The organism is Cyclobacterium xiamenense (assembly GCF_900109255.1).
Taxonomy (GTDB): domain Bacteria; phylum Bacteroidota; class Bacteroidia; order Cytophagales; family Cyclobacteriaceae; genus Cyclobacterium; species Cyclobacterium xiamenense.
The window spans coordinates 346,029-403,699 of record NZ_FNZH01000004.1 but is presented as its reverse complement, the minus strand read 5'-3'; the positions used below and the strand labels follow the sequence as shown (position 1 = coordinate 403,699).

General features: G+C 51.0%; 41 protein-coding genes (2 of these 41 cut by a window edge). 20 read left to right on the top strand and 21 right to left on the bottom strand.

The window, feature by feature from the left end; all coding sequences use genetic code 11:
• The 3 genes from BMW71_RS15240 to BMW71_RS15225 form a co-directional block, all read right to left on the bottom strand.
• Positions 1–1,310, bottom strand: the 5' portion of a protein-coding gene (locus tag BMW71_RS15240; protein WP_092175752.1) for a heparinase II/III domain-containing protein. 580 nt of this gene lie to the left of the window's left edge; the window shows 1,310 of its 1,890 coding nt (coding positions 1–1,310); its start codon is at positions 1,308–1,310; the stop codon falls past the left edge of the window.
• A 283-nt stretch (positions 1,311–1,593) separates the two neighbouring features.
• On the bottom strand, positions 1,594–3,372 hold the full coding sequence (locus BMW71_RS15230; RefSeq protein WP_092175747.1) for a RagB/SusD family nutrient uptake outer membrane protein: 1,779 nt from the start codon (positions 3,370–3,372) through the stop codon (positions 1,594–1,596).
• A gap of 20 nt (positions 3,373–3,392) precedes the next feature.
• The gene (locus BMW71_RS15225) at positions 3,393–6,656 is read right to left on the bottom strand and encodes a SusC/RagA family TonB-linked outer membrane protein (protein ID WP_244891186.1); all 3,264 of its coding nucleotides are present in this window, start codon (positions 6,654–6,656) and stop codon (positions 3,393–3,395) included.
• A gap of 1,716 nt (positions 6,657–8,372) precedes the next feature.
• Here BMW71_RS15225 and BMW71_RS15215 point away from each other — a divergent pair.
• The 6 genes from BMW71_RS15215 (at position 8,373) to BMW71_RS15175 (ending at position 15,476) form a co-directional block, all read left to right on the top strand.
• Positions 8,373–8,624, top strand: a complete 252-nt coding sequence (locus BMW71_RS15215) for a hypothetical protein (RefSeq protein ID WP_092175739.1) — start codon at positions 8,373–8,375, stop codon at positions 8,622–8,624.
• 23 nt (positions 8,625–8,647) lie between these two features.
• A complete protein-coding gene (locus tag BMW71_RS15210) occupies positions 8,648–9,010 on the top strand; it encodes a type II toxin-antitoxin system VapC family toxin (protein WP_218145590.1) in 363 nt (120 codons plus the stop codon).
• 2,463 nt (positions 9,011–11,473) lie between these two features.
• Positions 11,474–12,187, top strand: a complete 714-nt coding sequence (locus BMW71_RS15200) for an NUDIX hydrolase (protein ID WP_092175734.1) — start codon at positions 11,474–11,476, stop codon at positions 12,185–12,187.
• A complete protein-coding gene (locus tag BMW71_RS15195) occupies positions 12,162–13,643 on the top strand; it encodes an alpha/beta hydrolase family protein (RefSeq protein WP_092175731.1) in 1,482 nt (493 codons plus the stop codon). Before BMW71_RS15200 ends, BMW71_RS15195 begins: the two co-directional genes overlap by 26 nt.
• Positions 13,640–14,152 (top strand): YdeI/OmpD-associated family protein, encoded by a 513-nt coding sequence (locus BMW71_RS15190; protein ID WP_092175729.1) that lies wholly within the window; start codon positions 13,640–13,642, stop codon positions 14,150–14,152. The genes BMW71_RS15195 and BMW71_RS15190 overlap by 4 nt, the downstream gene beginning before the upstream one ends.
• 886 nt (positions 14,153–15,038) lie before the next feature.
• The gene (locus tag BMW71_RS15175; protein WP_092175721.1) at positions 15,039–15,476 is read left to right on the top strand and encodes a DUF6526 family protein; all 438 of its coding nucleotides are present in this window, start codon (positions 15,039–15,041) and stop codon (positions 15,474–15,476) included.
• A gap of 23 nt (positions 15,477–15,499) precedes the next feature.
• On the opposite strand, the gene BMW71_RS15170 is transcribed toward BMW71_RS15175, so the two are convergent.
• From BMW71_RS15170 to BMW71_RS15155, 4 genes are all read right to left on the bottom strand, one after another.
• A complete protein-coding gene (locus BMW71_RS15170; RefSeq protein WP_092175718.1) occupies positions 15,500–17,674 on the bottom strand; it encodes a bifunctional alpha,alpha-trehalose-phosphate synthase (UDP-forming)/trehalose-phosphatase in 2,175 nt (724 codons plus the stop codon).
• 285 nt (positions 17,675–17,959) lie between these two features.
• Positions 17,960–18,319 carry a hypothetical protein gene (locus tag BMW71_RS15165; protein ID WP_092175716.1) on the bottom strand — a complete coding sequence of 120 codons (360 nt, stop codon included), beginning with the start codon at positions 18,317–18,319 and terminating at the stop codon, positions 17,960–17,962.
• A 1-nt stretch (position 18,320) separates the two neighbouring features.
• Positions 18,321–20,732, bottom strand: a complete 2,412-nt coding sequence (locus BMW71_RS15160; protein ID WP_092175713.1) for a penicillin acylase family protein — start codon at positions 20,730–20,732, stop codon at positions 18,321–18,323.
• Positions 20,729–21,301 (bottom strand): DUF2911 domain-containing protein, encoded by a 573-nt coding sequence (locus BMW71_RS15155; protein ID WP_092175711.1) that lies wholly within the window; start codon positions 21,299–21,301, stop codon positions 20,729–20,731. The genes BMW71_RS15160 and BMW71_RS15155 overlap by 4 nt, the downstream gene beginning before the upstream one ends.
• 257 nt (positions 21,302–21,558) lie before the next feature.
• Between BMW71_RS15155 and BMW71_RS15150 the strand changes: the two genes are divergently transcribed.
• On the top strand, positions 21,559–22,596 hold the full coding sequence (locus BMW71_RS15150; RefSeq protein ID WP_092175709.1) for an endonuclease/exonuclease/phosphatase family protein: 1,038 nt from the start codon (positions 21,559–21,561) through the stop codon (positions 22,594–22,596).
• Here BMW71_RS15150 and BMW71_RS15145 read toward each other — a convergent pair.
• Complete coding sequence (locus BMW71_RS15145; RefSeq protein WP_092175706.1) at positions 22,565–24,856, bottom strand: efflux RND transporter permease subunit; 2,292 nt, start codon at positions 24,854–24,856, stop codon at positions 22,565–22,567. The genes BMW71_RS15150 and BMW71_RS15145 overlap by 32 nt on opposite strands.
• A gap of 319 nt (positions 24,857–25,175) precedes the next feature.
• Here BMW71_RS15145 and BMW71_RS15140 point away from each other — a divergent pair, with 319 nt between their 5' ends.
• On the top strand, positions 25,176–27,023 hold the full coding sequence (locus tag BMW71_RS15140) for a M1 family metallopeptidase (protein WP_177179660.1): 1,848 nt from the start codon (positions 25,176–25,178) through the stop codon (positions 27,021–27,023).
• 75 nt (positions 27,024–27,098) lie between these two features.
• On the opposite strand, the gene BMW71_RS15135 is transcribed toward BMW71_RS15140, so the two are convergent.
• Positions 27,099–28,457 (bottom strand): hypothetical protein, encoded by a 1,359-nt coding sequence (locus BMW71_RS15135; protein ID WP_092175703.1) that lies wholly within the window; start codon positions 28,455–28,457, stop codon positions 27,099–27,101.
• A 223-nt stretch (positions 28,458–28,680) separates the two neighbouring features.
• Between BMW71_RS15135 and BMW71_RS15130 the strand changes: the two genes are divergently transcribed.
• Entirely contained in the window at positions 28,681–29,052 is a 372-nt protein-coding gene (locus BMW71_RS15130; protein WP_143057639.1) for a hypothetical protein, read from the top strand.
• Here the strand turns inward: BMW71_RS15130 and BMW71_RS15125 are convergent.
• Positions 29,015–30,124: a DUF6920 family protein gene (locus BMW71_RS15125; RefSeq protein ID WP_143057638.1), complete on the bottom strand. Its 1,110-nt coding sequence runs from the start codon at positions 30,122–30,124 to the stop codon at positions 29,015–29,017. The two genes, BMW71_RS15130 and BMW71_RS15125, sit on opposite strands and share 38 nt — an antisense overlap.
• Positions 30,125–30,287: 163 nt before the next feature.
• Between BMW71_RS15125 and BMW71_RS15120 the strand changes: the two genes are divergently transcribed.
• A complete protein-coding gene (locus BMW71_RS15120) occupies positions 30,288–32,708 on the top strand; it encodes a glycoside hydrolase family 31 protein (RefSeq protein WP_092175696.1) in 2,421 nt (806 codons plus the stop codon).
• Between the two features lie 18 nt (positions 32,709–32,726).
• Here the strand turns inward: BMW71_RS15120 and BMW71_RS15115 are convergent, their stop codons facing one another.
• Positions 32,727–33,530, bottom strand: coding sequence for a M48 family metallopeptidase (locus tag BMW71_RS15115; RefSeq protein WP_092175693.1), 804 nt, complete (start codon positions 33,528–33,530; stop codon positions 32,727–32,729).
• Positions 33,531–33,717: 187 nt separating this feature from the next.
• On the opposite strand from BMW71_RS15115, the gene BMW71_RS15110 reads away from it, so the two are divergent.
• Both BMW71_RS15110 and BMW71_RS15105 read left to right on the top strand, forming a co-directional pair.
• On the top strand, positions 33,718–36,048 hold the full coding sequence (locus tag BMW71_RS15110) for a hypothetical protein (protein WP_177179659.1): 2,331 nt from the start codon (positions 33,718–33,720) through the stop codon (positions 36,046–36,048).
• A 149-nt stretch (positions 36,049–36,197) separates the two neighbouring features.
• Positions 36,198–36,698 (top strand): PaaI family thioesterase, encoded by a 501-nt coding sequence (locus BMW71_RS15105; protein ID WP_218145589.1) that lies wholly within the window; start codon positions 36,198–36,200, stop codon positions 36,696–36,698.
• 7 nt (positions 36,699–36,705) lie between these two features.
• On the opposite strand, the gene trxA is transcribed toward BMW71_RS15105, so the two are convergent.
• Entirely contained in the window at positions 36,706–37,023 is a 318-nt protein-coding gene (gene trxA / locus BMW71_RS15100; protein WP_092175688.1) for a thioredoxin, read from the bottom strand.
• Between the two features lie 63 nt (positions 37,024–37,086).
• Complete coding sequence (locus BMW71_RS15095; protein WP_177179657.1) at positions 37,087–37,641, bottom strand: DinB family protein; 555 nt, start codon at positions 37,639–37,641, stop codon at positions 37,087–37,089.
• A 44-nt stretch (positions 37,642–37,685) separates the two neighbouring features.
• Here BMW71_RS15095 and BMW71_RS15090 point away from each other — a divergent pair, with 44 nt between their 5' ends.
• Positions 37,686–39,716: a M3 family metallopeptidase gene (locus BMW71_RS15090; protein WP_092175682.1), complete on the top strand. Its 2,031-nt coding sequence runs from the start codon at positions 37,686–37,688 to the stop codon at positions 39,714–39,716.
• 375 nt (positions 39,717–40,091) lie between these two features.
• On the opposite strand, the gene BMW71_RS15085 is transcribed toward BMW71_RS15090, so the two are convergent.
• Positions 40,092–41,183, bottom strand: a complete 1,092-nt coding sequence (locus BMW71_RS15085; protein WP_394333696.1) for a cation diffusion facilitator family transporter — start codon at positions 41,181–41,183, stop codon at positions 40,092–40,094.
• A gap of 377 nt (positions 41,184–41,560) precedes the next feature.
• On the opposite strand from BMW71_RS15085, the gene BMW71_RS15080 reads away from it, so the two are divergent.
• The 4 genes from BMW71_RS15080 (at position 41,561) to BMW71_RS15065 (ending at position 46,539) form a co-directional block, all read left to right on the top strand.
• On the top strand, positions 41,561–42,856 hold the full coding sequence (locus tag BMW71_RS15080; RefSeq protein ID WP_092175680.1) for a serine hydrolase domain-containing protein: 1,296 nt from the start codon (positions 41,561–41,563) through the stop codon (positions 42,854–42,856).
• 113 nt (positions 42,857–42,969) lie between these two features.
• Positions 42,970–43,845, top strand: coding sequence for a hypothetical protein (locus tag BMW71_RS15075; RefSeq protein ID WP_092175677.1), 876 nt, complete (start codon positions 42,970–42,972; stop codon positions 43,843–43,845).
• Positions 43,846–43,934: 89 nt separating this feature from the next.
• On the top strand, positions 43,935–45,995 hold the full coding sequence (metG, locus tag BMW71_RS15070) for a methionine--tRNA ligase (RefSeq protein WP_092175674.1): 2,061 nt from the start codon (positions 43,935–43,937) through the stop codon (positions 45,993–45,995).
• Positions 45,996–46,113: 118 nt separating this feature from the next.
• Positions 46,114–46,539: a DUF4174 domain-containing protein gene (locus tag BMW71_RS15065; protein WP_177179656.1), complete on the top strand. Its 426-nt coding sequence runs from the start codon at positions 46,114–46,116 to the stop codon at positions 46,537–46,539.
• Positions 46,540–46,556: 17 nt separating this feature from the next.
• Here the strand turns inward: BMW71_RS15065 and BMW71_RS15060 are convergent, their stop codons facing one another.
• Positions 46,557–47,189 carry a 2OG-Fe(II) oxygenase gene (locus tag BMW71_RS15060; RefSeq protein WP_092176108.1) on the bottom strand — a complete coding sequence of 211 codons (633 nt, stop codon included), beginning with the start codon at positions 47,187–47,189 and terminating at the stop codon, positions 46,557–46,559.
• 152 nt (positions 47,190–47,341) lie between these two features.
• On the opposite strand from BMW71_RS15060, the gene BMW71_RS15055 reads away from it, so the two are divergent.
• A complete protein-coding gene (locus tag BMW71_RS15055; protein ID WP_092175669.1) occupies positions 47,342–48,127 on the top strand; it encodes a hypothetical protein in 786 nt (261 codons plus the stop codon).
• Here BMW71_RS15055 and BMW71_RS15050 read toward each other — a convergent pair.
• The gene (locus tag BMW71_RS15050; protein ID WP_092175666.1) at positions 48,124–48,894 is read right to left on the bottom strand and encodes a LexA family transcriptional regulator; all 771 of its coding nucleotides are present in this window, start codon (positions 48,892–48,894) and stop codon (positions 48,124–48,126) included. The genes BMW71_RS15055 and BMW71_RS15050 overlap by 4 nt on opposite strands.
• Positions 48,891–49,148: a hypothetical protein gene (locus BMW71_RS15045; RefSeq protein ID WP_092175664.1), complete on the bottom strand. Its 258-nt coding sequence runs from the start codon at positions 49,146–49,148 to the stop codon at positions 48,891–48,893. The genes BMW71_RS15050 and BMW71_RS15045 overlap by 4 nt, the downstream gene beginning before the upstream one ends.
• A gap of 371 nt (positions 49,149–49,519) precedes the next feature.
• Between BMW71_RS15045 and BMW71_RS15040 the strand changes: the two genes are divergently transcribed.
• Complete coding sequence (locus tag BMW71_RS15040) at positions 49,520–50,686, top strand: pyridoxal phosphate-dependent aminotransferase (RefSeq protein WP_092175661.1); 1,167 nt, start codon at positions 49,520–49,522, stop codon at positions 50,684–50,686.
• A gap of 63 nt (positions 50,687–50,749) precedes the next feature.
• Positions 50,750–51,868 carry an AEC family transporter gene (locus BMW71_RS15035; protein WP_092175658.1) on the top strand — a complete coding sequence of 373 codons (1,119 nt, stop codon included), beginning with the start codon at positions 50,750–50,752 and terminating at the stop codon, positions 51,866–51,868.
• A gap of 352 nt (positions 51,869–52,220) precedes the next feature.
• On the opposite strand, the gene BMW71_RS15030 is transcribed toward BMW71_RS15035, so the two are convergent.
• From BMW71_RS15030 to BMW71_RS15015, 4 genes are all read right to left on the bottom strand, one after another.
• Positions 52,221–53,372 carry a pyridoxal phosphate-dependent aminotransferase gene (locus BMW71_RS15030; protein ID WP_092175656.1) on the bottom strand — a complete coding sequence of 384 codons (1,152 nt, stop codon included), beginning with the start codon at positions 53,370–53,372 and terminating at the stop codon, positions 52,221–52,223.
• A 164-nt stretch (positions 53,373–53,536) separates the two neighbouring features.
• Complete coding sequence (locus BMW71_RS15025) at positions 53,537–53,971, bottom strand: hypothetical protein (RefSeq protein ID WP_092175653.1); 435 nt, start codon at positions 53,969–53,971, stop codon at positions 53,537–53,539.
• A gap of 61 nt (positions 53,972–54,032) precedes the next feature.
• Positions 54,033–55,493 carry a SusD/RagB family nutrient-binding outer membrane lipoprotein gene (locus tag BMW71_RS15020; RefSeq protein ID WP_092175651.1) on the bottom strand — a complete coding sequence of 487 codons (1,461 nt, stop codon included), beginning with the start codon at positions 55,491–55,493 and terminating at the stop codon, positions 54,033–54,035.
• A 30-nt stretch (positions 55,494–55,523) separates the two neighbouring features.
• On the bottom strand, positions 55,524–57,671 hold the 3' portion of the coding sequence (locus BMW71_RS15015; protein ID WP_177179655.1) for a SusC/RagA family TonB-linked outer membrane protein. 1,017 nt of this gene lie beyond the right edge of the window; the window shows 2,148 of its 3,165 coding nt (coding positions 1,018–3,165); its start codon lies beyond the right edge, outside the window; the stop codon is at positions 55,524–55,526.

The window sequence follows — 57,671 nt, the reverse complement described above, 5'->3', positions numbered from 1 at the left end:
CAGCGCACCCCGTCGATTTCCCAGATAAAAGAGCCGGCGTCCATGTTGCCGTGGCTGATGGTGGCTTTGCCCCCCTTGCCGCCAAAGTAGTAGGCATCCGGAGCCTCCGAATCGTCCCGGAAGATGGCCAGGGGATTTGCTCCGTCTCCCTTCCAGGCCGTGGGTAAGCCCGCTGATTCGCTGGCTTCAAACTGGGCCAACCAAACCAGGCCGGCACCGGCAATGCGGTGCAATTTGCCCATATCGGCGACCGGCTGCAGGAATTTCTCTTTTTCCAGGTACAGGGGATTGCCCGTTTCGGTACCAAACCAGGCCAGGATGATGTCTCCGGCCTGACTATGTCGGTCGCCGCAATCGGCGTAGTTATAGTACCAACCGGAGGGGGCAATGCTTAGCTTGCGAAAGTCGGCGCTGGCTTTAAAGGCCGGGTACTCCGCCAGGCCAAAGTCGGTACCAAAGGCCGATTGCAACATGGAGGCGGTCAGCACGGAAAAGGCGGTACCGTAGCCCCAGTAGGTGGATCCTTCGGGATACACCCCATCCGGACCGTATTCGGCCAGGGCATGGGGCATGCCATCCAGGGAGCGGGAAATGGTCTTCGCTGCCAGTTCGGGATCCTGATCGGCGATCACAATGGAGGCAGCGATCATGCCCCCGTTGCAGACCTGGTTCCAGTTATTCGTTCCGTTGATCCACCCGTGGTTTCCTTCCCAACTGGGCTGAATGCCCTTTTCGATCAGGGCTTGCTTTGCCTGGCTGACGGTGGCTTTTGGCAGGTCCTTCCCTACCCAGTCGACGGCCAGGGCCACGGCGGTGGCCATTTCGGCCACGTCCAGAAAATGGGAGGGATTCCAATCGGAAAAGTTGGACACCGCCAGCAATTCCTCGTTGATTTTATCCAGGTAGTGCTGCTCACCCTCGATGCGGTAGGCAATGCCCAGGACGTTCATGCGGTGCAGCATGTCCCGGGAGGTACCGAGCAGCCGGCGTCCAACCATTTCCCGGCGCAGTGCCGGTTCGTCGAGCAGGGCGTCTGCATTGGCTTTGACGGCCGCGTAGTAATTGGCCACCATTGCGTCGGTGCGGATTTTTTGTTTCAGGTTTCGCTCCCAGGCAGGCGTCAGGGCCAGTTTGGGGCTGGATTTCCGCAGGTTGCGTTTGAGGTAGCTGACCGTGATCGGATTTTTCAGTTTGGGAGGATCCTGTTGGGGCTGGTTGACAGGGGCAGTTTCTGCCCGGACCTGCTGCAGGGATCCTGTCAGCAGTCCGGCACAGAGGCCTAGTGTTAAAAGAAATTTTGGGTTTTTCATAAGTGTATGTATGCGTTTTTTTGTTTGGTACTATCCGGTTCCGGAAACGGACGGTCTATTTCTTGGTTTCCGACGAAAATGGACCATTTCTGCCTGGTCCCGGGTGTACGGTCGGGCAAGAGGGGCCATTTCCCCGCTTGATCCAGCACCGGAATTCTTTACTCAAGATAGGGAAAAGGGCAGGTTTTTTGCTTTCCGCCGGTCAAAAAATCAAAAAAACCTGCCAAAGGATCGGCAGGTTTTTTTGATTATTCCAATTCATTGCTTATTTATTTCAAACGAATTAGCCGTCATACCCCGGGTTTTGGGTAATGTTCGGGTTTTGAGAGATGACATTCAAAGGAATGGGCCAAAAGTAGTTTTTGGACTCGTCAAAAACCGGATCCGCCCAGTCGGTATTTTTATATACATCGATGTAGGTATGGCCATTGTCCGGATCCACGCTGGTCTGAATGATGGCACCGGCATAGCGTGCTTCGGCCTCAGGTGTCCAACGAATGCCCATATCGGGCTTCTCCAGCTTCTTGCCTTGCTTCCAGCGACGGATGTCGTCGTAGCGGAAGCCTTCCTGGAACAACTCCACGCGTCGCTCGCGGCGGATTTCCACCAACAAGGGGGAGATACCGTCGTTGGCGTAACGGGGATCCATGGGCGGGTTGACGTCCAGGTGCGGCATGCCCACGCGGTCGCGTAGGAGGTTGATGCTCCTATCCAGGTCTGCCTGGGTGGCTTCACCCAATTCGGCTTTTGCCTCGGCATAGATCAAGAGCACTTCACCAAAGCGCAGGATAATGGCCGGAGACTCAGCCGTATTGAAGGCTTTTCCGATCATGTCGTCTGCATTGTAGTGCTTGATCACGTGATAGCCGGTGGCAGAGGTTCTTCCGCCCGGCTGTCCCTGAATACGTGGATAGTCCCTGCCATCGGCTACGTGGTACTTGTATTTCTCGGTATCATCCGGATGCAGGACCGTCTGCCGCAGGCGGGGATCCCGGTTTACAAACACGTCTTCGATGGTCTCATCACCCTGGTACAGGGGAGAAAGGGTAATGGGCAGACCGTCCTCGCAGAGAATGTCTTCCACAAAACTACGGGTGGCACCTCCGGTGTAGGAATAGTAACTTTGCACGTGGTTGGTGTAAATACCCAGCTGGTACCTTCTCCAGATCATCACCTCCGGATTCCCACTCAGGTCGAGAATGCGTTGGTAGGCATTGAAATCGTTTTCCGGATCACCGGTGGAATACAGGGAATAGGGACCGTTTTCCATCACTTCCTGCGCCGCTTCGGCTGCTTCACGCAGCCACATCTCGGCATTGGAACCTCCGTGGTATTTTCTCCAGGTGCCCTCGTTCAGACAAACCCGGGCCTTGATGGCAAGGGCCGCCCAGCGGTTGACCCGGCCGGGAGCATTGCCATCTCCCCAGTCGTTGGGAATGTGCTGGGTAGCAAAGGTCAGGTCCTCCAATACGTTGGCCATCACCTCTTCCCGGGGAGTTCGGGCCGCAAACAGTTCTTCGGAGTCGATGTTCAGTTCTTTATCTACCCAGGGTACATCGCCAAACATCATCACCTTTTGGGCATAAAACCATCCCCGCATCAGCCGGGCTTCACCCACGTACTTGTTGCGGGCGGCATCGGAGATATCGGCGTTGGGGTAATTCTCCAGGCCGATATTGATGGCCCGCACAAAATCCCAACCTCTCCAGCCAAACCATTGGGGGCCGGTAGGGGTGATTTCCCTGCCGGATCGGATGCGCTGGTAGAAGGTATGCCGGGGATGGTTGGGAGCCAGGTTATCGGCCAATCCATCCAGGAACCAATAGCTATGCCGGTGGCTCGCAAACCCATTGTTATGCCCATGCATTATCGGAATATTCTCGTCGTTCAAGGCCATGTGGTAAAAGGTATTGTTGTACGTGGCCAGATCGTTTTCGGTATTCCAATACGTTTCGTTCGAAACTTCATCCAGAGGAAATCGCTCCAGAAATTCGTCGTTGCAGGCGCCCAGCAGAACCGTAGCCAGTAGCAGGGAGCCGGCGATCAATTTATAATTTTTCATAATCTTCAGTGCTTTTGAGTTTAAAATGACAGCCGTACACCCAATGTATAAATTCTCTGCATGGGGTATTCGATCGCACCGGAGTAGATCGTTTCAGGATCCAATGGGTCTCGAATAGGCGAGTACTCCCACAGGTTCATCCCCGCGAAATACACGTTGGCAGTTTGCAATCCCAACTTGTCGGTCAGGAAGACCGGTATGTTGTAACCCAACTGCAGGTTTTTCAAACGGATGTAGCCGGCATTTTGCAAGAAGCGTGATTGTGGCTGAATGTTCTTCTTGTCGTTGGTAGAGATATGGGGATGGGCAAAATACGCATCCCGGTTGTCCTCCGACCAGGAGTCGGTAATGAAGTACTTCTCTACGTGACCCGCATTGAAGGGGAAGAACCAGGTCCAGTTGCCGGAAGTCGGCCAGTGATCCCTTCGCCAGATGCCCTGGAAGAACAGGTTCAGGGTGAAGTTTCTCCACTGTACATTGTTGTTGATACCGAAGCTCAGGCGGGGCGTGCTGTTACCGATGATGGTTCGGTCGCCGGTATTTGCCAGGGTATTGTTACCCGGATTAATCACCCCATCTCCATTCAAATCTTCGTACTGGATATCGCCGGGCCGCCAGTTGGCGCCCAGGGCAGACTGATCGGCCGCATTGTCCACTTCTTCCTGTGTCTGGAAGATGCCAACGGTACGGTAACCCCAGATTTCATTCAGTGCCTGACCTTCGTAGTACTGATTCGTAGAAGAGGTTCCCGAAGGAATCGCACCGTTCGGGTTGTCAAACTTGGTGATCTTGGCCGTCCAATCGGAAAGGGCCAGCGTCACGTCGTAGCTCAGATCGTTTCGCGGACGGTCCTTCCAGGTCAGTGCCAGTTCCCAACCGGTGGTGCGGGAATCGGCAGCATTGGAAGCCGGCGCGGCAGTTCCCAAAATGGCCGGATACTCCTGGCGCATCAGCATGTCCTTGGTATCCCGGGTAAATACGTCAAAAGAGGCGTCAATTTTGCCACCAAACATGGTAAAGTCAACACCCAGGTTTTGGGAAATCACCGTTTCCCAGGTCAAGGTTGGGCTTACCAAACCGGCAGGGGAAACAAACGGCGTACGCTGCCCGGCGGTCATCATAAAGCCGGATTGACCGATACCCATGGTGGGGATGTAGGGGTAAAAATTATTCCCCAACAATTGGTTACCCAGCGTACCGTAGGAGGCCCGGATCTTCAACTCGTCCAGCCAGCTGGAAGTGTTGGCCATGAAGTTTTCGTTCGAGATTCTCCAGCCCACCGACAAGGAGGGGAAGAAACCGAAGCGATCGTCCGTGGGAAAACGGCTCGTACCGTCGTAGCGTCCGTTGGACTCAATCAGGTAGCGCTCGTCAAAGATGTAGTTGACACGGAAAAACCCGCCCCGAAGGGAATTGTGGTTCGAGCTACCAAAGGTTTGCTGCATGCCGATGGTGGCGTTCAGGTCGGTAATCAAGGGCGTGATCAGCGTATTGGCCTGTGCACGCACCCGCTTGTTTTGACCCCATTCCTGGTTGAAGCCCACCATGGCGGTCAGGCTGTGCTTTTCGGGAAGAGAAAATTCGTAATCCGCGTAGGCGTTGAATACGTAGTACTGATTGATGTCATTGACCTCGTTGATGAAGTCGTTCCCACTAAACCCATTGCTGATGGGATTGGCTTCCAGCAGGTTGTTCGAAACAATCTCAATCTTACTGGCTACGTCCTGCGAGTTTCGGTAGTTGTAATTGTAGGAGAAGTTCCCCTTGATGGTCAGGCCTTTGACAGGCGTCAGGGTGGCTCCCTGCGTCAGCCAGATATCGTTGCGTGTCCAGGTGGAGCGACCGCCGTCTTCCAGGTAGGGAAAGAAATTGGTGCCGCCAAAGTACATGCCGATGTATTGCTCGTATTGTTCCCGGTCTCCTTGTTGCAGGTAAAACGGCAGGTCCGGAAACTGTATGGGCATGATCGGATTCACCCGCGCCAGGGAGTTGATGTTGACGTCCCAGTTGTAGAAATACGGCTTGTCACTTTTCTGCGTGTTCACCACGATTTTCTCGTCCAGGGTCAGCCAGTCGTTTACCTTAAACTCCCCTTTCATCAGCACGTTGTACCGCTTGAAGTTTTCGTTTCGGTCGGAGTCCAGGTACCCGTCCTTGTTCAGGTGACCAAAAGAAACGAAGTAATTGGACGTCTCCGAACCGCCGGAAATCGTCACGTCGTGCTGTTGCGTGGGCGCAAAGGTGGTCATGATGTCGTTCTGGTAGTTGTTGAACCCATAGAAACGCAGGTTGCCGTCTACCACCCCCCATTCGTTTTCCGGGATGGGGTTCTCCGACCAGCGTCGGGTACCTTCCACCATGTCGTCATCAAAACTCGGAACGCCATTGGTTCGGATATTGGCGATGTTCCGGGCGTTGACAAAATCGTGTGGGTCCGTCACCGGGTCCATGTTGAAGATGGGTTTGGCCAGGGAAAACTGGCTGTTGATCGACACGTTCACCTTGCCCGCTTTTCCGCTTTTGGTGGTCACCAGGATCACCCCGAAAGCTGCCCGCGCACCGTATACCGCCGCTGCTGCGGCATCTTTCAGTACCGAGACGCTTTCGATGTCGTTGGGATTCACCCGGTTCAGGTCCATCGGAACGTTATCCACGAGCACCAGCGGGGAACCGCCGTTGATGGACTGGAATCCACGGATATTGAACGAGGGGCTTTGGGAGGGGTCGCCATTTCGGGGGGCGATGTTCAGGTTGGGGATTACCCCTTGAAGCCCTTCCGCCACGTTGGCGATGGGTCGACCTTCCAGGCGTTCGCTGGTGGCCACACCCACGGCACCGGTCAGGTTCACCTTCTGCTGGGTACCGTATCCCACCACCACGACTTCGTCCAGGTTAGCGGTGCTTTCCACCAGGGAGATGTTGATGGTCTGCCGGTTTCCTACTTCTACGGTCTGGCTTTCGAAGCCAATAAAGGAGAATACCAGGGAAGCACCGTCGGGAACGGTGATGGTGTACTTACCATCCAGGTCTGTAGCGGTACCGATGGAGGTTCCGGGCACGGATACGGTAGCACCGGGAATGGGTTCGCCATTCGCATCGGTGACGGTACCGGAAACGGTCACGTCAAATTCCGAGGCCGGGTCGGTCTTTTCGATTTTTTCGATAGAAGCCCGGTCGGGAACCGTAAGATTTTTTAGGTCCCCGTCCAGTCGCTGTCCCTGTGCCATCAGGCTACCGGAAGTCAGCAAAAACAGGATTGCCACGAACAATGAGATCGGTTTCATTGGGCAGCAATTGTGTAGATTTTTTTTCATAATGGATTGTTGTTAATTTGAGATATCCAGAAAGCAGCTTTCCGGAAGTGTTGCACTAAATTTTCGGAAATCAGTTTTTCATAGGCAGTCGTATTTATAGATAAGCGGTTGATATATTGGACAGAAAACAAAACATCGCTTTGTTTTTCTAGTCTATTACTACTGTAGAGAAAATTATATTCTTTGTTTGGTAAATAAACTTATTTTCACAGGGGTGATACGGTATTTATAAGGATATTTTGTTTTATATTCTTCCGAATTATATGGATTTTATGTGCAAGAAAAAAAAATCCGGGGGAAAATTTTTCGCTTTTGGATTTTTTTTTTGAGCTAAAAAATTCGGGTTGTCGGGAGGCGGGTTACCGGGGTGTGGACCGGCTAAGGTGGGGTGATCGGCTTTTTGGCAGGGTTAAAATGGTTCGATCCGGGCTGGGCTTTTGGGGCTGGCTTTTTTGCATTTGGGACATGATTCGGATTCAGGTAGTGGGTAAAATGGGAATCGGTTAGTTATTCACCACAGATGGCCACAGATTCGCACAGATTTTTTTGGCAGGAAAGTTGGTCAAGGGTTAAATGGCGTTTGAATGGCCGGGCTTTCGTGTCCGGCCTTTTGTTTTAAGACCTTGTTTTTTGTCCAAACGTGGTTGTTAAGGGTTAAAGTGGTTCGGTACGGGTTGAGTTGTAGTTTTGGGCAACCAGGCAGGAGCGGTGGTTTGGGTTCAGCCGTGTTGGTTAAGGGTTATCCGGCTCGGCTAGGCTTTTGGGTCTGGCTTTTTTATAGGAACCAATTTTCGAAGCATCCGCTAATTTTGATTGGACGTCTACGATTGAAAGAAGCGGGTGGGCCGGCACAAAACGGAGCCTGTCCTGACGGGAGTCAGTGGCCTGTCCTGACGGGAGTCAGGAGGTGTGCGGGAGGTATGCGGGGGGAAGGATTTTTGTGCCTTGATCTTTTGGTACTTTTGGATCAAGCCTGTCCTGAGCAGCGTAGTGAATAAAGTACGGAAGGAATTGGCGTTTACCAATACCATCAACCTTTGACCTGCCATTTGCGTCAACCAGGAACCGACCCTACCCGTGCATTGGCGGCAAGTTTGTGCCAGTAGTAATCGGCTCTTTAGCCAATGCAGCAACCGAGGTGTTTACCTGAACCTGATTCACCACAGATGGCCACGGATTCGCACGGATTTTTTTGGCAGCAGAGCCGCTGGATTGGGTTCAGACATCGTGGTTAATAGGGTTCGATACGAGCTGGGTGATGGGGGTTGGCCGTTCTGCATTTGTAGCGGGTTTTGGATTCATGGGCGGTGGTTAAGGGTTAAGGAGGTATTTTACCCGGCTGGGATATAGTGATCGGTTTTTTGGCAGGTTATCAGGTAGTGGATTCATTCCTTGTGGTTAAGGGGTAGCATCGTATTCGTAGCTCTCCTCCCCCGCCTTGTTTAAGGAGGGGGTCAGGGGGGTGGTCAAGGAGGGGCTTGGGTGCTGGTCCAAACCTGCCTCGGCATTGGCGGAAAGTTTGTACCAGTAGCAGCCAGTTCGTTAGCCAATGCAGGGGCTAGCATCTTTTCACCCCTGTCGGGGTTTGGTTTTAGATACCCCGGTAAAATTCTACGTTTTAAAAACCCGGCGATTGGAATACTGAATTTTGACACGTATATTGACGTATACCTGTAACAGGAGGGAATGATGATCAATACAAAGCAAGTAAAGCAACGATTAAAAGAAAGGATCGATAACCTTTCGGAGGATAAGCTTCGGGATATCGAGGAATTTATTGAATCGTTGGAACCGAAGGATAAAAAAGGGGATTTTCTATCTTTTGCCGGATCCTGGGATGACCTGGATGATGAAACGTTTCGTGCGTTTACAAATAACCTGGAAGAACGAAGAAAGACAAAGAGGTTGAGATTTTTCGATGAAACCAGCTTTGATTGATACCGAATATCGTTTCGTATTTTTTGAAAGGAAACGACAACGTCAATTTGATGTTCCAGCAGTACCTAAGGCAATTTGAAAACATCCATATAAGCATTATCACCTATTACGAAATTGTCAGCGGGTTGACATTCAAGGATGCTAAAAAACAACTTTTGATTTTTGAACACTTTTGTTCCACTACTACCCTACTTTACCTAACCAAGGACTCAATTCGTAGATCTGCTGCGATCTATTCCAAGCAGAGAGCCAAAGGAGAAACCATTGATGATATAGATATTTTGATTGCCGGTATCGCTATCTCAAACAACTTGTGTTTGGTTACAAATAACGTTCGGCATTTTGGAAAAATTGAAGGCCTTGTTGTTGAAAATTGGAACAATTGACATCAGCGACGGTGGTTATGTTCGATCTGGGCTGGGCTTTGGGGGCTGGCCTTTTTGCATCTGGGACATGATTCGGATTCAGGTAGTGGGTAAAAGGGAATCGGTTAGTTATTCACCACAGATGGCCACGGATTCGCACGGATTTTTTTGGTAGCAGTGCCGCTGGATTGGGTTTAGACATCGTGGTAAATAGGGTTCGATACGAGCTGGGCGATGGGGGTTGGCCGTTCTGCATTTGTAGCGGGTTTTGGATTCATGGGCGGTGGTTAAGGGTTAAATGGTTCGGTACGGGTTGAGTTGTAGTTATGGGCAAACAGGCGGGAGCGGTGGAATTCGGTTCAGTCGGGGTGGTTAATGGGGTTCGGTATGTGCTGGACTTTGGGGTCTGGCCATTTTCCTGTTTGAGGGTATGGTTTTTTTTTGCAGGAACTTATTTTCGAATTATCCACTAGTTTTGAACGAATGGTATTAAAAAAGCAGAGCGGGTGGGCCGACAAAAAACGGAGCCTGTCCTGACGAGAGTCAGTGGCCTGTCCTGACGAGAGTCAGTGGCCTGTCCTGACGGGAGTCAGGAGGCGCGGGAGGTATGCGGGGGGAAGGATTTTTTTGTCTTGATCTTTTGGTACTTTTGGATCAAGCCTGTCCTGAGCAGCGTAGTGAATAAAGTACAGAAGGAATTAGCGTTAAAACAAGGAGTACAACCTGTGTCTTGGCATGCCCTTTTCCTAAAGCCAGGTGACTGATTAAGACCTGGCTTTTTTGCATTTGGGGCAGGTTTTGGATTCAGTGGCGGTGGTTAAGGGTTAAAGTGGTTCGGAACGGGTTGAGTTGTAGTTATAAGCCACCAGGCAGGAGCGGTGGTTTGGGATTCAGTCGGGGTGGTTAAGGGTTAAACTGGCACGGGACCGGCTGAGATGCAGGGATGGGAATTGCAGCTGTTTCTTTAGTGTCGAGTTTAACCGTGGTGGTTAATGGTTAACTTGGCTCGGAATGGGCTGAGGTGTAGTTTCGGGCAACCAGGCAGGAGCGGTGGTTTGGGTTCAGCCGTGTTGGTTAAGGGTTATCCGGCTCGGCTAGGCTTTTGGGCCTGGCTTTTTTATAGGAACCAATTTTCGAAGCATCCGCTAATTTTGATCGAACGTCTACGATTGAAAGAAGCGGGCGGGGCGGCACAAAACCGAGCCTGTCCTGACGGGAGTCAGGAGGTGCGCGGGAGGATTGCGGGGAGGAGGATTTTTGTGCCTTGACCTTTTTGGTACTTTTTGGGTCAAGCCTGTCCTGAGCAGCGCAGTGAATCAGGGCCAAAAAGTACAAGACCAATTGGCGGCAAATAGAGAAAACGACGATTGTCCTGCCGTGCCCTTTTCCTAAAGCCAATGACTGATTAAGACCTGGCCTTTCTGCATTTGTAGCGGGTATTGGATTAAGTCGTGGTTGTTAAGGGTTAAAGTGGTTCGGTACGGGTTGAGGTGTAGTTATGGGTAAATGGGCAGGAGAGGCGGTATGGGAGTCAACCGTGGTGGTTAATAGGGTTCGATACGAGCTGGGCTTTAGGGTCTGGCTTTTTTGCATTTGGGGCAGGTTTCGGATTCAGTGGCGGTGGTTAAGGGTTAAATGGTTCGGTACGGGTTGAGTTGTAGTTATGGGCAAACAGGCAGGAGCGGTGGAATTAGGTTCAGTCGGGGTGGTTAAGGGTTAATAGGATTCGGTAGGTGGTTTATTGGTAGGGAGGCTATCTTCGGCAGTTGGTCGTTAATTTGGTAGGGTTGTGGTGGTTAAGGGTAATTGTTTAATCGTTTAGTTGGTTAGTTGTATATTTGTCAGGTAAATTCAAGAACAAACGGTAATAGGAGCAAAATCCGGGAAATCACACCTGCGTCAAACCATCCCCCGCATGGGCGGAAAGCCTTCTCCGGTAGTAACCCGCTCCTTCGGTCCAGGCCTGAAGGTCCTGAACAATCCTAACCGTGGATGCAACCCAAGGATAATGCAAGCAAGTACCTCCCAACCCCGAAAGGGGTTGAACCTACCGTGTACGGGCGACGCAAGAGGTATTCCTGTAAGAATACCATCCCTTGTTCGGCAGTCGAAATGACCCTATCGATGGCGCGCCGAATTAGCAGGGCCGTGTCCAAACCGTTCCAGGCCTTTATTCAGTGCGATAGCGGATTTAAAAAAATACGTACACAGGCTCCTTGCAAAAGATACTCCCTGTACCGATACGCCAATACTTGGTTGACAGGGGGTGTCGCTCCCGCCCACAGGTAATCATTCATTCCCGCCTGGTAATTTCCTGGCTTTTGGCTACCGGAGATTGACAATCGAAAAAAAAATGGTTAAACTTACCCGGGGATAGTATCAATGCAGGAGTTTTGAGTAGTAATGTGAAACGCTTGAAACCAACTGCTGCACCCTGATTCTATCCGAAAAAAGGAATTTGCGGGCGAACTAATCCATAAAAAAATGATAAAATACTCCAATCAGACCCGGATATTGGTGGCTGTGGATTGCATAATTTTGGGGTTTGATGGCAAAGACTACAAATTACTCATGGTGCAGCGGGGATTTGCCCCGGAAAAGGAAAAATGGAGCCTGATGGGGGGATTCCTGCAGCCCCGGGAATCCCTGGACGAAGCGGCTGTCCGCATCCTGAAACAACTGACCGGTCTGGAAAACGTGTACCTGGAACAAATGCACACCTTTAGCTCCCCCAACCGCGACCCGGTAGAGCGGGTGGTTGGTGTGGTGTACATGGCCCTGATCGACATCGAAAAATACGAACGACAAATCAACGACGATTTCCACGCCCGTTGGTTTTTGATGAAAGAATTACCCCAATTGATCTTTGACCACGAAGAAATGGTCCAAATGGCCCTGAACCGCCTGCGCTACAAAGCGGCGCTACACCCCATCCTTTTCGAACTGTTGCCCGAAAAATTCACCCTTCCCCAGCTGCAGGCGCTGTACGAAGGGCTCTTCGATACCAAAATCGACAAACGCAATTTTACCCGAAAACTGCTGTCCAGCAAAATCCTCACGAAAAAGGAGGAGAAGGATAAGTCTTCCTCCAAAAAAGGAGCGTATTTTTATTCCATCAACGAAGCCATCTACCGGGACAACGGACAAGCCATGCTCAACCTGATTCCAAGAAATGAAATCCCAGCGGCCACGGAATAATCCTGCCTTTGCGCAGCTTTGCTCGTTTTCACGACCGCAAGCGGCGTTTTTTGCCAGTTGCCTGCTATCCTGCCTCTTGCTGGCCGGTAGCTGCATGGTTGCGTTTGCCCAAAGCCCCGATATCAGCGGCTCCTGGAAGGGACAGCTGGATGTAGGCCTGCAAAAGCTCCCGCTGCACTTCCACTTCCAATGGGCCGATTCGGTCTGGAAAGGAAGCATGGACAGCCCACAGCAAAATGCCCGCGGAATCCCCCTGTCCGAGGTACAAGCAAACGGCAACTTGCTCTATCTGCAAATCGAAGCCATCCGGGGCAGCTACGAAGGGGTGCTGCTGGGACAGTCGATTCAGGGAACCTTTCGGCAATCCGGCATGGAATTTCCCCTGACATTAACGCCCTTCGCAGGAGAAGAAACGGCCTCCCTTCGTCGTCCGCAAACGCCAGAGGGACCCTTCCCTTATGAAATCCTTCGCACCAGTTTTGTAAACGAGGCAGCCGGTATTCTCTTGCAGGGTACCGTGACCATCCCGGCAGGTCCCGGCCCGTTTCCGGGCCTGGTGCTGGTAAGCGGCTCGGGTCCGCAAAACCGCAACAGCGAGATCTTTTCCCACCAGCCCTTTTGGGTGCTGGCCGATTACCTGACCCGGCAGGGAATCATCGTGTTGCGCTACGACGATCGGGGTGTCGGAGAATCGGAGGGCAACTTTGAGGAGGCAACAACGGCGGATTTTGCGAGCGATGCCTGGGCAGGGCTGGCCCGACTGAAAGGCCTTGAAAAAATCGATACCCTGCGTCTGGGAGTGGTCGGTCACAGCGAAGGCGGACTGATTGCCTGGATGATGGCCGCCGAACAGCGAACGGACTTGTCATTTGTTGCTGCCCTGGCACCGCCGGTCGTTTCCATCGATGCACTCATGGCGCAGCAGACCTACGATCTGGTACGGGGCAGCGGAGCCTCGGAGGAACTGGCACAAGAGCAAACGAAAATCAATCGGCAACTGTACCAAGCCATCAAAGAGGCCCCCGATCCGGAAGCGGCCCGGGAGGCGCTTCTTCCCCTGCTCGAGACCCATTTTGTCTCGCCCACCGCAGACAGCAGCGCCCGGGAAAAAGAAAAAGAGAAGCTCTGGGAGCAGTATGCGCCCATGACCTCGGGCTGGTTTTTTGCGTTCATCAAAATGGAACCGCAGCAGTACATCAAACAAATCCAGGTGCCCGCCTGGGTGGCTTTTGGCGAGAAAGACCGGCAGGTCAACGCCGCAGTAAATGCACAGGCCCTGAAGGAAATGGGCCTGGAACGGGTGGAAGTCCACACCTTCGAAGGCTTGAATCACTTGTTTCAACAAGCGCCTACCGGGGCTGTATCCGAATACGGTAGCCTGGAAGAAACCTTTCACGAGCCGGTCACGGAAAAGCTGGCCGACTGGATCAACCGCCCAACCGACCCGGGGCCATGACAAGGGAATTTACCGCCGGGCTTTGCCGATTTGATTCAAATCTCTGGCAATTTCACCTGCCCGTACCGGAGGAGGTGGTGAAAGAATTGACCAAAGCGGGAAACAAGCGCGTGCGGTGCACACTCAACGGCGCGGTCGACTTTCCCGCAGCGCTGATGAAAGGCAAGGAGTATTGGTACCTACTGGTGAATAAGAAAACCAGAACTGCGTTGGACTTAAACCCCGGCGTGCAGGTGCGGGTGCAGTTGGTCTCGGATGCATCCGAATACGGGCATCCGGTTCCCGAATCACTGCAGGTATTGTTGGAGCAGGACGAGGAATTTCACCGGCTTTTTCATGCCCTGACCAAGGGCAAGCAGCGCAGCCTGATTTACCTGACCGGAACAGTAAAAAACCCAAACAGCCAGCTCAACCGGGCATTGGCCATTATGAGCCAGTTGAAGGAAAGCGGCGGCAAACTCGATTTCAAACAACTCAACGAAAAAATCAAGTATTACAACAACCTCTAGGGGAACCTGCTTGGACCGTTGGGCTCAGTAGGTCTGAGCGCGATGGACAAAAAAACTTCTATGCCCTTATAGGATTCCATCCATTTTTTTTGAACCATAGAAGGTAAATAAGGAAATCTAAGCGGGGTGAATTCTTTGCGCTGAAGGCTTCGGAGTCGACTTGTAGCTTTTTTTGGGGGGAAGTGGTAACGGAGTTGACTTCAGCGGATGGGGCGAAACAACGTTTTTTTTCATATAGGCTTTTTCCGACTATTGATCATACGCTCCGTAAAAGCAGGCCTGAAGGGCCTGAACGAAAAAATAACCGTGGGTGCAACCCACGGCTCGGTGACCATAAACTACCCCCAACCCCGGAAGGGGTTGAATCGACTAGTGATGGTGCCTGGTTTTTCGAGACGAACGGGCTTCTGGTAAAAAAGAATCACCCGCCAATCAAAAAACAACTTATATGCACTTTTGTGCCCTTCTATGGTTCCAACAAAAAAACCTTCGAGGTCTGGGAGACCTCAAAGGTTAAAGGACGTAACAAACCTTCGGGGTTCCAACTTTTTTTGAACCATAGAAGGCATATAAGGAAATCTAAGAGAGTTGAATCCTTAGCGCGGAAGACGCGGAATACCTCAGCCCAGGGTGTAGCCCAGTAACAACATGCTTTCATGCCTCCGCCTTCGACAAGCTCAGGCATCGGCGTCCCCGTGGGCTGAGCCTGTCGAAGCCCAGGCATCGGCGTCCCCGTGGGCTGAGCCTGTCGAAGCCCACCGCATGGAATGATCAATTTTAATCCAAAAGGAGTCAATTCTTCCCTGACATTTCTTACTTTCGTTCCGAGACTGGTTTTATCTGAAGCCAGGACGGCTATTTTCTTGTATTGCTAAATTTTTCACGTATGCAAAACTACGCTAACCATACCCGGTATTACCCCCTGCATCACTACGTGGTGACCCCACTTACGTTGATTTTACTCTCATGGTCGTTTTGGAACCTGGCCGAGGTGTTCGCTGCCGGAGGAGATTGGCTGCGCGAACTCTACCTGGTATTGGTCGCCGCTATTCTCTTTTTACTGCCCGTTATTTCCCGGATTTATGCCCTGAAAAACCAAAATCGGATCATTCGCCTGGAAATGCGGCTGCGTTACTTTCAGCTCACCGGAAAACCCTTTACCCACCAGGAAAAAAAGTTGACCATGGGGCAAATCATCGCCCTTCGCTTTGCCAGTGGCAGGGAACTCATCCCGCTGATGGACCGGGCAATTGGAGAAAAGCTAAGTCCACGCCAAATCAAAAAAGCGATTCAAGACTGGCAGGGCGATACGCTACGGGTGTAGCACCGGAGCGTACCATCCCGCCATCAATCGATCAGGTTTTTTAGCAGGCCACGTACTTCGGTGGGGTTTTTGACATTGTAATTGGCTTGGGTATAGGCATAGCCTACCCGGATGGTGTAGGCCGTTTTGGGCATGGCTTTGAAGGTATCTTCGTCGGTCCAGTCATCCCCCAGAGCCATCACAAAGTCGTATTCTTCTCCCCGCATCATGGCCAGCGCGGCCCGGCCTTTGTTGATATCGGGCCGCTTGATTTCCAAAACCATGTTTCCTTCCAACACCTGCAGGTTATGCCCACGTGCCATGTATTTCAGGTGACTGAAGAGTTCCCGCATCCGAAGGTCTCCCAGGCCACTTTCCACTTTGCGGTAATGCCAAACCAGGGAATGGTGTTTCTCTTCGATAAAAGCACCCGGCGTACGCAGTACGTAATACTCCATTACCTGGCGAATGTCTTCTTTCCAGCTATCGTCCACATCGGCATACAGGGCCCAATCTCCGTCCTGATCCTTCTTTTTGAGCCAGACGCCGTGTTCGGCAATCATGTCTACCTCCTGTCCGCGAAACCATTTACCGAGGGTTTCCTTATCCCGGCCGCTGATGATCACCACCTGGCAGACCTGCGAAAGGGCTTCGATCAGCCCGAGCAATTCTTCGTCCGGAAAGGCATCTTGCGGGCGGCTTTTAAAGCCTACCAGCGTGCCGTCGTAATCCAGAAAGACGATGGGGCGCTGGGCGGACTTGAACGCAGCGATCATTTGCTTCGTTATCTTCTGATCCATGGCCTTGGATTCCAGATCCGTTTGCCGCTCTTTAACATGTTTCAGTCGATCCATAAATACCTTGACCCACTGAAAGATATCGTATTTCTTCAGGCTGCTTTGCATGGAACTGATGCGCAGCTCCTGCTCCTCGGGATCCATGGTTAAGGCCTCCACGATTGCATTCTTCACCCCTTCCTGATCGTTTGGATTCACCAGAATTGCATCCACTAGTTCTTTGCTGGCACCCGCCATTTCGGACAGGATAAGGACGCCCTGTTTGTTAGTTTTGCTGGCAACAAACTCCTTGCAAACCAGGTTCATCCCGTCCCGAAGGGGGGTAACCAGGGCAATGTCGGACATGGTATAAAAGGCGCTCAGCTCATTGAATGGAAAACTGCGGTAAAAATAATGCACCGGCACCCAGTTCAGGGTGGAATACTTGCTGTTGATGCTGCCGACGAGGGTGTCGATTTCCTCCTTTAGTTCCTGGTACGATTTCACCCGGTCCCGGGAAGGTACCACCACCATGATCATGGATACCTTGCCGTGGTATTCGGGGTGGTCTTCCAGCAGCAAGTCAAAGGCCTTGATTCGCTGGGGAATGCCTTTGGAATAATCCAGGCGGTCGATGGTAATCAGCAATTTCTGGTCCCCTAGCATCTCCATAAATTTGGTGACCGTGCGCTGTGTTTTCTTGCTGACGGCGGCTTTGGCAAATTTATCGTAATCAATGCCCATGGGGAAGGAATCCACGTTGACCAGGCGGTTGTCTGCCTGGATGAATCCGCTTTCGTTCGAAAGCCCCAGAATTCGCCCAACGGCGCTGAGAAAGTGCCGCATGTCGTCGTAGGTATGAAACCCGATCAGATCGGATCCGACCATTCCTTCGAGCAACTGTTTCCTCCAGGGAAGCATGCGGATGATTTCGTAGGAAGGAAAGGGAATGTGTTGAAAAAAGGCAATGGTGGCTTTTGGCAGCTTGTTCCGGAGCATCATGGGCAACAGCAGCAATTGGTAATCGTGCACCCAGATGGTGTCCTCCGCATCGGCCTTGGCCAGGATGGCATCGCAAAACTTCTGGTTTACCCGACAATAGGCTTCCCAATACGCGTCTTCGTAATTGATGTATTGGGTGAAATAATGAAAAGCCGGCCAAATGGTCTCGTTGCTAAACCCCTCGTAATACAACTCCACGTCCTGTTTGGTTAGAAACACCGGCGCCATTTTTAGCTTTTTCAGCTCGTCCACGATTTCCAGCCGCTGGCTTTCGTCCGCTACGTCATTTCCGGGCCAGCCGATCCAGATATTTTCTCCTTCCTTGTAAATAGAGCCCAAACCGGTTGCCAATCCTCCTGCGCTGGGTTTGAATTCAAACTTTCCGTTTTTGTGTTGAAGGCTGATGGGTAATCTATTGGAGACAATGATGGTTTTTGACATGTCGTACGGTTGCTTGTTGGTAGAAAAAGAGTTCGTATAGGGTTCGATAAAAACGATGAAATGATGGACTAATTTACTAAAAAAAGCCTTAAAAAAAAACCGCAGAGCGAATCCGGCCGGATCGAATGCGGGTAAAATACGCAGCCGCGGGCCCGTCCCGAATGTTGAGAAGCAAGCAGGCGCCAATATCGGGCAAAGAGACCGATTAATCCATAAAACCGGGACAAAAGAAGCAGCATATCGCCAAAAAACCGGCTGTCTGCACCCCCGGGTATCCGGCCAGTTTTAGTAAAACTTGTTTCGTTGGACCAGCTTTCCGAGCAGGTTTCCTGTCAGTGCACTGGTTCCGCCTATCAGAAACCCCATCACGGCGGTAATACCTGCCAACACCAGGCCGTTTTGCATGCCCATGATTTCCGCCACCTGATCAGGCAAATCGGATCCGGATGCTGACCAGGTGAGCAGGGGAACCAGCAGCCAGACCAGGCCAACGCCCAATGCCCCCCCGATAAATGAATGAAAGGCAGGCCCCTTTAGCCAGAGTGCCAGACCGGCGATCCCGACCATGATGCCCCAGTAGGGCCAGTATCCGCCGAATAAATAGGCGATCAATCCACTCAGCAGTACCTGTATCACTACGCGCATCTCAATCCGGTTTGAAGGTTGTTTTGAAAAGGATTCCTTCCCTATCGGAAGCGGTTCGCAAATCAATGCGCAGGTACTCACCCGAAGCCCATTTACCTACCAGATTGGCATAAAAGCGGCTTCCGGGGTTTCCCGACTGACCTCCCGGATACACGCCGTAGGCCTGTATGGGTTCGCCCATTTCCACCACCATCCGCCAACCAGGGCCCCAGTCATCGCTGGTGGCATTGACAATATTGCGGCCACCGCCTACCAGCAGGTCTTTTTGGCTGAAGGCACGGAAATTCGGGATCAAATGGGCGATGACCGTTCCTTTGTAGGTGGCCCAATTGAGCGAGTCCGGGAGAACCTCCCTTGCTTCCATCTCCTGAATCATGGCTTCAAAACCAGCATTGACCCAGTGGGTGGCGGTCTCCTGTTCTTCCGTGGCCGGGTTATCAAACCAGGGAGCCGCCGGCGCGGTTTGGAGCAGGGAGGAAAGTACGTATTTGGCAGGATAGACGATCGGAAGCCCCTTGCTATCCCAACTTCCATAGAGTTCCGATTCCAGGTGGCGCCACCAGGACGTGAACAGCGCGGGCGCCGCCAGGTCGGGATTGGCCTGGTACTCCCAGGCCTGCAATTTTTCAATCCACTTCAAATTTGGCGCGGTATAGTGGCTGCTATCCAGGGATTCAAGCAAAAAAGGCAAGGTTTCCGAGGCATGCATGTCAAAATTATCCACCTGCAATTCCATCATGTGTTCCACCGTGATGTCCTCCATTTCGGACAGACGTTGGTCAATGCGCCGGTTTCGGTGGTACTCGTAGGCGTCCGCAAAAACGTAATAGGGGTAATTGTCGGAGGCGCTGTGCTGATTGGCGGACTGCACAAATCCCCTTTCCGGGTTCATTTCCCGCAATTGATGGGCATCGGGAATCCAGCCCTTCCACTCAAAATCGGGATTGCTGCCATCCATCAGGTACTTCCCCTGCCCCCTCCATTTGATGGGGAATTTTCCCTGTACTGCCATGGCGATGTCGCCATCGGCGGCAGCAAAGGCAAAGTTCTGTGCCGGTGCAACATAGCTCGAAATGGCCTCCAGGAAATCGGCGTGATTCCTTCCTTTGTTCAATTGGATAAACGTTCGCTGCTCGTTTGAGGGCTCGAATGCCGTCCATTTCAAGGCAAAATCCACCGGCTTTTTTTCTGTCATGAAGTTTTTGTCGTACACCACGGGCCCGTAGTGGGTGTAAATCACGGTGTCGATGTAATCGCTTTGCCCCTTGATCCCTATGGTTTCCAGCTGGGTGGTGCTTTGGATCCATTGCCCGTTGTAAAGGTATTCTTTCCGGGAGCTGTCTTTGAAGGTGATTTTGTACCAATCTTTCACGTCCCGGTCGGCGTTGGTCAGCCCCCAGGCCATGTGTTCGTTAAAGCCAATGACCACACCCAGGGCACCGGGCAAACTCCCGCCCTTTACGGAGAATTCGGGCGTACTGAGTTGGATGGCATACCACAAGGATGGAAGGTTGAGTGCCAAATGGGGATCATTGGCCAGGATGGGGTTGCCAGAGGCAGTTTTGCTACCCGAGACCGCCCAGTTGTTTGACCCGTAGCCGGGTTCTTTTCCAGGCAGCGCCTTCGAAATCAGGTCGCTATCGGGATAGCTCAGGCGGGGAGGGCGCGGACTTCCTGCCCGAAATCCCCAGCGTTCTTTGGAAACCACCGGAACCACGCCCTCCGGATACTCGGGAAACAGGTTTTGCATCCAGGATTCACCAAAGAGGTTTCGGAAATTGGTATAGGCAAAATCACTGTCGCCGGACAGGGTTTCGGCCATATTCATCAAAAACACCAGGGATTTATACGGACTCCAGGGCTCGGGCCGGTAATCGAGCAATTTGTATTCGATGGGAAGTTTGCCAGGATCCAGCTGCGTTATGTAGGCGTTTACGCCCTCGGCATACGCCTGCATCAGGGCAATCAGTTCCGGGTCGGTACGCTCCAAAAAGGCCAGTTTCGTCTCCGCACCAAAGGCCAGTCCCTTTCGCCGCATTTCCCGATCGTAGGGCAGGGCCATTTCGCCCACCACCTCGGAGAGACGGCCCTCGGCTGCGCGAACCTGAAATTCCATTTGCCAAAGCCGGTGGGCGGCCGTAACATAGCCTTGTGCGCGAAATAGGTCGGTCTCGTTTTCGGCAAACAGGTGGGGCACCAGGTGCGCATCGTAACTGACTTCTACGGGAGCCGTCAGACCTTCCAGTTCGAGGGATTCTTGGGGATTCCGATCTTCACTGTAGGTATTTTGCCAAAACCCCTGGAAAGGGTCAAAAACGCCTACCAATGGCGGAAGCCCGGCCAGGTTGATGGACAGGCCTACGGCCACTAAAAGGGTGAGGGTCAGGGAAAAAAAGAATCCGACGTATTTCATTCAATGGTGATCGGCAAGACGAGTTTTTCCCATTTCACGTGCAGCCCGTCCGAAACGAGTTCGATGGACAGCCATTCCTGACTTTCGTCCACCCAGGTGGGCGTAACGTCTACGCGGAGCACGTCATGTTCTTCCTTGTACTGGAAGTGCCCGTGTTCGAGGTCCCACTCGGAATTCAAAATGACCGTCCAGGGCTCGTCTTCCCGCGGGATGGTAAACAGGGAATATTTTCCTGCTGGCAAAGGCTCTCCCTCCACCAGTACGTCCGCTTCCAGGCTGATATAGGTGGCCTCATTGGCTCCTGTTCGCCATACTTCCCCGTAAGGAACCAAATCGCCCCAAATTTCCCGCCCTTTAATGCCGGGTGAACCGTATTGCACGGCAATGGTTTTGTCACCAATTTTTCCTGAAATGGACTTCAAAGGACTGGCTCGTTCCTCCCCGGTAGTGGCGGCCACTTCGGCAGATGCGTCCGACTCGGAGCTGGTGTTGGGACCGGAACAAGAAAAAAGAAGCAAGGCCAACGCGAGGCTAAGGGAATAATAAAGATTGTAGTTATCTATACGCATGTGAACAAAGAGTTAATTTCATCCTAATTTATGTATTTTTTTTCTACCCTACCACCTCCCAGGATTATAAAACCATTAATTATCCACCCTGCAGGCTTCATCGGTTGGCCATCATTGGGCGCATGGCGGCGTTTTTCAGCGGTGCAAAACTACGAACGCATCCGGGGATATTTTCGCGATCGACGGCAAAAAAAACGGATTTCTTTTATTCGGTATAGGTTTTTTTTCCCAATTTGTGTCGAATTAACAGCGATCTTATGCGGCTTATCATTGGCATCATCTTTTTTGTTTCACTATTGCTATTTTTCAGCGTGTATGTATCTCCGGAAAATTGGGGGTATACCGGATTGTTCTCCCTGCTGATTCCTGTTTTTTTGCTGCTAAACCTTTTTCTGGTTTTTTTATTACTGTTTGGGAGGTTACGGCTGATGGTCTTTCCCCTTCTCGCCCTGCTCATTGGCTGGAAATTTCTATCCGTCACCTTTCAATGGAATACCCCGGACCGCACCACCGAGGGGTTTTCGATCCTGAGCTACAACGCCATGCTTTTCAACAATAACTGGGGGCATACCAATGAGGAACTGATCCTGAATTCGGTGCAATGGGCCCGGGACAATCCCGCCGATATCAAGTGTTTTCAGGAATTCTACCAGGACTATACCACGCCTTCGAAAAATGCGCTAAAGATCCTGAGCAACGAAGGGACCTACGAGCATGCCTTTTTGCCGGTGGATGGAAATCCGAAAAAAAAATCCTTCGGCATTGCGATTTTCAGCAAGTTTCCCATTATCAATAGCGGAAAGGTATTCGACAACAGGCGAAACAACGGAGCCATGTTTGCCGATATCAAGATCGACAAGGATACGATCCGGGTATACAACACCCATCTGGAATCCATGAATATCCGGGCCGCTGATCTGGACAACCTAAGGGGAATCAAAAACCAATACCGAAGCACCATCAAAAAACTCAAGCATGGCATTCACCTGCGCGCTGCTCAGGCACGTATCCTGAAAGAGCACATCGAGAACAGCCCCCACCCGGTAATCCTTGCAGGGGATTTTAACGATATACCTTACAGCTATACCTATTTCAGTTTTAAAAAATTGCTGAAAAATGCCTTCGAGGAAATGGGCCGGGGCTTTGGATTTACTTACAACAAGGTGCTGTTTTTTCTGCGGATCGACAATATCTTTTTCAGTGCTCCCTTGCAAGTACTCCAGTTCCGAACCCATCGGGAGGTGGATTATTCGGACCACTACCCTATTTCCGCATCGTTTGCTTTTCCGAACTGATAGCCCCGAAGCGGTTGTGCAGGTGTTTTTGTAGCGGCCGCAACAAAAGCGGTAACCACAGCAGGTCGGCCAGCAGGGCAAACAAAAGCGACAGGCTTACCAGAACCCCCGTAAACCAGGGAATCTCCAGCTCGCTGAATGCCAGCACCAAAAAACCGGAGGAAAGAATCAGCGTGGTGAGGATAATCGCCTTCCCGGTGGTCAGAAAGGTCCGCCGAACGGCTTCTTTCAGGCCCATCCCCTTTTCCAGTAGCATGCGCAGGTTGCTCATAAAATGAATGCTGTCGTCCACGGCAATGCCAAACGCAATCGCAAAAACAATGGAAGTGGACAGCTTAAAATCAATGCCCAGTACAAACATCACCCCGCCTACCCAAATGAGCGGCACGATATTGGGCACCATGGCGATCAGGGCTACCCGCCAGGACCGGTAAAGCAGTCCCACGATCAACGCCACCAGAAAAAAGGCAAAACCCAAGCCGGCAAATACTTTCTCTGTCACTTGTTCGTGGCTTTTATCGATCAAAAAGGAAGTTCCCGTAAGCCGCACCTGCAGCAAGTCCGGGTCCAACTCCCGGTCCACAAAATCCGCCAGCCGCTCGTGTTGGCGGTGCCCCAGGTTGCTTCCGTTATCCGGGCTGCGGGCAGAAATCCTCCCGGCATCAAGGCTATCCGTCCACAATTCCCGATCGTTTTCCCGAATCCATCGATCCAACATGGGGGCCATCCGTTCGAATCCGCCTTCCGAAGGCAAGGCAAAGGCCCTGGGATTTCCTCCATTTTGCGCTTTGTTAAGGGCTTTGACCAGGGTGAGTGGAGACAGCACATTCCCCGTTTTGTAGTTCTTCCGGATGAAGTTTTCCAGCTTTTCGATTTCCTGCAGTACGGCATAGTCAAAGAGGTCCCGCTCGGGATCCTTGATGCGAAGAGATACTTCCAGCGGCTTGGACCCATCAAAAACCTCGTCGAAAAAGCTAAAATCTTCCTTGAGCGGGTGATCCTCCGGCAAGCTGTCTACGATGTATCCGTTGGTTTGTATGCGAGCCATACCCCAACCGGCCAGCAGGCTGAGGGCGATAAAGCCCAGGCTAATACCTGCCTTGTTCTCCCGTAGTTGGCCATAGACCTGTTGAAGCGCCTTGTCCCAGCGCCGGGCCCAGCGGTGGTTTTGGGAAGAGGCTAGCGGGGGAAAGGCATACAGCGCCCAGGGAAGGATCGTGACCAGGGCCAAAAACAAGAAAAGCACACCCAAACCCGTGTAGAGTCCAAACCAACGTAAACTGGTGATTTGGGTAAAATACAAGGAAACAAAGCCCAGCGAGGTAGTAAGTGCCGTCAAAAATACGGGAAGGGTCAACTCCCTGCTCATGGACGCCACGGCCGCCGCCTTGGGCATACCGCTGCGCAGGGAGTTTTGGTAATGATTCAAAAAATGCACCAGTCCGCTCAGCCCGATCACCATCAATATCGGGGGCTGCATGACCAGCATCACGTCCAATTCCCCACCGGTGGCTAGCAGAAAGGACCCTGCCCAGAAAATTCCCAGCACGATAATGGCAAAGGGGAGCAAAACCGCCCACCAACTACGGTACAGTACCCACAGCAGAAAGAGCACCCAGAGGCCTGCCAGACCCATGAACAGCGAAAATTCCTTTTGGAGCAAGTCGACAAACACCCCCTGCGCCTTGATCTTACCAGCCATCCGGTAATCCGGAATACCCGAAGAACTAACGGCCGATTCGATGGCGACATACAGGGAATCACCTGTATCTTTTCCGATCAATTGCTTATTTTTTAGGAGCAGCAAGAGGTATTCATCCGAGTCACTGAGCAGGTTTCCGCTCCATTGATCGTCTTCCGAAAGGCGCTGGGCGGACTTTTCGAGGGCTTCCGGGGACGACCAATCCAAAATGGGACGAAAGCGGACGCCAAAGGGTCCGATCAGCGGCTCCTCCTGCTGCAACAGCGAGACCATTGACTCCACTCCCGGCAGCGCGGCAAGTTCTTTTTCCAGGGCCAGGGCCCTCTCCAGAAAAAGGCTATCGTAAATAGTAGGCGTGTTCCCCAAGGCAAGCAACAGGTAATCGTTGTCGTTTTCAAAGGTCGAGCGGAATTCCTGGTAAAAGGCCAAGTCCGGGTCGTCCTGCTGGAAAAAATTTTCGAAATCGTAATTAAACCGCAAACCTTCCCAAATCACTGCAAAAAAAACGGTCAGCGATAGGGCCAGAAGCAGCCGCCAAAAAGCCTTATTTTTCGTCATGGTTGTTAGCTCTCATTTCCGTAAGTTGATCTGCGCATCGCTGCTTCCGCATGGGATGGCGAATGCCTCCAAACATACGCAATTATCCGGCGGAATGAGGCGATCGGCAGCAAAAGGTCGATTAAACCTTTCCGGTTCCAGTCAGGCCGGCATTGACCGGCGCTGCTTTCCCTGTTTTTTTTCGGTAGTTTCGATGAGTTGCAGGCTGCCTATCCTAGCTCTCAAAACACGCCGCTCGCTAAGAACAACCTTAGAATTAAACAAACGGTTTGGCCGCTGGCATAATTTGCTTTATTTTGGGGCAAAAACTAAACTACGCATGAAAAAATTCTCGTCTTTTTCACTTTTGGCGCTTTGCCTGGCCTTTGTCGGGTCCTCGGTGAATGGGCAGTCCCAGCGCTGGCAACAATCCATCAATTACCAGATGGACGTGGACATGGATGTTGCTACCAACCGCTACACGGGCACCCAGACCATCGCCTACTCCAACCATTCTCCGGATACCCTGCGGCGGGTATTTTTTCATTTGTATTACAATGCCTTTCAGCCCAACAGCATGATGGACGAACGATCCCGAAGCATCGCAGACCCCGACCGGAGAGTGGGCGAGCGTATTTTGAACCTGCGACCGGAGGAAATCGGCTACATGCGCGTCAAGCGTCTGCACATGAACGGACAGCCCGTGTCGATGGAGGAAGTGGGGACCATTCTGGAAGTGGACCTGCCGGAGCCCATTTTGCCAAACAGCACGGTCCTATTTGAGTCGGAATTTGAGGCGCAGGTGCCCCTTCAGGTGCGCAGGGCCGGACGGGACAATGCCGAAGGTATCCGGTACAGCATGGCCCAATGGTACCCCAAGCTGGCCAATTACGACGAACAGGGCTGGCATGCGCATGCCTACATCGGGCGGGAGTTTTACGGCACCTGGGGTAATTTTGACGTGAAAATCACCCTGGACAAAGCCTATGTACTGGGTGGTACCGGCTACCTGCAAAATGCAGCGGAAATCGGCCACGGATACGAAAGCGCAGGACAGACCGTGCCCGAAACGGACGAATCCACCCGTACCTGGCATTTTTACGCACCGCGGGTACACGATTTTATGTGGGCGGCGGATCCGGAATTTACCCACGATACCCGGCAGATGGACAACGGAATCGCCCTGCATTTTTTCTACGAAAAAAACTCCAAGACCGAAAAAAACTGGGCTGCGCTACAGGAATATACCGAAAAAGCCATGGCGTATTTCAGCGAACACTACGGGGAGTATCCCTACCGGCAGTTTTCGGTGGTACAGGGCGGAGACGGCGGCATGGAATACCCCATGTCCACCTTGATTACCGGACACCGTACGCTGGGAAGCCTGGTGGGGGTGATGGTGCACGAACTGGCCCACAGCTGGTTTCAGGGAGTATTGGGGTCCAACGAATCGCTCTACCCCTGGATGGACGAAGGATTTACCACCTTTGCAAGCAACCGGTGCATGGCAGCCATTTTCTCGGAGGAACCTTCCGACTTTCCCCAGCGGGGCGCCTACTCCAGTTACGAGCGACTGGTGCAGTCCGGCCTGGAAGAACCCATGGCCACCCATGCCGACCATTACCATACGAATACCGCCTACGGCGTGGCCGCCTATTCCAAAGGAGCCCTTTTCCTTTCCCAAATGGGCTATATCATCGGGGAAGAGGTACGGGATCGTGCCATGTTGCAGTATTGGGATCAATGGAAATTCCGGCATCCGAATGCCAACGACATCACGCGGGTGATGGAAAAAGCCAGCGGGCTGGAACTCGACTGGTTTAAGGAATACTGGGTGTATTCCACCAATACCATCGATTATGCCATTGCCTCCGTAAGCGAAGAAAACGGCAAGACGAAGATCCTACTGGAAAGGAAAGGGCGGATGCCCATGCCCATCGATCTGGTGGTGACGTACCGGGATGGAGAGCAGGAAACCATCTACCTCCCCCTGGAAATGATGCGGGGCGGAAAAAACTCCGAAGCCGGCTTTCCGGAAATCACGCAGGTCCACAAATGGCCCTGGACCCACCGGAGCATGGAGCTGCAACTGGATCGGCCGGTAGCTGCGGTGCGGAACCTTTCCATCGACCCTTCCCTACGCCTGGCAGACGTCAACCGGGAAAACAACGAATGGGTTAACGAGTAATGCGCACGCCGCCATCCGGGAGGACCCGATTTATGGATCCCTCCGGATGGTATTTTTACCGTAGGGAAACGGGCCTTATTCCAGCCGCAGCTGGTATTGCAGAACAACTGCCGTCCTGCGTTGGTACTGCACCAGACTACCTACCGGGTTGGCATCGAATACCGGGCGGTTCTGAAAAGCCAGGCTTACTTTTGAACGCTGTCCGTCAAAAAGCAGGTTCACACCTCCCTCCAGGTACCGGACCGGTTCCTGGAGTTTTTCGTACACGGAATACTGCCCGGAGACAAAGGGCTGGATTTTTTCCGTTCTGCCCGGGATTTTCCAGGTATGGGCCAGCTGAAAATGACCGGTATGTCCCGTTCCAATGGCCGGCCAGGCATTGCCCGTTCCGCTAAAAGTGCCCCGTTCATTCGTGCCATTCCCGACGTTATTGAAGCCGATTACCCGCAGGTAATTGGGGCCGAAATCGTAATAAAAATAGCCCAGGTAAAAGGTCCAGGCCTTGTCGTTGTATCCCGGGAGTTCGCCAAAAATATCCGCTGCAAACAGGGTAATGGCCGAAGTAACCGTATCGGAGGCCGCATTTAGGTGCCACATGGCCCGGTTTTGCTTTTCAATTCCCAGGCCCAGCGCCAGTATTTTTTTCTCGCCATCGTAGGTCCCGGGATGAAATGGACTAAGGCTTTCGTGTTCGAAAAACTGGTATTTCACATAGGCCGCCGTTTGCATGCCCGGTTTGAGGCCGGCAAATCGAGAATCGGGGACAGGTGCGGTGTTTTCCACCGGCGCATAGGGCCGGCTGAAGACCACCCGGTAGTCCCAGGCACCGGCCTGACCCGCCAGGAATGCGCTTAGCTTGCGGAGAATATTGTCGGTTTGATTGACCGTGGGAATCAAAAAGGGTGATACATCCAGGGTCAGCAACTTGCTGGTCAGGGGCGCAGCGAACCGCGAGGTGCCGTTCCATCCGGACTGCCCCCCACCCACCGTGAGGTTCCGGTGAAGCCGGTGGTCCACATAAAAATCCAGCAAGCGAATTTCACCCGATCGGGCCGTCAGGTAGTTGATGTTGTTCTGTCCCAGGGTCAGGGTCAGATTGGTTTTTTCCCGTATCCGTGCGTAGGTCTGAAAACGAAGCCGGCGAACCGAAATATCAAAAAACCCGGGTGAAGGTTCGCCGTTAATCAAGGTGCCGGGGTTGTTTTGGTTGTACCGCATCCACACCTGCCCGGTCAGCCGCAGCCCGGCATACGAACTGCTGTCCTTTTCCAGGTAAAACCGCAAGGGGATGCGCTGCGCCTGACCCTGGTAAAACAGGCAGAAAAGAAGGGCAAGCAAGAAAAAGAGACGCCTCAAGGCCCGATAGGGCTTGTTAGTTGAGGCATACGCATTCGGAAAAATCATGTGACCCGGCTTGGCTAAACGAATTTTCATAAAGTACGCACATCGTTGAGATGAAGTCAAAAATTATCCGATTTAATTTCCGTTCGTCGGCTAATCGTTCCACCAGCCAGAACCTCTCTCCCCTAAAAATAACCGACGGTACGCCCCTGAAACCGGTAAACAGCAATTAATTTGCCTTTTTTCCTTTCTATTTTTGGGATTTGATGCGGGGATTTCGTAGCTTAAGCGCATACGATACCAAACCCAAGTGATCATGAAGCCACGTGTACTCCTTACCTGTCTTTCCCTTTTACTGGTGATACAAGTCCAGGCCCAGGACGACCTGGAACTGGAAAGAAAAACAACGGACAAAACCTACCATTTTCAGGAATTCGAGGCCTTGCAGTTTGAGGCCATCCATCCCGATGAGGTGTCTGCGGTTACCTTTCAGGCAAAAGACCTGGAGTACCATGCTTCCCCTACTCCACCGCCCCCACTCGGAAATTACCGGGATTTTAAACTAATAAAGGTTACCCTTCCGACGGCCCTCGCCAATAACCTGATGCCTGTAAACGAATCCGGGGGGAAACCGTTTGGCGAATACCTGGTCAAGCGGGAGATTCGCCCTCGTCCCGACGATAAGTAACCGAAAGAATGCGGATACGGGCCCAGGTCCAGGGGCCCTCGTCCAGCAGCCAGGTGGCCTCGCATTGCACCGGAAGTTCCACACCCTCCATGGTCTGGTAGCCCTTGGCCTCCACAATCCAGGGTTTTCGCGTGGCGCCTTCCTCCCCACCCAGATACCGCTCCGTCTGAAAGCGCAAAAATCTTCCGGAATCATCGAAGGTAAAGGTGCCGGTAGCCTTTTGCCCCCAATAGGACAGCGTTGCTTTGGCCTCGTTTGGCCCCAACCGCTCCCATTCGAGGTAGCTGCTTCGAGCCGCAGAAGGAAACCATACCAGCTCTCCCAGGAATCGCTGCAGGGAGCCTTCGTCGATTTTGGGATTGTCTTTTTCGTCAACCAATGGAATCAGCGACCAGAGTTTGATCAGCATTTCCCCGTTTCCCCGACGGAGTAAATCCCGCCCTTTCACCGCTACCAGGGGCAGGATGGATAGGTCCAAAGACCAGACAAAACCGGGCTCCAAGGGATTAAAGAATTGACTGGCGGATCCCCGGTACCAATTCGTTTGCTCAGGTTTCAGTTTTAGTTCGAAGTCCTGCAACACCTGGACCTGTGAGGGAATTGGGGTAGCTTCGGCGCCCGAACGCTTCAGCCAGCGTTGCACCGGTTCGGGAAGCGCCGCCAACGGCTGCATCTCCGCCTGTCCGCCTGAAGTCACTTCGGAGGGGAACAAGTCCTGTACCTCCATCGCAACTTTTCGTTCAAACCGATCCATGGACCAGGCATGCAGGGCTACCAGTAGCAGCAGCAGGTTGGGCAGCGTCCCAAATTTTGCCTCGCTCCAATACAGCGAGATCAACACCTGAGAGAATAGTGCAACGAGCAGGGCCAGGTACCACCAGTTTTTACCGGACCCGGCGTAGGCAACGACGACGAGTATCATCCCCAGCCCAGCCATTAGCCAGAGCAGGCCCGTGCTTTTGGAAAGGTGGAGGGGAAGTGCTTTTAGTTCCATCCATTCGAAGGCCTTCAAAAACCCCAGCAAATGGATCAGGGCATGCAGCGTCAATAGGAGAATAAAGGTAATTTTCATCCATTTAAGGTAGCTTTTTTCCAACTTTCCTACAAAAAAATGAATAGTCGGATGTAGGTTATGCTGGTAAAAAATTCAAAAAATACGGGGATATGAATCAAAAAGTACTTTTCAAAGCTGAATATCCTGCTTACATTGACCGGTATCAGCAGCGATAGCAACCATGAAAAAAACTTCCTCCCTACCGCTGGTTCCGGGCAAGGTCCGAAGCCACCACCTCAGTCCTACGGGGATTGACGGAACCACCGCAAACGCCCGGTTTGAAATTCAGGTATTTCGGGAAAACACCTTCCGCGTGCGGGTAAGTAATCAGAAAGCGTGGCAGGCTAATCCGTATTCGGTGGCGATCGGTCCGGAGGAAAACTGCTTTGAATTTGAAGAGGATGCGGACTATTTGGTCCTCAAAACCAGCAAACTTCAGCTGTGGATAGGCAAGGGAAACCTGTCCATGGTATTCAAAACGCCCAGCGGCGAGGTCATTAGCGAAGAGGACCCCGACTTTGGGATCAATTGGCTGGGTACCGAGGTAAGCAGTTACAAGAAACTTCAGGAATGGGAAAAATTCATCGGCCTGGGTGAAAAAAACGGTGGGCTGAATCGGTACGGACAGACCTACACCCATTGGAATACCGATCACTTTGCCTACGGTACCGATGACGATCCCCTGTATTGTTCCATTCCCTTTTACATGGGACTGCATCACGGAATTGCCTACGGAGTATTTTTTGACAACCCGCACAGGACCACCTTTAATTTTGGTGCGGGTAACAACCGGTATTCGTACTTTTCTGCAGAGGACGGCGATTTGGACTATTACTTTTTCCACGATACCTCGCTCCCGGCCATTCTCTCGGCCTATACCCACTTAACGGGACCTCCACCCCTACCTCCCCGCTGGGCGCTGGGTTACCAGCAGTGTCGGTATTCCTATTACCCAGACAAGGACGTCATTCGCCTGGCTGAAACCTTCCGGGACAAAGCCATTCCCGGGGACGTCATTTACCTGGATATCCACCACATGGATGCGTACAAGGTTTTCACTTTCGACGAGGCCCGCTTTCCCGATCCGGCAGGAATGATCCGGCAGTTGAAAAAACTTGGATTTCGGGTGGTGGTCATCCTGGATCCTGGAATAAAGGCCGACACGAGCTACGCGTCCTTTGCCGAAGGCAGCGCGAAGGGATTGTTTGTGTCCTATCCGGGCGGAAAGCCCTATGAGGGGCAGGTATGGCCGGGCTGGTGTACCTTCCCGGATTTCACCTTACCCGAGGCCCGGACCTGGTGGGGGCAGGCGCTGAAGTTTTACACCGAGCTGGGTGTAGATGGCTTTTGGACCGATATGAACGAACCGGCCACCTGGGGGCAGACCCTTCCCAATGTGGTTCAGTTTGATTTTGAAGGCGCCGGGGCCAGCCACCGAAAAGCCAGAAACGTGTACGGCATGCAAATGGCCCGAAGTACCCGGGAAGGACAGGAAAAACAGCGACCAGATAACCGGCCTTTTGTCTTGACGCGTTCGGGCTTTGCCGGTGTGCAGCGGTATGCGGCTATCTGGACCGGAGACAACGTATCCAGCGATGCGCACATGCTGGCCGGTGTGCGCCTGGTAAACAGCCTGGGACTGAGCGGCGTGCCTTTTGCCGGTTATGATATCGGTGGGTTTGTGGGCAATTGTACGCCGGAACTTTTCGCCCGGTGGATCAGCATCGCAGCATTTTGCCCGCTGTTTCGCGCCCATACCATGATCAACAGCCACGCCTCCGAGCCCTGGTCCTTTGGGGAAGAAGTGGAAGCCATCGCCCGTAACTACATCCGCTTGCGGTACAAATTGATGCCGGCCATTTACGCGGCATTTTACGCCAGTCATACTAGCGGCCTACCGGTGGCAAAAAGCCTTGCGCTGGCCTATCCCTTTGACGACCGCATCTACCACGGGGCCTACGATAGCCAATACCTTTTTTGCGAGAATTTGTTGGTCGTACCGGTGCAAAGCCACCAAAGCCTGACCAAACTGTACCTACCGGAAGGCGACTGGTACCACCTGTTTTCCGGAAAAAAACAATCGGGAGCCAGAGAGATTTTCTGGGAGTGTCCGCTGAATTACTTACCGGTCTTTGTGGCAGCCGGAGCCATTGTGCCCATGCAATCGGTCACTCAGCATGCTACGGATGCGCACGACGGACGGATAAAATTACACATATTTCAGGGTAAGGGAGTGTGGCAGCAACTAATTTACGAAGACGACGGCAGCAGCAATGCCTACCTTACTGGATCCTGGGCCCGTCGTACGGTCCAAATGGATCACGATCATGGGCTGCTCGAAATAGGCGCCCTGCAGGGAAATTTTCCCAGCAGCTATACCCAGGCAAAAATCTATTTTCATGGCTTTTCAGACCAGGTGGCGGAAGTTGGAGGTAAGCGGGTAAAATTGGACGTCGGCAACATCGCATTTTTGGATGAAATTGCTGAGTTTGACCCCCTGCCCAGCGGGGATCACGATTTTCAGATTTGCGCGTCCGTGCCCAATCTGACGCTTAATCTGGATGCATCCGCTCAGACCGTTCGGTTAAAAGGCATTGGCTAAGGCAAAGTAGAAGACCTATCAGCGCCGGTTTGCCTGGTAGTATTCCATCGCCTTATCCATTTGTTCGTTGAGCTGATCGATTCTACGTTCCGGACCGGGGTGGGTGGAAAGAAATTCGGGCGGTCGCTCTCCCGAGGCCTGAGCGTTCATCCGCTCCCAAAATGTGGGCGCCTCCCTGGGATCGTAGCCCGCGATGGCCATAAAGATCAATCCCAGCTGATCGGCCTCCAGTTCCTGATCCCGGGAAAACTTCAGCATCCCCACCTGACCGCCAAAGCCAACGGCCTGCAAAAATATGGTTTGGGTAAGGCTGGGATTTTCGCCCATGGCGGCCTGAAGGCCTCCCAGTAGCCCATTGGCCACCATGCCCTGCGACATGCGTTCCCTTGCATGGCTGGCAATGGCGTGCGCTACTTCGTGCCCCATCACCACCGCAATTCCGGTTTCGTCCTGGCAAACCGGCAAAATCCCCGTGTAAAAGGCGACTTTGCCTCCGGGCATGCACCAGGCATTTACCTGCTCGCTTTCCAGTAGATTAAATTCCCAGGCAAAACCATCGGTAATTTCTGAATGACCGGTTTCCTCCAGGTATTTTTCTACAGCCGAAGCAATCCGGCGCCCCACCGTCACTACCTGCTTGCCTTCGCGGGTATTGGTCAGGATTTTACTATCTTTGAGTACCTCTCCGTACTGATCGTAGGAAAGCGGCAAGACCTCGGCATTGCTGACAATGCTGAGCTGCCTTCTCCCGCTCAAGGGTACAGTCGCGCAACTGTAAGCAAAAAGGCCAAATAAAAGGAGTGCGGTTATTTTCTTGTACATGGTGCTAAAACTATAAACAGCTTGCTTCGTTCAAAAAAGATGCCAGAACGAAATAAAAAAAATAAAAAATAAATGCTTGTAAAACGTATATCAACCAGAAATTTTCACAGATGTAAAACATAAATCCCTGTATTCAGGTTACTTTCCTAGTACGAATCCGAATTTTAACCAAGTCCCTAAATTAATTATGAAAAAGTATTATCACGTATTACTTCTAATGCTTGGTATGGCAGGAACCCTATTTTTGCAGTCCTGCGTAGACGAGCAGAGCCCGGCAGATGCGCTGGATCTTTCCGGCACCAGTAGAACCTATCCGTTAAATGCAGTCGATGGATCAGGGATTAGTGGAAATGTAGTTTTTGAAGAAGGAGAAGGCGGATACACCAAAGTGACCATCAACCTGAGTGGCACGCCGAATGGCGGTGCCCATCCTGCCCACATTCATTTTAACTCCGCGGCAGAAGGTGGCGGCATCGCCATTTCACTGGAACCTGTAAACGGCACCACCGGCAGCAGTGTTACCCTGGTGAATCAGCTAGACGACGGGACCTTTATTGATTACGACGGGTTGACAAGCTTTGAGGGCTACGTCAACGTGCATTTGGCCTACGGACAATTGGAAACCGTCGTCGCCCAGGGAGACATCGGAGGAAATGCCCTGGATGGCACCACCAAACAGTACAACCTGTTGACCAAGGACGTAGATGGCATCAGCGGTACCATCCTTTTCGAGAAAAGTGTGGGAGGCTTTACCGTAGCCACCATCGATCTGAGTGGAACACCTGCAGGTGGTTCGCATCCGGCACACATTCACGCCAATTCGGCAGCTGAAGGCGGAGGAATTCTGATATCCTTCAATCCGGTAGACGGTTCCACCGGCATGAGTCGCACAATCATTCGCACCGACGACGCAGGCAACCCCGTAAGTTTTGAAGACATCCTTGCGCTGGATGCGTACGTCAATGTACACCTGGCTGCCAATCAATTGGGAACCATCGTGGCACAGGGAGATATCGGCAGTAACGAATTAACCGAAAACTTTAAAGAATACCGACTTAATGAGTTGGCCGTACCGGGAATTTCCGGTTCCATTATCTTCAAAGAGCGGCTAAATGGATTCACACTGGCAAGCATACAGCTGGATAACACTCCCGATGGGGGAATGCACCCCGCACACATTCACGCCAATTCAGCAGCTGAAGGCGGAGGTATCATTGTCGGATTTAATCCGGTAGATGGAACCACCGGACGCAGCGAAACCACCATTCGGCAGCTTTCCAATGGACAACCCCTGACCTACAACCAAATCTTGGATTTGGACGGCTACGTCAACGTACACCTTTCCATGAACCAACTGTCGACCATCGTGGCGCAGGGCGATATTGGGGGCAACGAACTGACCGGAATGAGCATGATGTATCCGTTAAACGAATTAGCGGTGCCGGGAATAGCCGGTTCCGTCACCTTTGAGGAGCGGAAAAACGGATTCTCCCTGGCGACCATTGAGCTGGCCAATACCCCTGAGGGTGGGGTGCACCCGGCGCATATACACGCCAATTCGGCGGCTGAAGGCGGCGGGATTCTGGTGTCTTTCAATCCGGTAAACGGAACGACCGGCATGAGCAAAACTACCATTCGCTCCCTGGATTCCGGAGAAGCACTGAGCTACGCGCAGATCCTGGACATGAACGGCTACGTGAACGTACATCTTTCCATGGATCAGCTGGGCGTTATCGTGGCACAAGGCGATATCGGAGAAAATGAGCTCACCGGAGAAATGAAAATGTATACACTCAATGAGTTGGCTGTGCCTGGTATCTCTGGCTCGATCACCTTCGAGGAACGCAAGAGCGGCTTCTCCCTGGCGACCATACAGCTGGACAACACACCGGATGGTGGCGTCCACCCGGCGCATATCCATGCCAATTCGGCCGCCGAGGGCGGAGGCATCCTGGTGTCTTTCAATCCGGTAAACGGCACCACCGGCATGAGCAAAACAACGATCCGCGCGCTGGATGCTGGCGGAGCGCTTACCTATTCGGAAATCCTGCAAATTGATGGGTATGTAAACGTACACCTATCCATGGATCAACTCGGCGTAATTGTGGCGCAGGGAGACATTGGAGGTAACGAACTGACCGGTATCAGCAGCACCTACGACCTGGGCGAGTTGGCTGTACCCGGAATCAGCGGAACGATTACCTTTAGCGAAAGGCAAAATGGCTTTACGCTGGCAACCATCACGCTTTCCAATACACCGGATGGCGGCGTCCATCCGGCCCATATCCATGCCAATTCTGCCGAAGAAGGTGGGGGAATTCTGGTTTCGTTCACGCCTGTAAACGGTACCACGGGCATGAGTCATACCACCATCCGAGCCCTGGATAGCGGCGGCGCACTCAGTTACGAAGACCTACTCACCCTAGATGGGTATGTCAATGTACACCTCTCCATGGATCAATTGGGCGTGATCGTGGCGCAAGGGAACATTGGAAGCAACGCGGCAGTGCCTGCTTAATGCATACAATCGGGAACTGCTGATACAGGCGGCCCGGTTCACAAAAACTTAGTATGGGTTTATATAATAAAAACCGTAGCCATATTGGTTACGGTTTTTTTTATATTGTAGGCAGGACGGCAAAATGGCTGTCAAAAAACGACCCAACCTTGACAAATACAGGCATGAATACCCAGCAAAAACGCGTACAACGCCTACTTTTATGGCCTCCCGGTTTTATCTGGTACATGGCCCGAAAGTTGCCCTCCGTCCTCTTCTGGGGCATTCGGGTATTGCAATTGAACGCCAACCACTGCCGGACGCAGCTTCCCTTTAGCTGGCGGACAAAAAATCCCTTTCGATCCATTTACTTTTCGGCCCTGTGCGGCGCAGCCGAATTGGCCAGCGGGGCCCTCTGCCTGTTCCATACAAGTGGAACGGGCTCCTACTCCATGCTTGTTACCGAATTTGAGGCAGAATTTATAAAAAAAGCTACCCAAACCGTTACCATGGAGTGTAGGGAAGGAAACCGGATACACGAAGCGCTTCAAGCACTCAAACAACCCGGAGACAGCTGCCAAATAAGCCTGGCGGTGAGCGGACTCCATCCCGATGGAGAAACCCTGGCTCGCTTTCGTGTCACCTGGTCGTTTAAACGCAGGCATCCCTAGCCCCGGTTTAGACCGTCTCTACCGCATGCCGGTCGATTACCTGCACGAGCTGATGGGCAGGCACAACCCCGGACTGGCGCCATACGGGTTTTCCATGCTGGAATAATATCAGGGTGGGCACACCCCTCACCTGGAATTTACTGGCCGCAAGAGGGTTTTTATCCACGTCGATTTTGATGATTTTAGCTTTTGGCCCTACTTTAGCCGCCGTTTCCTGAAGGATCGGCTGCATCATTTGGCAAGGCCCACACCAGGTAGCATAGAAATCCACCAATACAGGCTGCTCACCACTAATTATTTCCGAGAAACTTTTTCCACTAGACATACGCTGATTTGTTTATTTACGAACAAAAGTAGTTCGGCCACGGGGAAATATCAGTAATAAACATCACAAAGCGACTCCTCCGGGAAGGAAAGGTCCGTAGTGTTTCCGGATGCCTTCAATGTGATGCTCCAGGTGCCCGAAAATGATGTGGATCAATGCAGAAAGGGACATGGGATGCCCGCTTACCGTTCCCTGGCAGGTCCATTGCCCTGCCGGCACCTGCCCGATAAATCCCCAGAGCAATTCCCGGTGAAGTAGGAAGGAACGCAGGAGCTGCTGCGGGGAAAGCGCATCAAAATTCGCCGTCCGGACATAGGCATCCTGATCAAATCCGGGGAATGCCGCCTGCTCTCCCCTGCTGATGCACAAGGCCCGAAAATGCATGATTTTCTCGGTGTCCAGGATATGCCCCAGAAGCTGGTTTAGTGACCATTTTCCTTCCCGATACCCCTTGATTGCATTACCGGGCTGCAGGCCCGTGTAAACCGATCGAATGAAATCCTCTTGTCGCTCGGATAGTTGTCTTAACTCCTTGCCTGAAACCCGATCGATGTATCCCTGGTAGAAGGAATGGTAGCTTCCGGCTATTGGTAGCCGCAGTTTCGTAGTAGTCTCCATTATTTTGTTAATTTTGCACGACAATATAACCAGAAAGATACGCCATGAATCCATTATTGGAAAAATTCGATACTCCATTTGAAACTGCTCCCTTTGATCGTATTGCGAACGAGCATTTTTTGCCGGCAGTGAAAGAGGCCATTCAGTTGGCAAAAGAAGAGATTGCCCGGATTAAGGAGGAACGATTGCCCGATTTCACCAACACGGTGGTGGCGTTGGAAAATTCGGGGGAAAAGCTATCCAGGGTAGCGTCGATTTTTTTCAACCTGAACGCCGCAGAAACCAACGACACGATCCAAAAACTGGCACGAGAGATCTCCCCGCTGCTATCTGCCCACGGCAACGATGTACTGCTGGACGAGGAATTGTTTGACCGAATTCGTCAGGTATACCAGCAAAAGGAACAACTACACCTCAGTACCGAAGAAGACCGACTGCTGGAAAAAACCTACAAATCTTTTCTCAGAAACGGGGCGTTGCTGCATGCAGCGGGAAAGGAACGGTTGCGGGAAATCGATCAGCAGCTTTCGCAATTGGGGCTGCGGTTTGGCGAAAATGTGCTCAAAGAAACCAATGCCTTCGAGCTGGTAATTACCGAGGAAAAGGACCTGGAGGGCCTTCCCGAAGGTGTGGTAGAAGCCGCTGCGCAGACCGCCGAAGAAAAAGGAAAGGCGGGAAGTTGGGTTTTCACGCTGGCCTTCCCCAGCTACGTGCCGTTTATGACCTATGCCAATAATCGGGAATTGCGGAAGATGCTGTTTATGGCCTACACCACCAAAGCCGCAAAAGGGGATGCCCTGGATAACCAGGAGATCATCAAGGAAATCGTACGATTGAAAGACGAGCGGGCGCGATTACTCGACTACCCCAACTATGCGGCATTTGTGCTCGAGGAGCGGATGGCAGGGGATGGCATGCAGGTTTTGGAATTTTTGCACGATTTGCTCGAGAAGGCCCGGCCCAAGGCCCTTGCCGAAATGGAGGAACTGGAAGCCTTTGCCAGGGAGCGGGACGGCTTGGAAAAACTCCAAAAATGGGACGTGAACTTTTACGCGGAAAAGCTGAAAATGAAAAAATACGAGGTTGACGACGAACTGCTAAAGCCGTATTTTGAGTTAAACCGCACCATCGACGGCGTCTTCCTGACCGCGGAAAAACTGTACGGCATCCGTTTTGAGAAAAACTCCTCCATTCCGGTATACCATCCCGATGTAACGGCCTACGAGGTAAAAGACGAGCAGGGAGCGCACCTGGCGGTATTCTACGCGGATTTTTTCCCCCGGGCCGGAAAACGGAACGGTGCCTGGATGACCGTGTACCGGGGTCAGAAAAGGCAGCAGGGAAACGAGCAGCGACCCCATGTCTCCATTGTGTGTAACTTCACCAAGCCCACCAAAACCAAGCCTTCCCTGCTGACATTTAATGAAGTGACCACCCTTTTTCATGAATTTGGTCATGCCCTGCACGGGATGCTTGCAAATGGTACGTTTGAATCCCTTTCCGGCACCAATGTGTACTGGGACTTCGTGGAGCTTCCTTCCCAGATTTTTGAAAACTGGTGCTACGAAAAAGACTGTCTGGATTTGTTTGCCCGGCATTACGAAACCGGAGCACCCATTCCGCAGCAATTGATTGAAAAAATCAAAAAAGCGGCCAACTTCCACCAGGGATACCAAACGGTCCGACAGATCAGCCTGGGCTTACTGGACATGGCCTACTACACCACGGATCCGACGAGTATCGACGATATTTTCGCTTTTGAACGGGAGGTTATGAAGCCAACGGAACTGCTTGAACCGGTACCCGGCAGCTTGATGAGCACCTCTTTCTCGCATATTTTTCAGGGAGGCTATGCCGCCGGCTATTACAGCTACAAATGGGCAGAGGTACTAGACGCGGATGCGTTCGAGCTATTTCTGGAAAAGGGCATATTCGATCCGGAAACGGCGCGCTCGTTTAAAGAAAACATCCTCGCCATGGGCGGGCAAGAACATCCGGAAATATTGTACAAACGGTTTAGAGGAAGGGGGCCGGAAACCACTGCCTTGCTCAAAAGGGCCGGATTACTCGCCTAAGGAAAAACAAAAAAAGGGGCGCGCGAGGGCCCCTTTTTGAAAAGGCATAGCAGAAAATCCTGACGTGAGCTGTATCCTACTAAAAAGCAAAAAATGACGGGCTTTCGTGTTAGATGATGATAAATCCGATTATCAACAACCATATTATAGCAGACACCATTATAAGTACGGTAAATTGTTTATCTTTCATAGCTCTGAAATTTTAGGTATCATTTACGGAATTAAGATACAAAATTCAGCGTATAAAACAAAATTTTATACGTATAAATATATTCAATACCTAACAAATATCAGGAAATCACTTGCAAAAAAAACAATTATTCAGCACTTAAGGCGCTGCGAACGGCAAATAATGTTATTTATTTTAAAAAATATTCATTTTTTTTCTTTTTTATCGTCCGATTGAATTTTTTCGACAACCGGGGACGATTGGGTTCTGAGGGAAGAAAGATGGCTTAGTTCGTGGTAATGTTTTTGATTTTTGGACATGTTTTCAGCAGTCCACTTAATCTTTTTACGTTTGGGGTATTTCCTTACCGCACAATCGCTTACCTGGCAATAGTGGCAACAGGATTCGGGCAGACAGGGGTCCGCATGGACAAACACTTCCGTGTATCCCGGCATGTTTTTTTCCAATACTTCTTCTACCTCTTCCACCTGGTCGTGAACCCGAACCAGATCAAAGTAATAAGGCAAGGTAAGGTGCAGGTCGATGTGGCTGTCTCCGCCATACTGCTGCACCCGCATGTTGTGAATATCGATCCAATTTGCCTTCCGGTTGCGGTTTAGGACCTGTACGGCCAGGTTGACTACTTTGGGATTGGACTCGTCCATAAGCCCCGCCACGGACCGTCTGACCAAAACGTACCCGTTAAAGATGATGTACCCCGCAAAGGCCAGGGAAAGAAGGCTGTCCAAAAACACCCAGCCGGAGAAATAAATCACCCCTATTCCTGCGATCAACACAAAACTGGAAATGGCATCCGTAGACAGGTGTCTGCCGTCCGCTTCCAGGGTAATGCTGTGAAGCAGCCGCCCCTTTTTTTGAAGGATATAGCCCAAAACCCCATTGACCAGTCCAGAAAAACCCACCAGAGCCATCCCCAGGGGCAGCTCTGCCAATACCTGTGGGAAAATCATGGCGCGAACCGACTGGTAAATGATAAAAACGCCGGCCAGAATGATCAACGTGCCTTCGATACCGGCGCTAAAAAACTCGATCTTCCCATGCCCATAGGGATGGTTGCTATCCTTAGGCAGGGAACTGAGGTAAATGCTATACAAGGCAAAAACCGAGGCCACCACGTTCACAATGCTTTCCATGGCATCGGTCAAAATGGCAGTGGATCCGGTCAAAAAATAGGAGTAAAACTTGATTGCCAGCAAGAGCAAACTAATGACTACTGACCAAATGATAAGACGTCTTTTTTCCTGATCCACTGTGTTCGTTCCCTGGTATGAGTTCAAAAATACGGTTATTTGATAGCTTGCAAAAATAAACCTCCACAAATAAACCCTTTGGCGCCAATAATTTAACTAGAAAATTGATTGTCAATTTCTTACACTAGAAAAAAGCCAGCCAGCGGCGGTAGGTACTGCCGTTCACCCTACAACGGAGGAGCGCACAAGCCATCCTTTCCGAGCCTCTGGGTTGCGGACGATTGGGTAGCGGGATTTTATCGGGGAGGCGGCCGTACCGAAACCGACCCGGCCGGTTTACCAACCGGAATTGTTCGGTAGTTTTGCTCGTATACCAGCATTTGACGCGTCAGCGTAATGAATTGACAGAAGAATTGGTTACTTTCAAGGGTTATTTATATTGATTACCTATCCATCTATTTCCAATGATTCGAAAAACAGTACCCATTTTCCTAGTCCTTGCATGTACGAGCCTGATTCACCTGCATGCCCAAACCCCTTCCCAACAGAAAAGCCCTCCCCTACAGACCGGTTCCCCCGAAGCGGTGGGATTGTCCGCGGAGCGACTGGATCGCATCGACCACATGCTGCAGGAGGCAGTGGAAGAAAACACCATTCCCGGCGCGGTGGCCTTGGTTGCACGCAACGGAAAAATTGTCTTTCACGAAGCATATGGACAAGCCAATACCTCCGGCAAGCCCCTGCAAAAAGATGCCATTTTCCGCATCGCTTCCCAAACAAAAGCCATCACCTCCACGGCCGTTATGATGCTCTGGGAGGAAGGGAAATTCCAATTGGACGATCCCATTTCCAAATACATTCCGGAGTTCAAAAATCCGCAAGTGCTGGTCAATTTCCGGTATGCCGACACGAGTTATACCGCTCGTCCGGCCGAGCGGGAAATCACCATCCGCCATTTGCTCACCCATACCTCAGGCCTGGGCTACGGGGTGATCGATGGGGACGAACGGATGAAGATGCTGTACCAGAAGGCAGGCACCACGGACCTGTTTACTACCGAAAACGTGCCGATCAAGGAGATCGTACTGAAATTGGCCGAATTGCCGCTGCACCACGACCCGGGCACGAAATACACCTACAGCATGGGATTGGACGTACTGGGATATTTTATTGAAGTCATCTCCGGAATGAGCTTTGAGCAATTCCTTTACGAACGTCTCTTTGGTCCTTTGGGCATGGAAGACACGGGCTTTTACCTTCCCCGATCCAAGGCCGACCGGCTGGTAGCCATTCAACGCAAGGTAAACGGGCAATGGGAAGACTATCCGAATACCTTTTACGATGTGGATTACCCAATTAATGGATCCTCCTTTTACTCGGGTGGCGCAGGCCTTTCCAGTACAGCAAAAGATTACGCTACCTTCCTCCAACTATACCTGAATGGAGGGGAGCTGAATGGCAAGCGCTTTCTCAGCAGGACCACCATCGCCACCATGATGGCCGACCAAACATTGGAACTTTACGGAGGCGCAGAGCAGCATTACGGCCTGGCTTTTGGCGTTTTGACCGAGCGGGGCCAGGCCAAGGGAGGACTGGGAAGCCCCGGTACCTTTGTCTGGGGAGGGTATTTTAACACCCAATATTTTGCCGATCCGCAGGAAAAAATTATCGGAATAATTCTAAAACAAACCCAAGGCCCTACCGGCGATCAGACTGCCTGGAAATTCAAACAGCTGGTTGGTGCGGCTGTGGACGATTGACAGATAGGTAAGAAGGAAACGCAAGCCCCGCTTTTTTTAACGAGCGGATAGCGTTACCTTGTAGGAAACGAGCACGTACTATGCCAGTATATCGCGTCAAAACAGGTCTTTGTTTGGTTGGAATCCTATGGGTGGTAGGAACCCAACTCGCTGCTTTTGCACAGCAGCCGCCCGTCACCGAAGCCGATACAACCGAGCTGTACCTGGTCAAAACGAAGGACGGAAACGAGTACCTGGGTACCATCCTTTCCGAAGATGCACAGCTAATCCGTCTCAAAACGGAAAATTTAGGTGAAATCCGACTGCTGCGCTCCGATATCCTGCAACTAGAAAGGCTGGACCGCCTTCCGCAGGGAAAAGGCAACTACTGGTTTGCCAATCTCCAGGCGACGCGGCATTTTTGGATTCCCAATGGATACGGGTTAAAAAAGAACGAATCCTACTACCAAAATGTGTGGATTTTTTTTAACCAGGTTTCCACCGGGATTACCGACAATTTCTCCATTGGAGCAGGCATGGTACCGCTGTTTCTATTTGCCGGCAGCCCCACACCCGTTTGGGTAACACCTAAGGTTTCTTTTCCCGTTGTTCCCGATAAATTAAACCTTGGGGCTGGCGTACTGGCAGGAACCGTCATCGGTGCGGACGAGGGTGGCTTTGGATTGCTGTATGGGCTGACGACCCTTGGATCCAAGGACAAAAACCTTACCCTCGGGCTTGGTTGGGCCTATGCCGACGGGAGTATTGCCAGTCGGCCAACCGTATCCCTTTCCGGCATGATCCGAACGGGGCCAAGGGGCTACCTGCTGACAGAAAATTACCTGATCGGTGCCGGCGGGGAGTCGTTGGGTATCGTATCCGCCGGAGGAAGGCGACTTGTCGGTCGGATGAGCATCGATTTTGGCCTTTTTTTACCCTTAGTGGGTGGAGAAGATTTTTGGTTGGCAATCCCCTGGCTGGGCCTCACCGTTCCCTTTGGAAAGAAATGAGCCAAAAAAATCGAGAACGGGTTTGAAACCGCCCGAATATTGTATGGTTGGATTTCACCCAAAACCTAAAATACCTATCTTTGCGGGCTATGAGTGAGAAAAAATTCAAGCGATATACCGTTACCTCGGCATTGCCCTATGCCAATGGGCCTTTACATATCGGACATTTGGCCGGTTGTTACATTCCCTCCGATATCTACGTGCGCTACCTGAGACTGCAGCAGCGTGACGTGGTCTACGTGTGCGGCTCCGATGAGCACGGAGTAGCCATCACCATCAAGGCCAAAAATGAAGGCATCAGCCCCCAACAAGTAGTGGATCGGTACCACGGGATCATGAAAGACAGCTTCAAAAAGTTTGGAATTAGTTTTGATCACTACTCAAGAACCAGCTCTCCGGTTCACCACGAGACCGCGGGGCAACTGTTTAAAGACCTGTACGATAAGGGCGAATTTTTAGAAAAAGAAACCGAACAGTATTACGACGAGGAAGCGGGGCAATTTCTGGCCGACCGCTACATTGAGGGTACCTGTCCGCATTGCGGCCATTCGGAAGCCTACGGCGATCAGTGCGAAAAGTGCGGTTCTTCACTCAGTCCGACGGACCTAATCGATCCAAAATCGAAACTCAGCGGCAATACACCGGTGCTTCGGATGACCCGTCACTGGTTTCTTGACCTGGGAAAATACACGCCCTTTCTGAAAAAGTGGATATTGGAAACCCACGCGCAGGACTGGAAAAACAACGTGCTGGGTCAATGCAGAAGCTGGCTGGAAGCCGGAGACGGGCTGCAAGCGCGCTCCATGACCCGGGACATGGACTGGGGGATCCCGGTCCCCTTGCCGGAGGCCAAAGGGAAGGTACTCTATGTGTGGTTTGATGCTCCCATCGGGTATATTTCTTCCACCAAGGAATGGGCGGCCGAAAAGGGTCTGGACTGGGAGCCCTACTGGAAAGATGCGGATACCAAGCTGGTTCATTTTATTGGCAAGGACAATATCGTTTTCCATTGCATTACCTTTCCAGCCATCTTGAAAACGCATGGGGATTTTATTTTGCCTGACAATGTACCTGCAAACGAATTCCTAAACCTGGAAGGACAAAAGATTTCTACCTCCAGAAACTGGGCCGTCTGGTTGCACGAATATTTGGAAGAATTTCCCGGTCAGGAAGATGTGCTCCGTTATGTGCTGACCGCAAATGCCCCGGAAACCAAAGACAACGATTTCACCTGGAAGGATTTTCAAGCCCGCAACAACAACGAACTGGTCGCCATCTACGGAAATTTCATCAACCGTGCCCTGGTCCTCACGCACAAGTATTTTGATGGCAAGGTACCGGAACGCGGTACTTTAGAAGCGGTGGATCGGGAAACACTCGCGCTATTATCGACCTATCCGGAAAAAATTGCCGGTTCATTGGAAAAATTCCGGTTTCGCGAGGCGCTGGCGCTAATGATGGACTATGCCCGGACCGGAAACAAGTACCTGGCCGATACCGAACCCTGGAAAACCATCAAAGATGACCGCGAGCGCACCGGTACCATTCTTTCTGTCGCACTGAATATAGCCGCGAACCTTTCCATCCTCTCTGTCCCATTTTTACCTTTTACGGCCGAAAAAATCCGGGTTCTGCTTGGTATCAAAGACATGCATTGGTCCGATGCGGGTCGCACCGATCTCCTACTCAGTGGAAGCCCCATTGAAAAAGCGGAGCTATTGTTTCAGAAAATAGAAGACAGCACGGTCGATGCCCAGGTGCAAAAATTGGAAAACAGCAGAAAGAAAAACGAAGCCAGCCCCCCTCTGGCAGACGCCATGAAACCGTTGATTCCGTTCGAGGATTTTGCCAAAATGGACCTGCGGGTGGTAACGGTCCTGCAGGCAAAAAAAGTGAAAAAATCAAAAAAATTGCTTGAACTGTTGGTAGATACCGGTTTGGGCAATAAGACGGTACTGAGCGGGGTGGCCGAACAGTTTGCGCCAGAGGAGTTGGTCGGAAAACAAGTGACCATGCTCCTCAACCTTGCCCCGAAGAAAATGGCGGGTATTGATTCGGAAGGCATGATCCTGATGGCATCGGATGGGCAGGGAAGCTACCGGCTGCTGGTGCCACACGAACCAACGCCTCCGGGATCTTCTATCAGTTAACCCCAGGTATAGAAGAGGGGAAAATCAAAAGCAGAGCAATCCCGTAATTGAAGCCAAACCATTTGCGAGAGAATACTGTTTCTTTTGTAACAGTTTTCAAACCAATGTATTCCCGTTCATGAAAATGCTATTCCTCCCCTTGCTGCTTGCGTCCCTTGCTGGTTTTTTTTCAGAAATAACACTGGACGAGTTGCGGTGGAAAAACCGGGTCCTGTTGGTTTTTCCGGCTGTTGATTCGCGCCCGATTGGGCAGGTGAATAAGGAATTGATGGCAGATATTGAAGAACGGGACATGGTTTATTTCATTTTCGGCGAATCCCTGATCAGCAACAGTTCCTATACCTTTGATGCCAACTATGTAGAACAGCTCCGCGAAAGGTATGTGCGGGGAACCCAAAAAAGCTGCTACGTATTGCTCGGAAAAGACGGTGGGAGCAAATTGCGGCGGGAACAGGAAGAGATCAATTGGGAAGAACTCTTTGGCACCATTGACGCCATGCCCATGCGCCGAAGAGAAATGCGAGAGGATGGAAAAGGTAGCTAAGTGAAATTCCTTTCCGATTACCTGTCTCTAAACCAACCGGTTATACTGATGCGTCCTTTATTGGTAGGCAACACTTCATGGGGGATTTCCCCACTCAGAAACACCACCAACCGTGCCCCCAGCGGCAACACATCCAGGTGTTCCTCCGAGCCATTTTCCGCAGGAAAATACATCCGCAAGGCTCCTTCGTCGCTTTCCTCCCAGGTTTCGTTCAGGTAAAGAATCACCGTAACTTTCCGGTAGTGCACCGATTGAAATTGATCCAGGTGTCTTAGGTAAAAGGACCCGGGAGGATACATGGCAAAATGGGCTTCAAAGGAGCGCAAGCCCAGGTAACAGCGTTGATTGATTGCCGTCTGTAGGGCTGCCATCAGTCCCCAATACCGTTGTTGCAGGGGCGTGAGCTGCTGCTGGTCCATCCAGAGCACTTTGTCGCTACGAATTTCTGGTTTGATGGCAAAGGAATCGCCACTACCCACGCCTGCATGGCGAAACTGCCCGTGGTGTAGCAAATCCCGTTGTTCTTCCAACAGTTCTTTGCGAAACGCCTCGGTCAGGTACCGATCGGTCAGCGACCAACCTTTCTCGTACAAGTCTGCGGCAATACGCTCGTTTTTTTGTTGCCAGTCATCGATTGCTTCTGCCTTCATGGAGGCAAATTTCAACAAAAAATTCGGATAAATTTAAAATAAACTGATACCGAACGGCTGCTTCCCTCCATTTTCATCCAGCGAATTGCGACTTTCCTTCGCGCATCTAAGGAATTAGCCTTATTTTTGTTACTTGTTTCAAAAAAAATACGATGCATTTAAAATCCGACGACATCACCCGATTGGAAATTGACTACGTCACTGGCGAAATCCCGCCACCTTTCAGCCATGTGTTCAAGCTTAAGCTGTCGTTTAGCAAAAATTTTGTCAACACACAGTTTGATATTCAGTACACAGATCGGGAGGAATTGAGTCCGGAAGAAATTACGGACGAGGGGTTTACACTCGCCGACGACTACCGGTATACCGGCGAATTGCCCAAGCTTTGGGAAAACGTGTTTAAAAAACTGTACGCTTCCTCAAAATGGTCAAATCAGAAAAGTCTGGGGGAAAAAGGAGGTATCAAACTATTGGCCAAGGACATTCATGGCAAGATTACCCGGGATATACCCTTGAATCAAAACGAATGGTACCTGTGCTGCCAGGACTTTATTCAGGCCATTTATGAAATCAGCAAAAAGGAAGCCCCCCTTCGAATTCGCTTCAAGGAAATCAATTCGGCGCAAGAAGTGCTGGTAGAATTATTGTTCAAGTTTTCGATCCGAAAAGTGGAGTTCCTTGTGAACGATCAGCCCCGCGTTCTGGACTGGGAGGAAGGACGGGAACTCGCTTCCTTGATTTTCATTCCAGACTACGATTATTCCTGTGCATCCGAGGAAGATCCAACAAAAGCAGGCAGCTACCTGGATTGTGGCGACGGCTACTGGCACAATTTCGAGCAGGGAATAATCAACCTGGACCCGGAATTTGATGCCAAAGCCAGGGTATTGCAGGCATTTCGGGAACTGGCCAGCCAGCAGGAGGGATTGGAGGATTAGTTTCCCGATATCTTTTGGATGTCCGCTTTCAACTCCCGTATCATCGTACCCAGGTCATCCAGTGTCAGCGGTTCGGGAGTAGGATCCGGAAAGTGAGTACTCACAAAGGCCCTGGCTTCCCAAATTTCAAGAACTTCCTGAATCGGGATGTCGTAGGGCTTGTACCGATCGTTATCCGATACGGCAAAGAGTTTGCCGTGTTCGGCAATGTAGTTGAATACACGTTTGTACACGATCCCCTCGTTTTTTGTAACCAGCACATAGGTTTTGCCATTTTTAATCTGCGTACCGTGCTCCAGGTAGGCCCCAATAATGAGGGTTCCGGGCTGTAGCGGTAGCATGCTGTCGCCACTTAGCTCAAATGCCCGGTAGGTATTGTTTTTCGATAAGTTGGGGAGTCTGAAATTGGGGAGATTCTCCATGTATTCGGGATCGGCATAGCCGTTCAGGTAGCCAGCTGCAGCCTTTTCCCCGACCATGCTGATCCATTCCTCCTCCTTGCCATCGAGGGTGACGGTCAATATTTTCAGCGCTTCCTGTTGCAGGTACTTTCTCCCGTTACATTCGATGTCCCAAAAGAGGAGTTCGTCAGCTCCTACCTTGAACAATGCCGCCATTATTTCGAGAGATGCCAATTTCGGATCGGATCTCCCGTCCTCGTAGGCGGAGATCATGCTTCGTTGCACGCCGATTTTTTCGGCCAGTTGCCCTTGTGTCAGTCCGGCTTTTTTACGCAAAAAACGAATATTTGATGAGAGGTGATTCATGCCGAGTACAGAAAAAACTGGTGATCGTCTTTCCAGTGATTCTTAAATGTAAACCGAAGCAGGTCCAATCGGGATTCTGTCCGACGCGCCAGTCGTTTTTTAATTTCGTCCAGAATTTCCTCTTCGGAACAATCCGAGCGGGTCAACAGGTACCCATAGCTGGTTTTCTGACCCTGGTGAATGTAAAATTTGACTTGCAGATTACCTGAGGACAAAGGCTTGGCGGTAAAGTGAATATCGGGGATATTTTTCATAAAACGTTAATTTAATCAACCTTATAAAAATAGGAATGTTATTTTTATAAACCAACAGGTGCCGTGTTTTTTTGCGTAATCGTCCTGGTTTTAGTAGTGTTCAGCGACCGACAACCTGCCCGGCTGGGAGCATAGAAAGGGTGAAAAAACGTTTCGCACCCTCAAAAAGACCGGTATTGCTACCGGGTGTTTCTCAAACTACACGTTAATTTATCAACATGGGCAATTTTTCGCCTACCATTTTATTTTTTCATACACATAATAATAAACTTGGCTGTTTTTTACACCTAATTTTACGCCTTATGTTTTTTTTCATTCAAATTTGGTTTAAATTTATACCAAAATATTAACCACTTTACAAAAAAGAACGTATGAAAAATTTCAACAGAAGGGACTGGCTTAAAACCAGCGTATTGGGTTTAGGATCCCTGCCTTTGATCACCGGATCTCTCCAGGCGAAGCCAGCTGCTGTAGCCGGAAAAAACTGGAGCAGCGAAAGCATGCTGTGGGAAATGAATCCCATTTACAAAGACGTCAAGATGAAAGCGCGGCTATTGGCCAACGAAAATCCCTTCGGTCCCTCACCAAGTGTACAGAAAGCGATTGCTGAGTCCATCAGCGTAGGAAACCGATACGGACATGCCGATGCGGCTTACCTCATTGACATGCTTGCCGAAAAAGAAGGGGTGAAGCCAGCAAATATCATGTTAGGTCCAGGATCCACGGATATGTTGGAGAAAACTGCCATTGTACTTTGCCAGCATGGAGGAAATGTCGTTTCGGCAGACCCTTCGTACATGTCATTGGTCAATACCGCAAAAGCGATGGGTGGTGACTGGAAGGCCGTTCCGTTGAAAGCCGACTATTCCCACGACCTGAAAGGCATGGAGCAGGCAATTGACGCCGATACCAAGCTATTGTATGTTTGTAATCCAAACAACCCCATGGGTGCAATCACCGATCCTTCGGAATTGAAGGCATTTTGTAAGAGCGCTTCCAAGAAAAAACCAATCTTCGTAGACGAAGCTTATCTGGAATTTATGGATAAGCCGGAGGACCATACCATGGTAGGCTTGGTATCCGAAGGCTACGATGTGATGGTAGCCCGTACCTTCTCCAAAATTCATGGAATGGCCGGCTTACGGGTAGGCTACCTGGTAGCGACCGAAGAGCGTATCAAATCCATCACCAGCATGGTGCGGGGCACCATGGGCCTTTGCGTCACTTCCCTGAAAGGCGCCATCGCCAGTATCAAGGACGAAAAATTCCTTGCTTCCTGCAGAAAGTGGAATGCCGAATCCAAAGCGTACACCTTAGAGCAGGTGAAATCCATGGGATTTGACCCGATCACCTCTTACACCAGCTTCATGATTTTCCCCATTCAGCAAGAAGGCAAAGCCTTTGCAGGGAAAATGATGGAAGAGGGCGTCGGTATCCGGGTCTATTCCATCGCCGATCAACCGTGGTGTAGGGTAAGTATGGGTACCATGGACGAAATGAAACTGTTTACCAACGCATTGAAAACGGTAACTACCTGATCCAGTAATTAGCAATAAGCCCCGAATAACCACCTACTTCACAATCACTAACAAATCGATCATATGAACATAGCTGTCCAAAAGACGCTTTCACTGCTACTGCTATTGGTTATTGGGTTTTTATTGAGAAAAAAGCTAAAAGATCCGGCCCAGCAAAAAGGGCTAAAGACGCTCATCCTTACCGTGGCGCTTCCGGCAATCATATTTGTTGCGCTACTCAAGGCGGAAGTAGAATGGGATTTATTGGCTTTGCCTCTGCTAGCCCTTTCCTTTAATTTTATCCTGTATTTTATTCTAAAGTACACACTGCCTTTATTCGGTATTGAGAAGGATACCTCCCAGTATCGAACCTATCTGCTGCTGTTTCCCTCGCTTGCTCCGGGACTTTCTTGTTTTCCGTTTCTCATTGAATACCTGGGAGACGATGCACTGGCATGGGGGGCACTGTCGGACATTGGAAACAAAGTATTTGTGCTCGTAATCGCCTACATGATTGCGATGAGTTGGTACTTTAAATTGAATAAGGATATCAAAAGTGGCAACGGGGATAAACTTAAGTCCCTTTTACTAAGTTTGGTCAACGAGCCAATTAACCTGGTCATTATTCTGGCCCTGATACTGATTAGCCTAGGCATTCACCTGGAAAATTTACCGGTGTTTGTTTCCACTGCAATCAGTACCCTGAGCAACCTAATGACTCCACTGGTGTTGATTTTCATTGGCATAGCCGTGGTATTCAACTGGAAGCAGATCCGAAAAATTGCAGGTTTGTTGATGGTGCGCTCCGGCTTGACGTTTTTGTTGAGCGGAATGGTGCTGATCTTTGCACCGCAACTTTCGTATCCGGCCATTTTGGTATTGGTCGTGTTTCCACAAAGCGCCATCAGCTTCTGGCCTTTTGCTCACATGGCATCTATCACCGCATTGGAACAGGCTAATGAGAATAAAACAACCAAAACGTTTGATATGGAATTGGCAGTCAATATTCTGGCCTGCTCCCTCCCATTTACCACGGTAATCATGCTAACTGTATTTTCTTTCGGTGAACTATTCGCCTCGTCTACTACCTTGCTTGCCGTGGGCTTTGCGCTAGTGGGTCTGGGTATCATCAAACCGATCCTCAAGTGGTTCAACCTCATCGAATACAAGCCAGCATTAGAGAAAGAAACGCACTCATCGTAACAATACAAACCACTAACAGTTAATTTTAAAATGTTGTGATCAGATTAACCTCTGTCAACTTCAGAAAGCAGCTTTTCGCGTGAAAAGCTGCTTTTTTTACCCTTCAGCGATCCCGAAGAATAGGCCTTCGCCTAGAAACCCTTCCGTGCCGAGCGAGCAATTGCAATGCTTGGGGAGCCCGTATCCAAACCTACTTTTGAAAAAAGCACATCGATGGATCCGGTGAGGCGATCCGGACTGCTGAAAATGGCGCGAGTGTCACTCTTTACTTCCTGGCAAAAAAAAACCAAGCCAGTCCCGGTGAGAGCTAGCTTGGTTTGAAATCAAGGAACAAAAAATTACTGAAATCCGATTAGGATTGATTGATTTTGGTAGAAATCACTTGCTTAAAGGCATCGGCAAACATTTCGAGGTCTTCCATTTTCCCCATACTTACCCGACAATAATCCTGTCCAGCTACGTTCATACTTTTGATTCCCACACCTTTGGCAAGCATTTTCTTTTTGAAATCCTCACTTTCCATGGCAATCGGAAACAAAATAAAATTGGTATGGGAAGGGAGATAATCGTGTCCGGTTTTTTCCAATACATCGTACACAAATTTCTTTCCTTCGTTATTCATTTTTACGGAGTACTTGATAAACTCATAATCCACCAAACTGGCAGTAGCCGCACTCATGGACGGCCCGCTGAGTGTATTTCTAGGTCCCTCCTTCGCTAATTTTTTGATGACTTCCGGCTGAGCAATGCAATATCCTACCCGTAAGCCGGCAAAGGCGTGTACCTTGGAAAAGGTCCTGGCGACGATCACGTTTGCTCCTTTCTTGATACAAGCAGTCGTAGTAGATCCCTTGGGATTTTCCATGTAATCCCAATACGCCTCGTCTACAAATACGGGCACCTTCGCAGAAACGGTGTCACAAAAGCTGATGATTTCATCCCCCGTCATGATCTTACCGGTTGGATTGTTTGGGTTGACCAGGTAAACCAGGGAAATGTCCGGTTTTACCTTGTATTCCATGGTGGACAGGTCGTGGTCAAACTGCTTGTCCAAGGGGATTTTAACCCATTCCGAGCCCATCATCTCAGCGGACCGAACCAGGGAAGTATAGGTAGGATCGGCGGACAAGACTTTACCATTGGCCCCACCGTATACACGCGCTGCGGCATGCAGCAATTCACTGGAACCTGCTCCGAGCAAAATGTGGTCTTCGGTCACCCCTTCTTCCTTGGCAATCAGGCTCATCAGCGTTTGCCGGTACTCCCTGGGGTACAAAAAGGAATCGTCGATGGCTGCTTTCAAGGCTTTCTTCGCCGAAGCAGATGGACCAAAGGGATTCTCATTGGATGTCAGCCGGGCATACCGGTCTTTTTTTGGAAGAATGGATTCGATGTGGCTCCCTTCCTCGAATTTGGTACTTGCGCCTGCATACCCCATGGTCATCAGGCCGGCGGTCATTGTGAGACTGGATTTTAGCCAGTTTCTTCGGTTTACGTTGGTCATTTTTTTACGTTGTTTGGTTGTAAGTGGTTCGTCAAAAACAATAAAAGGGATGTTTTGTATAGGCCGTTCGCTACCCGAGGTCAGAAGTGACCCATGCAAGAGCAGAAAAACAGTGCCAAACAAAACATCCCTTACCCAAGGGACCCTGTCCCCAATCAATAATCTTATCTTACGCGTACGTTGTGAAACCTACGGAAGGCGATATCGTTGTACGTTCCCGTGAATTCCAGACGAATTTGTGTTCCAGAGGTCGGTTGGGCAATCCCAAGCGAAGACCAGGGATTTTGGAAGAGAATTTTTCCCTGCGTATCCGTGGTAAGGGTACCAACTTCGTCGGTTTGGTTAATGAAGACCTTTACTTCCAGACCGGATACCGGAATGGAATCAATGCCTACATTTCGATCCAAAATACCGGTTTTGTCCAATTCGTAGAAAGATCCGGATACCGCCACACCCGTGGTGGCGTCAAATTCCGTTCCTTCCAAAACGACCAATACCGGGGCAGCGACATTTTTCGTTACCAGGTCTTCTGCTTCTACACAGGAAAACGCGACGAACAGCAGGCCCAGAACAGCTATTTTATTTAGTATATTTTTCATGGTGTCAGTTTCAATTGTATGTGAGAATAATCTACGAGTACGTGCGTATTTCGAAGGCTGCTTATTCGGCCCACCACAATTTGCTACGCATATTGTCAGCACCGCCCAATAGTTGGATGCCTTGCTCCAGATTGGACATGTTTAGCGAATACTCAGAAGGCGGATATTCGATTCGCGTGGGAAGTACCCCTTCGTTTACGAATATCGCGCGAGGATCCGGGGTAGGCATTTGTGGAAACCCGGTTCGTCGGTACTCGGTCCAAGCCTCAATTCCCTGACCAAACAAAGCGATCCATTTTTGCGTCATCAGCGTTTCCTTATCTACAGTGCCCAAGCGACTGATATAATCAGCAGGCATGGCCAATCCGTGTTGCTCAAAGGATCCACTTACCGCTTTTTCGAAATAATCCATGTAGTCTCCGGAGATATCCCCATCCAATGCCGCTTCAGCCAGGATAAACATTAACTCCGAATAGGTCATTAAGATACTTGGCGCGTCCGGCTCAAGAAACTTCTGTCCAATAGTAGATGCGGAGATGGTGGATGCAGCCACATCGGTAAGTCCATTGGGCAAGCCTACAAATGTTCCATCACTAAGCGGTAAGGCGTACACCGAAATACGGTCATCATCCAACTCAAGTAGCTTGTCAACCAAGGTCTTGCTGATATTCCAATCCGAGCGGGTGGAAAACACGTCAAACATCTTGTTTCTGCTGCCGATCACGTTGGCATGATCCAATTCGGCATAGTCGTCGTTACCGGTAAAGATCGGGTAAGTAGCGGGTGACGATAGGATTTCCTGCATGATTGCCCGGGATTCGGCTGGCTTTTTGGCAGCCTGCCGGTTTGCAATCTTGATGCGCAAGGAATTGGCAAATTTTTTCCAGCGTAAAACGTCTCCGTTAAACATGATGTCTCCATCTACTCTTGGTCCATTTACGGATAGTTTTTCATTGGCTAACTTGAGCTCTTCCAGGGCTCCCGCATAAACATCCTCTACAGAATCGTATTTAGGTGAGTTGATCGGCTCTTCGGCAGCACCTTTTAGCGCCTCTGAATAGGGAATGGGACCGAAGGCATCGGCAAGGTAAGAAAATGTGAAGGCTCTCATGACCATTGCAATCCCCTCGTAATTCACGTTTTCATACTGCCCACCTGGACCGGCCAATTCAATCACCTGCTCCAAGTTTACCAGGGAGCTGTTGTACAGGTTTTCCCAGGTACCAATAGACACCGTGATCGGAATCTCGTAGGTATCTCCTTCGGAATTGATGTAGATGTTTCGGGCCAGGTGCTGAATCCAACACATGGCTGCATCGATGTTTAACCGCTGAAATCGGGTACTGTGTCCCCAGTACCGGTCAACGGATACCTGAATTGCGTTTGGTAACAATAGGGAGGGCGAAATGGTCACCGGATTGTTCGGATCGGTGTTTATTTCGGCAAATTCCTCGGTACAGGAGCCCGCCAAAAGGAAGAGCCCCAGTAATAAGGTATGGGATACTAATTTAAATCTTTTCATTGTCTATTTCTTTAGCAAGTTGGAAGTTACTTAAAAGGCAACATTCAGGTTAAATCCAATATTTCGCGTGGAAGGCATTTCGCCGTACCCAAAACCCTGGGCGTTTCCACCTTTGGAATCGAATTCGGGATCCAAATGGGGATGGTTTTTAAAAAGAATGGCCATGTTTCGCCCGACCAGGGAAACCCGGACGCTCTGCAAAAATGTATTGGCAAGCAATGTCTGCGGAAGGCTGTAACCCAGCGACAATTCCCGCAGCTTAATGAAGGATCCGTCAAAAATACCTGCCTCGTGCGCGTTTCGGGGATTTTGTGCATTCCAGAAAGGCTGTGCACCAACAATCACATCGTTGGTGACGTATGCCGGACTTTCGGAAGTACCTACATTCATTACACCCTGGCCAATCACCCCTTCTTCTCTACCAATGGCCGTTTCCACGTACTGCCCGGTCTTTCTTGCCAAACCGGTACCCACATCAAACAGGTCGCCGCCCATGCGTACGTCGATCAGTGATCCGAAGGTAAATCCCCGGTAGCTGAAGGTGTTTGAGAGCCCACCTATCCAATCCGGCTGAATGTTACCCAGTTGGAAGGTTCCAGCTTCCAGTTGAGGCAGTCCATTGCTATGTACAATCTCGCCTTCGGGAGATCTCAGGTACCTTCTTCCGTAGAGCGTACCGTAGGGCTCCCCTACGCGCGCTTCCGAAGTTAAACTATTCTGACTTCCTAGCGTGTAATTCTCCAGACCCTCGGCAAGCTCCACAACCAGGTTACGGTTTCTCGCAAAATTCAACGCCACGTCCCAGTTCAATCCACCGGAATTTTGAAGGACGGCACCGGTAAGCATCAATTCCACTCCCTGATTGGTAATCTTTCCAGCATTCAATATCTGGCTTTCATACCCTGAGGCACGTGAGATGGCCACCGCAAGGATCTGGTTGGTCGTTGCCTGGTGGTAGTAGGTAAAGTCAAGCCCAATTCGTCCTTGCAAAAAGCGCAAGTCCAAGCCAATTTCCTGACCGGTGGTGATCTCCGGCTTCAGGTTTCGGTTGGCAATCTCTGAGGCGGCTGCGTAGGTAGGCGTCGTTCCGGCCCATAGCCCCTGTGAGGCAAATACCTGATTGAGCAGGTAAGGATCGGCATCGTTACCTACCTGAGCCAAACTTGCCCGTACCTTCGCAAAGGAAAGGAAGTTGCTCTGCACATTAAACATGTCTGTCAGTACGGCACTCAGCGCCACAGAGGGGTAAAAGAAGGAATTGGCGTTGGTCGGCAAGGTACTGGACCAATCGTTTCTTCCGGTCACGTCCAGGAAGATGGAGTTGGCATAGCCGAACTGCGCCGATCCGAAGACACTGTTTACCACTTGCTTTCTGATTTCACTGGAAGGAACCACCGGGCTGGCGTAGTTGCCCAGGTTGTACAATCCGTCGATGGTCAATTCCCGCACGTTTACAGCAGACATGCGGTAGTTATTGGTACGGTTAATGGCTCCCGCCTGGATATTCAGCGAAAGGCTGTTGTCCAGGGTTTTGTTATAGGTCAGGATCACATCGCTATTGGTCTCCTGGCTGGTCATCTGGGTATCGGTGTATGCACCCAAAATCCGCACAAAGTTCTTGGTTCGTTCCACGCTGGTTACGTTGGTCCGGCTATCCGTCCAGAAGTCGGTACCTGAACGAACCATGATGCTGAGATCGTCGGAAAACTTGTAATTGGCGGCAATATTCCCTACTAAACGATCCTTTTCGTTAGCGTTGGTATACCGGTCCTGAAGGAAGTACGGGTTGGTAAAATACTCGTGCTGCCAATTGGCATAGGGGTAGTCGTCACCCGGTCGGAAAGTTGCCCGCTGTATGTCGTAATACTGGTCCCAATTTCTCAATTTGTCGTATTCCGTATGCCGGTGCGCCCAAATAAAGTCAGAGCTGGCGGTGTACCGACGGTTATCCGAACCGGACTTTACGTACTCGGCACTTACCGTAAAACTCAATTTGTCTGTGAAATTGTATCCAGCATTCAATTTGAAGTTATTCCGGTAGTAATTGTTGTTATACATAATGGCGCTTTGATCCAGTCGGCCCATGGACAAGCGGAAGTTGCCGTCTTCGTTGGCTCCGGAAACAGCAATATTATTGGTCATGCTTCGTCCCGTTTCCCAAAACTCCTGGAAGTTATT

Bases quoted from the DNA above. Each gene is read 5' to 3' on its own strand.
- BMW71_RS15055 (WP_092175669.1), top strand. From the start codon at position 47,342: ATGCATTTAAAATCCGACGACATCACCCGATTGGAAATTGACTACGTC.
- metG (WP_092175674.1), top strand. From the start codon at position 43,935: ATGAGTGAGAAAAAATTCAAGCGATATACCGTTACCTCGGCATTGCCC.
- BMW71_RS15215 (WP_092175739.1), top strand. From the start codon at position 8,373: ATGATGATCAATACAAAGCAAGTAAAGCAACGATTAAAAGAAAGGATC.
- BMW71_RS15130 (WP_143057639.1), top strand. From the start codon at position 28,681: ATGAAGCCACGTGTACTCCTTACCTGTCTTTCCCTTTTACTGGTGATA.
- trxA (WP_092175688.1), bottom strand. From the start codon at position 37,023: ATGTCTAGTGGAAAAAGTTTCTCGGAAATAATTAGTGGTGAGCAGCCT.
- BMW71_RS15150 (WP_092175709.1), top strand. From the start codon at position 21,559: ATGCGGCTTATCATTGGCATCATCTTTTTTGTTTCACTATTGCTATTT.
- BMW71_RS15030 (WP_092175656.1), bottom strand. From the start codon at position 53,372: ATGACCAACGTAAACCGAAGAAACTGGCTAAAATCCAGTCTCACAATG.
- BMW71_RS15025 (WP_092175653.1), bottom strand. From the start codon at position 53,971: ATGAAAAATATACTAAATAAAATAGCTGTTCTGGGCCTGCTGTTCGTC.
- BMW71_RS15165 (WP_092175716.1), bottom strand. From the start codon at position 18,319: ATGCGCGTAGTGATACAGGTACTGCTGAGTGGATTGATCGCCTATTTA.
- BMW71_RS15145 (WP_092175706.1), bottom strand. From the start codon at position 24,856: ATGACGAAAAATAAGGCTTTTTGGCGGCTGCTTCTGGCCCTATCGCTG.
- BMW71_RS15155 (WP_092175711.1), bottom strand. From the start codon at position 21,301: ATGCGTATAGATAACTACAATCTTTATTATTCCCTTAGCCTCGCGTTG.
- BMW71_RS15230 (WP_092175747.1), bottom strand. From the start codon at position 3,372: ATGAAAAATTATAAATTGATCGCCGGCTCCCTGCTACTGGCTACGGTT.
- BMW71_RS15040 (WP_092175661.1), top strand. From the start codon at position 49,520: ATGAAAAATTTCAACAGAAGGGACTGGCTTAAAACCAGCGTATTGGGT.
- BMW71_RS15115 (WP_092175693.1), bottom strand. From the start codon at position 33,530: ATGTACAAGAAAATAACCGCACTCCTTTTATTTGGCCTTTTTGCTTAC.
- BMW71_RS15035 (WP_092175658.1), top strand. From the start codon at position 50,750: ATGAACATAGCTGTCCAAAAGACGCTTTCACTGCTACTGCTATTGGTT.
- BMW71_RS15190 (WP_092175729.1), top strand. From the start codon at position 13,640: ATGACAAGGGAATTTACCGCCGGGCTTTGCCGATTTGATTCAAATCTC.
- BMW71_RS15140 (WP_177179660.1), top strand. From the start codon at position 25,176: ATGAAAAAATTCTCGTCTTTTTCACTTTTGGCGCTTTGCCTGGCCTTT.
- BMW71_RS15200 (WP_092175734.1), top strand. From the start codon at position 11,474: ATGATAAAATACTCCAATCAGACCCGGATATTGGTGGCTGTGGATTGC.
- BMW71_RS15110 (WP_177179659.1), top strand. From the start codon at position 33,718: ATGAAAAAGTATTATCACGTATTACTTCTAATGCTTGGTATGGCAGGA.
- BMW71_RS15090 (WP_092175682.1), top strand. From the start codon at position 37,686: ATGAATCCATTATTGGAAAAATTCGATACTCCATTTGAAACTGCTCCC.
- BMW71_RS15195 (WP_092175731.1), top strand. From the start codon at position 12,162: ATGAAATCCCAGCGGCCACGGAATAATCCTGCCTTTGCGCAGCTTTGC.
- BMW71_RS15095 (WP_177179657.1), bottom strand. From the start codon at position 37,641: ATGGAGACTACTACGAAACTGCGGCTACCAATAGCCGGAAGCTACCAT.
- BMW71_RS15135 (WP_092175703.1), bottom strand. From the start codon at position 28,457: ATGAAAATTCGTTTAGCCAAGCCGGGTCACATGATTTTTCCGAATGCG.
- BMW71_RS15020 (WP_092175651.1), bottom strand. From the start codon at position 55,493: ATGAAAAGATTTAAATTAGTATCCCATACCTTATTACTGGGGCTCTTC.
- BMW71_RS15125 (WP_143057638.1), bottom strand. From the start codon at position 30,124: ATGAAAATTACCTTTATTCTCCTATTGACGCTGCATGCCCTGATCCAT.
- BMW71_RS15050 (WP_092175666.1), bottom strand. From the start codon at position 48,894: ATGAATCACCTCTCATCAAATATTCGTTTTTTGCGTAAAAAAGCCGGA.
- BMW71_RS15065 (WP_177179656.1), top strand. From the start codon at position 46,114: ATGAAAATGCTATTCCTCCCCTTGCTGCTTGCGTCCCTTGCTGGTTTT.
- BMW71_RS15170 (WP_092175718.1), bottom strand. From the start codon at position 17,674: ATGTCAAAAACCATCATTGTCTCCAATAGATTACCCATCAGCCTTCAA.
- BMW71_RS15160 (WP_092175713.1), bottom strand. From the start codon at position 20,732: ATGAAATACGTCGGATTCTTTTTTTCCCTGACCCTCACCCTTTTAGTG.
- BMW71_RS15045 (WP_092175664.1), bottom strand. From the start codon at position 49,148: ATGAAAAATATCCCCGATATTCACTTTACCGCCAAGCCTTTGTCCTCA.
- BMW71_RS15060 (WP_092176108.1), bottom strand. From the start codon at position 47,189: ATGAAGGCAGAAGCAATCGATGACTGGCAACAAAAAAACGAGCGTATT.
- BMW71_RS15225 (WP_244891186.1), bottom strand. From the start codon at position 6,656: ATGAAACCGATCTCATTGTTCGTGGCAATCCTGTTTTTGCTGACTTCC.
- BMW71_RS15175 (WP_092175721.1), top strand. From the start codon at position 15,039: ATGCAAAACTACGCTAACCATACCCGGTATTACCCCCTGCATCACTAC.
- BMW71_RS15120 (WP_092175696.1), top strand. From the start codon at position 30,288: ATGAAAAAAACTTCCTCCCTACCGCTGGTTCCGGGCAAGGTCCGAAGC.
- BMW71_RS15080 (WP_092175680.1), top strand. From the start codon at position 41,561: ATGATTCGAAAAACAGTACCCATTTTCCTAGTCCTTGCATGTACGAGC.